Origin of the sequence: Brevibacterium samyangense (assembly GCF_039529845.1) — a bacterium.
Classification (GTDB): domain Bacteria; phylum Actinomycetota; class Actinomycetes; order Actinomycetales; family Brevibacteriaceae; genus Brevibacterium; species Brevibacterium samyangense.
In genome coordinates this window covers 13108-64819 of record NZ_BAAANO010000018.1, presented here as the reverse complement: position 1 = coordinate 64819, position 51712 = coordinate 13108, and the positions used below count along the sequence as shown (strand labels likewise).

The following is a 51712-nucleotide window of genomic DNA, read 5'->3' as shown; positions in this document are numbered from 1 at the left end:
GCCCGTCGGTGGTGCCCTGCCCACACCCCGTGCGGTGCCGGTCTTCGTCGACGAGGCACGGTCCCGCAGGTTCCTCCGGCAGGCGGTCGACGCGGTCGGTATCGAGGCCCTGTTCGACACCTCGCGGCTGCGCTGGTTCGCCCGGGCCGCGGATCCGGACGCGGCCGCCCTCCGGGTCCTCCGGGTGGCGGAGTCCCAGGCGGCCGGGGGGCGACGGGACCGGGTCGCCGAGCTGTGCGACGCGGATCCCGAGTTCCTCGGACGGCTCGTCGCCGTGGTCGGTGCCTCCGAGGCCTTGTGCGAACACCTCGAACGGAACCCCTCCTCGCTCGATCTCCTCGCCGTGGCCCCCGAGGCCGACCACCTCCTGCTCGGCACCCCGGACGCCGCGCCCGCGTCGCTGCGGGAGAACCTGCTGCGCGCCGTCGGTGCGGATCCCGACAGTGCCGCGCCCGTCGCGTCGCTCACCGGCGGATCCGGGGTGCAGACCCTGCGGTGGGCGTACCGTGACCTGCTCCTGCGGGTCACCGCGGATGACGTCCTCCATTCGGAGCCCACGGCGGTCGTCGGGGATGTCACGGCGGCACTCTCCGACATGGCCGCTGCCGTGCTCGACGCCGGGCTCGCGGTCGCCCGGGCCGAGGTCGCGGACGCCGGAACCGTGCGACTCGCGGTCATCGGCATGGGGAAGTGCGGTGCGCGCGAACTCAACTACGTGAGCGATGTCGACGTCGTGTACTGCTGGGCACCGGTCTCGGGTGACCCCACTCCGGAGGGTGAGGCGGTGGCGACCCGACTCGCCTCCCGACTCGCCGAGACCGTGAGCGCGGTCGGTGCCGACCCGGCCGTGACGGAACCGGCCCTGTGGGAACTCGACGCCGCTCTGCGCCCGGAGGGGAAGGCCGGTGCGCTCGTGCGGCGACTCGACGAGTTCGAGAACTACTACGCCTCGATCGCGGAGAACTGGGAGTTCCAGGCTCTTCTCAAGGCTCGCCCGATCGCCGGCGACGCCGCACTCGGAAATGCGTGGCGGGAGGCCCTGCACCCACTCGTGTGGCGGGCCTCGGAACGACCGGGATTCATCGCGCAGGTCCGGGCCATGCGGCTGCGCGTCGTCGATCTCATCCCGTCGAAGGACGCGCACCGGCAGATCAAGCTCGGTCCCGGCGGGTTGCGGGACGTCGAGTTCTCGGCCCAACTCCTCCAACTCGTCCACGGGCACGACGATCCGGCGATCCGGCGGACGACCACTCTCGTGGCGCTCGACGACCTCGGCGCCCGCGGCTACATCGGGACCCGGGACCGTGCCGAACTCGATGCCGCGTACCGGTTCCTCCGCGTGGTCGAACACCGGTTGCAGATCCCGCGCATGCAGCGCACCGCACTGCTCCCCGTCCAGGACGAGAAACTCCGGGTCCTCGCCCGGAGTGTCTACCCGTCCGGGGACCGGTCCGCCGCTCGTCTGCTCGCCGACCGCGAGCGGCACGCGATCCGGGTCCGTGCCCTCCACGAACAGATCTTCTACCGCCCGATCCTCGATGTGGCGGCCGGACACGAGTACGGGGGACTGCGCCCCGAGAGTGCACGCGAGCGGCTCGCCGCGTTCGGATACCGTGATCCGGCGACCGCGCTCGGTCACATCGCCGCACTCACCTCGGGGGTGTCACGGGCGACCAATGTGCAGCGCCAGGTGCTCCCGGCGATGCTCGACTGGTTCTCGTCCGGGGTCGACCCGGACGCCGGGCTTCTCTCGTTCCGGCGGCTCTCCGACTCGCTGTCGGGATCCGGTTGGTACGTCCGGATGCTCCGCGACTCCGGGAACGCGGCCCGTTCGCTCGCCCGGATCCTCTCGCTCTCGCACTTCGCCTCGGACCTGCTCCTCCACAATCCCGCGTCCACCGCGTGGCTCGACGATCCCCCGCTCCTGCAGCCGCGGTCGGACGCGTCGCTCGACCGGGAGGTCGAGTCCCTGCTCACCCGGCACGGTGCCTCGGCGGTGGAGCCGTTGCGGGCCATGTACACCCGCGAGGTGCTGCGCACCGCGATGGGCGAGATCCTCGGGATCGTCGAACGCGGGGAGACCCCGGCGCTGCTGTCGCGGGCGATGGACCGGACGATCGCGGGCGCGCTCCGCGCCGTGCGGGTGGGCCTCGACGGACGTGCGGACGTCCCCGCCTACGAGTTCGCGATCGTCGCGATGGGCCGGCTCGGCGGTGCGGAGATCGGGTACTTCTCCGATGCCGACGTCATGTACGTCTACCGGGCCCACGATCCGGACCTGCCGGCCGAGCAGCGGTCCCGTCTCGCCTCGCACGTCCGGACGGTGGCGATGACACTCGCGGCGGAACTCGGGCGGGCCGGTGTGTCCCTCGGGATCGAACTCGACGCGGATCTGCGCCCCGAGGGGAAGAACGGGCCTCTCGTCCGGACCTTCGAGGGATACCGCGGGTACTACACGCGCTGGTCCGAGCCCTGGGAGGCGCAGGCGCTCCTGCGGGCCCGACTCATCGCCGGGTACCAGCCTCTCGTCAAGGACTTCCTCGCCCTCGTCGACCCCCTCCGGTATCCCGCCGAGGTGCCGGAGGCCTCGGTGCGGCAGATGCGGACCCTCAAGGCCCGGATGGAGAACGAGCGCCTTCCGCGGGGCGCGGATCCCCGCCTGCACCTCAAACTCGGTCGGGGAGGTCTCTCGGACGTCGAGTGGTGCGCACAATTGCTCCAGCTGCGGCATGCGCACGCGCACCCGGCGCTGCGGACCACCAGGACCCTCGAAGCGCTCACGGTCGCTGCCGAACTCGGACTGCTCGCTTCCGACGACGCGGAGATCCTCACCGAGGCCTGGACCCTCGCGACCCGCGTGCGGGCCGCGGTCATGCTCCACCGGGGGCGGACCGCGGAGAGCCTCCCGGCCGATATGGGCGAGCTCGAGGCCACGGCACGGCTCATGGGGTACCCCGCGGGCAATGGGGGGACACTGCGGGAGGACTACCTCGGTGCCACACGGCGCGCCCGGAAGGTCATGGAACGCGTGTTCTACGGGCTCGAGTGAGTCGCTCGCGCCTCACGCCCGGGCCCGACTCCGCCGGCGGCGACCGTCACCATCCGGGGTGCGCCTCGTGCGGATCGTCACCGACGACGTGGTTCTTCGGGACCACGGTGAGCCCCGAGTCCGTGACGGTGTAACCGCGGCGGCGATCCACCTCGGGGAAGAGGCCGACGGTCTCGCCCGGGGGCACGACGACGTTCTTGTCGAGGATCGCACGGTGCACTCGGGCTCCGCGCTCGATCCGGACCCGGTCCATGAGGATCGACGAGGACACGGCGGCGAGGGAGTCGACGGTGACGCCCTGGGAAACGACCGACCCCTCGACGTACCCGCCGGAGATCACGACACCCGCACCGACGATCGAGTCGACTGCGCGCCCGGGCTGCCGATCGACGTCGTGGACGAACTTCGCCGGGGGCAGGACGTGCTGGCGCGTGAAGATCGGCCAGCGGAGGTTGTAGAGGTCGAAGGACGGCACCGGGGCGATGAGATCCATGTGCGCGTCGTAGAAGGAATCGATCGTGCCGACATCACGCCAGTAGCCGTGATCCGTGGAGTGCCCCCCGGGGATCACGTTGTGCGCGAAGTCGTACACCCCGGCCTGACCGCGTTCGACGAAGGCGGGAATGATGTTGCCGCCCATGTCGTGATTCGAGGACTCGTCCCGCGAGTCCTCGATCACCATGTCGACGAGGGCACGGGCGTCGAACACGTAGTTGCCCATGGAGGCGAGGAACTCGTCGGGGGAGTCGGGCAGACCGGCCGTGGTGTCGGGCTTCTCGACGAACCGGTCGATCGTGGCGGGCGAACCGGGAACGGTCTCGATGACGCCGAACTGCTTCACCTGTGCCATCGGCTGCCGGACGCCGGCGACGGTGGCGGCGAGACCGGACTCGACGTGCGCCTCGATCATCTGCCGGAAGTCCATCCGGTAGACGTGGTCCGCGCCGACCACGACGACGATGTCGGGGCGGGCGTCGTAGATGAGGTTGAGGCTCTGGAAGATCGCGTCCGCACTGCCCTGGAACCAGCGTTTGCCCACGCGCTGCTGCGCGGGGACCGAGGCGATGTAGTTGCCCAGGAGCGAGGAGAACCGCCAGGTCTCGGAGATGTGGCGGTCGAGCGAATGGGACTTGTACTGCGTGAGGACGACGATCTCACGGAATCCGGAGTTGACGAGGTTCGACAGCGCGAAGTCGATGAGGCGGTACGACCCGGCGAAGGGGACGGCGGGTTTCGCGCGGTCGTGCGTGAGCGGTTGCAGGCGTTTGCCCTCACCACCGGCCAGGACGATCGACAGGATCTTGAGATCGCGCATTCTGGTTGTTCCCCCAAACGTGGTGCGGTCACCGGGTGGTGTGCGGCCGAGCGACGTGACCGGTGTGTGATCCCGGTCATGTCCAGCCTATGCTCACCCTAGTACCTCCGAAAGAACAGCTCGTGACATTTCTGCTCGTGAGAGGCGGATGTCCATGCGTTCGGGAGGCCTGGCCGCTGTCCCCGCCCTGTGATTGGATCGACCTGTGCGTACTGACATCGTGACGAAGGAATTCCCGCCCGAGGTCTACGGAGGTGCGGGCGTGCACGTCGCCGAACTCTCCGCAGTCCTCTCCCGCCTCATCGACGTCCGCGTGCACGCCTTCGGGGGTCCCCGTGAGGAGCCGTACGCGCGCGGGTACCCGGACCTCGAGGCCCTCGCCGATCAGAACCCCGCGATCCGCACGCTCGGTGTCGATCTCTCGATGATCGCCGGGATCGAGGGTGCCGACCTCGTGCACTCCCACACCTGGTACGCGAACATGGCTGGGCACCTCGCCGGGCTCATGTACGACATCCCGCACGTGCTCTCCGCACATTCCCTCGAACCCCTGCGACCGTGGAAGGCCGAGCAGCTCGGCGGCGGGTACGCCTTGTCGTCCTGGGCCGAGCGGACCGCCTACGAGGGAGCGACCGGCATCATCGCGGTGTCCGAGGGCATGCGCCGGGACATTCTCCGGGCCTATCCGCAGGTCGATCCGGCGAAGGTCCGGGTCGTGTACAACGGCATCGACTCCGCCGCGTGGCAGCCGAACGAGGACACGAGCGCCCTCGTCGAGTACGGCATCGATCCTGATCGACCGAGCGTCGTGTTCGTCGGTCGTATCACCCGCCAGAAGGGCCTGCCGTTCTTCCTCCGGGCGGCTGCCCTGCTGCCGGAGGACGTCCAGGTGGTCCTGTGCGCCGGCGCTCCGGACACCCCCGAGATCGCCGCCGAGGTGTCCGGACTCGTGGCGGACCTCCAGGAGACCCGCCACGGCGTCATCCTCATCTCCGAGATGCTGCCGCGGCAGAAACTCACCCAGATCCTCACCCACGCCACCACTTTCGTGTGCCCGAGCGTCTACGAACCACTCGGGATCGTGAACCTCGAGGCGATGGCGTGCGGAGCCCCCGTCGTCGGAACCGGGACCGGTGGGATCCCCGAGGTCGTGCTCGACGGCGAGACCGGGATCATCGTGCCGATCGACCAGGTCGACGACGGCACCGGCACCCCACGGGATCCGGAGGTCTTCGTCCACGACCTCGCCGAGGCGCTCACCCGGATGGTCTCCGACCCCACCCGAGCGGCCGAGATGGGGCGGGCCGGCCTGCGCCGCGCCGTCGAGTCGTTCTCCTGGGAGCGCATCGGACGTGACACCGTCGAGGTGTACGCGTCGCTCCTGAGCTGAACGCGGCTCTCATCGTGGCCTCACATCCGGTCGATAGCGTGGCGCGCATGTCGCCCCGTGCCACCAGCCGCAGACTGCGCGCCTTCGCCCTCTCGTTCCGCGGTCGCACCCTCTTCGTCGTCCTCGCGGCGACGGCTCTCGGTCTCGCACTCACCGGAGCGATCACATTCGGCCTCCAGGGTGTCGCGGTGTCCGAACGGGCCGACGCCGAGATCCTCGACGAGATCGACGACCTCCAGACGATCGCCTCGGGCCCGGACGGCCGGACCTTCGGCAGCGTCGACGAACTGCTCTTCGAGGTGATGAGCTCCGACGTCCCGAGCACCCGCGAGAGCTTCGGTGCGATCATCGACGGCCGGCTCGTGTACGTCCCACCGGCCGCCGAACGGGCGATCGACATCGAGGATCCGGTCCTCGTCGAACACGCACTCGCCCTTGCTGACCCCACCCGCACCCAGTCGGCTCAGCTCGAGGACTCGCGCGGTTCCCTCGTCCGGATCGCCGTCGTTCCCGTGACGGTTCCCGGTGACCCGAGTCAGGGTTACATGGTCATCGTCAACGACATCGGGTACTTCTACGGACAGGTGTGGCGGAACCTGTGGCTGTACGTCGCGGTGAGTCTGCTCACGCTCGTGCTCGTCGCCGTCGTCGGGCACGCCGTCATGTCCCGGCTGCTCAAACCGCTGGACCGGATCACCGAGCTCGCGGGGCGGGCCCACACGAACGACCTCAGGGCCCGTGCGGAACTCACCGGTAACGGCGACGAGATCGATCGCCTCGGGGCGAGTTTCAACGCGATGATGGACCGGGTGGAGGACGGGATCACGGAACAGCGTCGGTTCATGTCGGACCTCAGCCACGAGCTCCGCACTCCTCTCACCATCATCCGCGGGAATCTCGAGGTCATGGACGAGGACGACCCGACCGACGTGGTCGACACCCGGACCCTCACACTCGACGAGGTCGACCGGATGAATCGGATGGTCGAGGACCTCTCCCTCCTCGCGAAGGCGCAGCGAAGGGATTTCATCGCGCCGGCACCCACCTCCTCGGCGGCGATCATCACCGAGGTCGCGGCGAAGGCCGCGGGCCTCGGGCCGCAGACGATCGAGACGGCCACGTCGACCGATCGCGAGGTCGTCGTCGACCGACAGCGGATCGAACAGGCACTCCTGCAGTTGTGCAAGAACGCGGTGACATACACGCCGGCGGACTCGACGATCTCGATCTCGGTGATGTTCACCTCGCAGGTGCACGGACGCCCGGAAGTCGGGTCGGCTGCGCTGTTCCGCGTCGTCGACGACGGTCCGGGCATCGCCTACGAGGAACAGGCCCACATCTTCGAACGGTTCCACCGCGGCTCGACGTCCCGTAACAAGGACGGTTCGGGGCTGGGCCTGTCGATCGTGCAGGCGATCGCGGAGGCCCACGGAGGGTGGGCCGAACTCCAGTCCGTCCCGGGTCACGGTGCGGCCTTCACGATCGTCGTTCCCGACGGTCCGCCGGCTCCCACGGCCGCCCCCGCGGTGCTCCCCGAGCGTCCCTGACCATCCGACCCCATGCCCAGCCCGCAGCTGACCCCGGCCTTCCCGTGGTCGACCATTCGAAAGGTACCGAAGTCATGGCACACATCCTCATCGCGGAGGACGAGGAGAACATCGCCCGTTTCATCGCGAAGGGCCTCACGAAGGCGGGCCACACCTCGGACATCGCCGCGGACGGCATGTTCACCCTGCAGTCGGCGCTCCACGGCGGGTACGACCTCGTGATCCTCGACGTCGGCCTGCCGACGATCGACGGGTTCGCGATCCTCGCGGCCCTCCGGGAATCGAAGAACCCGACGCCCGTCATCATGTGCACGGCGCGCGACTCGAGCGAGGACACCGTCCACGGGCTCACCGGGGGAGCCGTCGACTACATCCCCAAGCCCTTCGCGGTGTCCGAACTCGTCGCCCGTGTCGAACTGCGGCTGCAACCCGCCGTCGCCTCGCCCGGACCGGCCACGGGCGGCCATGCCGCTGTCGGGGAGCCGGAACTACGCAACGGCGCTCTCGTGCTCGATGTCCGGACCCGGCAGGCGACGATCGGGAACCACATCATCGATCTCTCGGCCCGGGAGTTCACCCTTGCCGAACTGTTCGTGCGCAATCCGGCGGTCGTGCTCGAACGCGCACAGATCCTCGACGAGGTGTGGGGCTACGACTACGACGGGAAGTCGAACGTCGTCGAGGTGTACGTGCGCTATCTGCGACAGAAGTTCGGGCACGACGCGATCGAGACCGTGCGCGGCCTCGGCTACCGGATGCCCCGTGACCCCGTGCTGTCACCGGTCGGATGAGAACGTTCTCATCCGACGCTCATGACCGGTTCACCGGGCACGGGCAGACTTGAATCCCGGGGCCGTGGACGACGGCCGGACGGCGGAGACCGAACCGCCGGCCATGACGAACGCAACAGGAAGCAGGTGGACCCGTGCGCATGCTCATCTCGATCGGCGCGATCGTCCTCGCCGGCCTCGCGGCGACGGGGTTGTGGGTATCGATGTCGAGCGGACCGGAGATCTCGCACGAACCCGTCGTCGCGAACTCGACGACCACGGGAGCCCCTACGGTCCGGGAGCCGACGACCTCACCCGGTCCGACGGGTGACACGGGCGCGCCCACGACCGGGGCGCCCGCTCCGTCCGCACCTGCCGGTGGGGACACCGGCGCAGGGAACGGCCCCGGCGGTGGGAGCACCGGTGGCGGGGGAAGTGCAAGCCTCCAGGTGCCCGCACCGGAACCGGAACCCGAACCGAAACCCCAGAAACCGCAACAGGTGGCTCCTGCACCGCAGGCACCTGCGGCGGACTCGGACGACGATGATGACGATGGCGACGATGATGACGATGACGATGACGATGACGACGACTGAGATTCACTGACACGGTCGGTGCGTACGCCGATAGTGTCGGCGGTCCACCGGACCACCGTCGACCCCGAGGGCCGGGCACCGGGAATGGTGCCCGGCCCTCGCCGCGGAACGCTCGGCAGGCACCGACGGTCAGTCGAACTCGAGTCCGAGGAGGGCGTTCTCGACGACCTCGGGCAGTGCCGGGTGGATCCAATACTGTTCCTTCGCCATGCGGTCGGCGGGCAGATCGAAGCTCATGGCCTGCACGAGGGGCTGGAGCAACATGGAGGCGTCGTCGCCGACGATATGGGCACCGAGCAGCCGGCGCGTCCGCCGGTCCGCGAGGAGTTTGACGAAACCGATCCTGTCCTCGAGTGCCCATCCGTACGCGACGTCCGCGTACTCCTGGACCTTGACCGTGTAGTCGACGCCGGCCGCAGCCGCCTGCTCCTCCGTGAGTCCCACTGTGGCGACCTGGGGGTCCGAGAACACGGCCGAGGGCACGGCACGGTGATTCACGACCGTGAGATCGGCGGCCTCGGCGGCGCCCGGCGCACCGGCGGCGATATCGGCGAGGAGGTTCGCCCGGACGACGCGTGCCTCGTGGTTCGCCACGTGCTTGAGCAGGTAGGGCGAGGAGATGTCACCGAGGGCGAAGACGCCGGGAACCGGTGTGCCGCCCGCGAGCACGCGCTGACGGTCGTCGACGGCGAGGCGCCCTTCGGTCGTGTCGAACCCGGCCCTGTCCACGCCGAGGCCCTCGAGCGAGGGGACCCGGCCGGTGGCGAGGAGCACCATATCGCTCGTGAGGCTCCCGGTGCCGCGGTCCGACGTACGGGTCGTCACGTGCACCCCGGCACCGGTGACCTCGAGTGCGGTGACCGAGGTACCGGTCCGGACGTGGTGGGCCGCGGCGAAGGCCGAGGTGAAGCGCTCCGAGACGGTCGAATCGGCGTGCGAGAGGAAATGGTCTCCGCGGACGAGCACGGTGACGTCGACGCCGAGTGAGGAGAAGACGTGCGCGAACTCGGCAGCGATGAACCCACCTCCGATGATCGTGAGGCTCCGGGGGAGGGAGTCGATCCGCATGATCGAGTTCGAGGTGGCGACCGGGTACCCGGGGGAGTCGACACGAGCGGCGTCGAGACCGGGGAGTTCCGGGACGTGTGCGTGCGAACCGGCCGCGATGACGATCCTGTCGGCCGTGATCTCGGCCCCCGAGTCCGTGACGACCGTCCGCGGTCCGGTGAACCGCACGTGCTCGGGGTACACCGTGACGTTCGGCAGGCGATTCGTGCGGTAGTCACGTCCGCCGGCCTCGATCGGGTCGATCCGGCCGAACACCCGGTCGCGGATGGCAGGCCAGTCGGCGGCGGAGAACGACGTGGTGAGGCCGAAACGGGCGGTGTGTGCGGCGGAGGCGGTGCGTGCAAGGTCCGCGGTCTTCACGAACATCTTCGTGGGGATGCAGCCGACGTTGAGGCACGTGCCGCCGAAGAGGTGCGCCTCGGCGATGGCCACCTTCTGGGAATCGAAGTGTTCGTCGACGATCGAGTTCCCGGAACCGGTGCCGATAACGAGGAGGTCGTAGTGGGTCATGTCCCGAAGTCTAGGCGGACACCGCACCGGCGGCGGTGTGACGTCCGCCGGTCGGGGAGCCACGCCGTGGGTGCAGCGACGAGATGAATGCACTGCGGCCCCGGACGGGGAGTCCGGGGCCGCAGTGGGACGCGCAGGGACCGAGCGGGCGGCACCCTGCGGCGAACGATCAGACCGAGTAGTAGAGCTCGAACTCGGTCGGGGTCGGGCGCAGGCGCGCGACGTCGATCTCGGCCTCACGCTTGTACGCGATCCAGGTCTCGATGAGGTCCTCGGTGAAGACATCGCCGGCGGTGAGGAAGTCGTGGTCGTTCTCGAGCGCGACGAGGGCGTCCTCGAGGGAGTTCGGCACGGTCTTCATGTCCTTGAGCTCCGCGGCGGGGAGCTCGTAGAGGTCCTTGTCCACCGGTGCCGGCGGCTCGATGCGGTTCTTGATGCCGTCGAGGCCTGCCATGAGCTGCGCCGAGAACGCGAGGTACGGGTTCGACGACGGGTCCGGCACGCGGAACTCGAGGCGCTTGGCCTTCGGCGAGGAACCGGTGATCGGGATGCGGATCGCGGCCGAACGGTTACGGGCCGAGTACACGAGGGTGACGGGCGCCTCGAAGCCGGGAACCAGACGACGGAAGGAGTTGAGCGTCGGGTTCGTGAAGGCGAGGACGGAACCGGCGTGCTCGATGAGGCCGCCGATGTACCAGCGTGCGAGGTCGGAGAGTCCTGCGTAGCCGTTCTCGTCGTAGAAGAGGGGCTCGCCGTTCTTCCACAGCGACTGGTGGCAGTGCATGCCGGAGCCGTTGTCGCCGAACATCGGCTTCGGCATGAAGGTCGCCGACTTCTCGAAGTCGAGGGCGACGTTCTTCACGATGTACTTGAAGTTGAGCAGCTGGTCGGCCGCGTGCTTGAGGGAGTTGAACTTGTAGTTGATCTCCTGCTGACCGGCGGTGCCGACCTCGTGGTGCGCACGCTCGACCTCGAAGCCCACCTGCTGAAGGGTGAGGGAGATGGCGTCACGGACGTCCGCGAAGTGGTCCTGCGGGCCGGTCGGGAAGTAGCCGCCCTTGTAGGGGGTCTTGTAACCGAGGTTGCCGCCGACCTCCTCGCGGCCGGTGTTCCACGCGGCCTCGATCGAGTCGAGCTTGTAGAAGGAGTGGCCCGGCTCGTTCTGGTACTGGATGTTGTCGAAGAGGTAGAACTCCGCCTCCGCGCCGAAGAACACGGTGTCCGCGATACCGGTCGACTTGAGGTACGCCTCGGCCTTCGCCGCGACCTGGCGGGGATCGCGCGAGTAGGGCTCGTCGGTGAAGGGGTCCACGATCGAGTGGAAGACCACGAGGGTCTTCGCCTCACGGAACGGATCGATGTACGCGGTGGTCACGTCCGCGAGGAGCTTCATGTCCGACTCGTTGATGGTCTGGAAACCACGGATGGACGAGCCGTCGAACAGCAGGCCCTCCTCGATCGCTTCCTCGTCGTACGCGGAGGCGGGGAGGTTGAAGTGCTGGACCTGGCCCGGCAGGTCGGTGAAGCGGATGTCGACGAACTGAACGTCGTTCTCCTTGATGAACGCGGTGAGTTCGGAGGGGGTCGTGAACAAGGTGGCTCCTGGCGTCTGAGTGGACAGGGAGACGGTGAGGACCGGCGTCTTCGATCACAGTCCGGTGGCGGAATGTCCTGAAGTCGGATCCACGTCACCGGCGACAGTAGTTTTCACGGATGAATGTTTCATGTCTTCATTGTTTCGGGAATGTTTCGCGGATCACGTCCGCTCGGTGTGCGGAGCGGGTGCCCGGCGGGCGTTCTGCGGGGTGCGACCGATATCCTGGAGCGTGTGATCGACAGAGAAGACCTCGGGTCCTGGCTCGAGGGCCCCCGCACATCCCTGCCCGAGGGCTCGTGGCCCGGCAAACGCATCGGACTACCCGAGAGCGGGCCCGGTTCCCGGGCTCCGCTCGGTCGTCGTTTCGGGGCGCTCATCGTCGACTGGGTCGCGTGCTCCCTCATCGCGGTGCTGTTCGTGCCGTACGACTCGATGTGGTTCAACGTCGCCGTGCTCGTGGCTTTCTTCCTCGAGAACGTGCTCCTCGTGTCCCTGCTGGGGACCACCCTCGGGCACCGGCTGTTCGGGCTGTCGGTGCGGCGCCTCGGCGGAGGAGCCCCCGGTTTCGCCCACGGTACGGTGCGGACCCTGCTCCTCATGCTCGTTCTGCCGGCGGTCGTGTACGACGCCGACCACCGTGGGTTCCACGACATCGCAGGCCGCACCGTCATCGTGCGGAACCGCTGATCCGACGCCCCCTCGGAGCTCACGCGGAGCCGACCGCGCACGTGTTCGGGAACTCCCGGGAACGCCGGAGGCCCTCACCACTCGGGTGGTGAGGGCCTCCGGCGTTCGGGACGTCCCGAGTCGGGACGAGAAGTGCGTGGCTCGGACCGCGGCTCACTTCCCGCGCAGTGCCCGGTGGTCCGGGCGGGCCCGGTTCGGATCCATGCCCTTCGGGATGGGTGCGCGCGAGGTGAGCGAGCCCAGTCCCTTGAGGCGGCGGCGGAGCTCGAGGACCTCCGGCTTGCCGAGTGCCTTGGGGAGCTTCTCGACCTCACGACGGACGGCCTTCATGTGGACCTGTCCCTCGCCGTTGCCCGACTGGATGGTGTGCACGGGAACGCCGGGGAAGAGACGCTCGTGGCGCGACTTCTGCTGTGCGAGCATCTTCTTCGCGCGGCCGGCCGGCGCCTCGGAGACGAGCACGATGCCGCCGCGCCCGGTCGACCGGAACACGAGATCACGTGTCTTCGGGTTCGCGGCGACGGGCTCCTCGTCCATGAGCCAGCCACGACGGGCGGTGTTGAGCACGGCACCGACGGCACCGGGCTGGCCCTCGAGCTGCGAGAACGCGGCGGTCTCGGCGAAGCGTCCGAGGATCCAGATCGCGCCGAGGACGCCGGCCATGACACCGAGGATGATCCACAGCCACATCGCACCGATGAGCAGTCCCACGAGCACACCGAGGGCGGCGCCTCCCAGGACGGCGGCGGCCATGAGCCAGGCCGTCTGCGGGTATTCCTTCTGGGCCAGCGTGAAGACCTGCTTCATCTGGGCCAGGCGGCCGGGTGCCTTGTTGGGGTCCTTCGGCTTGCGGTTGAACAAGCCGCGGCGGGGCTTGGAGTCTTCAGACATGCTCTCGCTCGATCGTGGCGGATGGGGGTCGGGGATGCGTGTCGCGGAGCTCCGCGCGCAGCATCAACCCGAGAATTTTACCTCCTCGCCGCTTCCGAAGGTGTCGACGACCGCCTGGGCCTCCTGTCGGGCCGGCGAATCGGTGTCGAGATGGGCGAGCTCGGCCGGGATCTCGAGGCCCTTGGCCTTCATCGCCTGTGCCCAGAGTCGGCCCGCGCGGTACGAGGACCGGACGAGGGGGCCGGACATCACTCCGAGGAAGCCCATCTCCTCGGCGGCGTCGCGGAGCTCCACGAAGTCCTGTGGCTTCACCCAGCGGTCGATGGGGTGGTGGCGCGGCGAAGGACGCATGTACTGCGTGATCGTGACGATGTCGGTGCCGGCCTCGCGGAAGTCGCGCAGCGCCTCGACGACCTCCTCGTTCGTCTCGCCCATGCCGAGGATGATGTTCGACTTCGTCACGAGGCCGGCCTCGCGGGCCTTCGTGATGACGGAGAGGGAACGCTCGTAACGGAAGCCGGGGCGGATCCGCTTGAAGATCCGGGGGACGGTCTCGACGTTGTGGGCGAGCACCTCGGGGCGGGAGGAGAAGACCTCCGCGAGCTGGTCGTCGTTCGAGTCGAAGTCCGGGATGAGGAGCTCGACCCCGGTCCGCTGCCCGTCGGCCTGCTCGATCGCATGGATGAGACGGACGGTCTCCGCGTAGAGCCACGCCCCGCCGTCCGGGAGGTCGTCGCGTGCGACGCCGGTGATCGTCGAGTAGCGCAGGCCCATCGTCGCGACCGATTCGGCGACGCGGCGCGGCTCGTCCGCGTCGTAGTCCGCAGGCTTGCCGGTGTCGATCTGGCAGAAGTCACAGCGGCGGGTGCACTGTTCGCCTCCGATGAGGAAGGTGGCCTCGCGGTCCTCCCAGCACTCGAAGATGTTCGGGCAGCCGGCCTCCTCGCAGACGGTGTGGAGCGAGGCTCCGCGGACGAGCGACTTGAGCTCGGAGTACTCGGGACCGATCTTCGCCTTCGCCTTGAGCCACGTGGGCTTGGCCTCGATGGGGGTCTGGGAGTTGCGCGATTCGACGCGCAGGAGCTTGCGCCCCTCGGGTGCGATGGTCATGAGGTGGGCCCTCCTGGGGTGTCGGTGTCGCCCGTGGTGCCCGGGCCGTCGGTGGTGGACGCCCGGAAGGCGGTCAGGCGGTGATGTGCGTCTGCAGGAGCTCGATGAAACGGGGAGCGATGTCGGTGGGGGTGACGGTGCGTCCGAGTTCCGTCGAGAGGGTCGTGACCCCGGCGTCGGCGATCCCGCAGGGCACGATCGAGTCGAAGCCCTGCGGGGCGTTGGAGCAGTTGACGGCGACGCCGTGCATCGCCACGCCCTCGTGGATCCGGATCCCGATCGCGGCGATCTTGCGGTCGGGGGCGGGGAACGTGGGCAGTCCGGAGGCGGTGGGTGCAGCTGCTCCACGCAGCCACACTCCCGCCCGCCCGTCGACCCGGGTGGCGGTGATGCCGTATTCGGCGCACAGGTCGATGACGGCCTGTTCGATCTGGTGGACGTAGAGCTTGACGTCCTTCGGATCGGCGAGGCGGTAGATCGGATAGGCGACGAGCTGGCCGGGGCCGTGCCAGGTGATCTTTCCCCCGCGGTCGACGTCGATGACGGGAGCGCCGTCGGTCGGGCGCTCATGGGACTCGGTCCGCTTTCCGGCGGTGAACACCTCCTCGTGCTCGAGGACGAGGAGTGTCGACTCGCGCCGGCCGTCGAGGACGTCCTGGTGATAGCGCTTCTGCCGGTCCCAGGCGTCCGTGTAGGGAACGAGATCGGGGGAGAAGCCGAGGTGTTCGACGACGAAGGTCATGCCGTCACGCTAGAACTCCGCCTTCCTGTATTCAACTCCACCCGTTTGCATACAAACGGCGGGGGAACGGGTGTGGCGTTACTCGGGAGGCCAGGGAGTCTTCCGCCGCGACCGCATACGTGCTTTGATGGCATCAAACGCAATCAAACGACATCGAACTTCGCTGGAGGGTGGTCCTCATGTCGGACTCGCCGATCGCTGCTCTGCGTGCCGGGACGCGCGCGCTCGTGAGTGACGTCACAGAAGCCCGTGGTGCCCGGCGGCCGCGGAGTGGCGCACGATCCGGCCGGCAGACGGAACGTCGTGGGCGTGGAAGCGCGCCCGCTCGGCGCGGGCGCCGCCGCCGTCGGGGGAATGCACGGGGTACTGCTTCCTCGACGCACACTCGGGGCGGACGCACACCGACGGCCCGGCGTGACTGTCGACGGGCCGAGGCGCGCGAGCGGTGGCGTGCCCTCCTGCCGTTCGTCCTCGTCGGTACCGGCCTCGCGGTCGCGGGTGCGCTACTCCTCGTTCCCGGCGACCCGCGGGACCGCGGTGGTGCGGGGACCGTGCCGCCCGCGCCCGTCACCGGGGCCGGCACGGCGGGCACGGAGCAGAGGGCGGATGCGTCCGATGACGACCGGCCGGCCGGCGGCCCAGGAGCTACCGCACCCGAGGCGGATCCGGCAGCGGCCCTGCTCGCGCTCACGGCGGCACGGGAACGGGCGTACGAAACCGGCGACGCGGCGGCCCTCTCGGGACTCACGATTCCCGGTTCTCCGGCTGCTGCGGCCGAGGACCCCGCTGCGGTCGAACACTTCCGTGGGACGGACGTCGTCCTCGACCTCGTCGTCGAGCGCACGGAACGGCCCGCGGCCGATCGTGCGGAGGTCGAGGGGGTTCTCGTCAGTGGGACATCGGAGAACCGGGAGAGCACCAGGCTCGTGTTCCGCCTGCAGTTCGCTGACGACGGGTGGAGGGTCCACGAGGTCCTGGAGCCGTGAACGCCGTGAGGGGCGGAGGGAAGAACCCTCCGCCCCTCACGGGACCCATGATCGGGAGGCGTGAGCCGACCGGTCGGTGATCAGGCGATCACAGGTCGAGGTCGGCCTCGAAGTTGCCGTCCTCGAGACGCGCCTTGATGGTCTGCAGGAAGCGACCTGCATCCGCACCGTCGACGAGCTCGTGGTTGTAGGACAGCGGCAGGTAGACCATGTCGCGGATCGCGATGGTCTCGTCCCCGTCCGGCCCCTTGACGACGACCGGACGCCGGGTGATGACGCCGGTGCCGAGGATGCCCATCTGGGGAGCATTGATGATCGGCGTGTCGAAGAGCGCGCCGACCGAACCGATGTTCGTCACCGTGAAGGTACCGCCGGACAGATCATCTGGAGCGATCTTGCCGTCGCGGGTCTTCGTCGCGAGATCGTCGATACCCTTGGCGATCTCCGCGATCGACATGCCTCCGGCGTTCTTGAGCACCGGGACGAGGAGGCCGCGCGGCGTGTCCACCGCGACCGCGAGGTTCTCGTGGTCGAAGTAGGTGATCTGCTTGGACTCGACGTCGTACTGGGCGTTCACCTTCGGGTGGAGCTGCAGTGCTTCGACGATCGCCTTCGCGAAGAACGGGAGGTAGGTGAGCTTGACGCCGTGCTTGGCCGCGAACGCGTCCTTGTGCGCCTTGCGCAGCTTCGAGACGCGGGTCATGTCGACCTCGATCGTCTGCGTGAGCTGGGCGGAGTTCTGCAGGGAGTCGCGCATGCGGGTCGCGATGGTCTGCCGGATCCGCGAGGCCTTCTCGGTGGTGCCGCGGAGCTTCGCGACCTCCTCCGGGATCTCGAGCCTGAACGGGGCGGGGGCCGAGGTGCCGGCTGCCTGAGCAGCTGCCGGGGCCTGTGCCTGCGGAGCGTTCGCCGCGGCCGAGAGCACGTCCTGCTTCCGGATGCGACCGCCGACACCGGTGCCGGTGACGGTGGAGAGATCGACACCCTTGTCCTTCGCGAGCTTGCGCACGAGCGGCGTCACGTACGCGGAGTTGTCCGCGACGGTCTGCGGGATGCTCGATGCGGCCGGCTTCGGTGCCTCGGCGGCCGGTTCCGGTTCCGGAGCGGGCTCCGGCTCCGGGGCCGGTTCGGGCTCGGGGGTCGGCTCAGGAGTCGGCTCCGGCTCGGGTGCGGGCTCGGGCTCCGGTGCGGGCTCGGGCTCCGGTGCGGACTCGGGTGCCGGCGCCTCGGAGGCGGGAGCGGAGCCCGGGGTTCCGACGCGTGCGAGCACGGCGCCGACCTCGACCTCGTCGTCCTCCTCGGCCAGGAGTTCGAGGATCGTACCGGCGACGGGGGAGGGGACCTCGGTGTCCACCTTGTCGGTGGAGACCTCGAGGAGCGGTTCGTCGACCTCGATGGTGTCACCGACGGCCTTGAGCCAACGGGTGACGGTTCCCTCGGTGACGGACTCGCCGAGAGCCGGCATCGTCACGTCGGTGGCGTCCTCGGACGACGCGGGAGCGGCGGCGGGAGCCGACTCCTCCTCGGCGGGAGCGGGGGTTTCCTCGGCGGCCGGGGCAGGTGCCTCCTCCTGGGCAGGCGCTTCCTCGGCGGCGGGAGCGGCGGACTCGCCGGACCCGTCACCGATGACGGCGAGTGCGCCGCCGACCTCGACCTCGTCGTCCTCCTCCGCGAGGAGCTGCTCGACGACGCCCGCGTAGGGGCTGGGGATCTCGGTGTCGACCTTGTCGGTGGAGACCTCGAGGAGCGGTTCGTCGACCTCGACGGTGTCACCGACGTTCTTGAGCCAGCGGGTGACGGTCCCTTCGGTGACGGATTCGCCGAGGGCCGGCATGTTCACGGTGTTCGACATGATTCTCTTCCTCGGATCAGTTGTGGAAGTGCAGCGGCTTGCCGGCGAGTGCCAGGTGGGCCTCGCCGATGGCTTCGTTCTGGGTCGGGTGCGCGTGGACGAGAGCGGCGACCTCCTCGGGGAAGGCCTCCCAGTTCACGATGAGCTGGGCCTCGCCGACCTGCTCGCTCAGGCGCGCACCGATACCGGTGATGCCGACGACCGGGCCGTCCTTCTCACGGACCACCTTGATGAAGCCGGTCGTCTTGAGGATCGTGGACTTGCCGTTGCCGCCGAGCGGGTACTCGACCTTCTCGATCTTCTCGGCACCGTAGGTCTCCACTGCCTGCTTCTCGGTGAGACCGACGGAGAAGATCTCCGGCTCGCAGTAGGTGACGCGCGGGATGCCGGATTCGATGATCGGCGCGGGGTTCATGCCGGCGAGTTCCTCGGCGACGAAGATGCCCTGCGCGAACGAGCGGTGGGCGAGCTGGAGGCCGGGGACGATGTCGCCGACCGCGTAGATGTTGCCGACGCCGGTGTGCTGCCGCTCGTTCGCGAGGACGAAGCCACGGTCCATCGGGATGCCCTGTTCCTCGAAGCCGAAGCCGGCGGTGACCGGGCCACGGCCGACGGCGACGAGGAGTACCGAGGCGTCGATGACGGTTCCGTCCTGGAGCTTCACGTGGACGCCGTCGGCATCCTGCTCGACGGAGTCGAACATGGCACCGAGCTTGAAGTCGATCTTGCGCTTCTTGAAGGCCTTCTCGAGCGCCTTCGAGATCGCCTCGTCCTCGTTCGCGACGAGGTGGGGGAGACCCTCGACGATCGTGACCTTGGAGCCCATGGAGGCCCAGACCGAGGCGAACTCGACGCCGATGACACCGCCGCCGAGAACGATCGCGGACTCCGGGACCTCGGTGTACTCGAGGGCCTGCTCGGAAGTCATGACGCGGTCACGGATGTCGATGCCGATGGTCTTCGAGGTCGAGCCGGTCGCGAGGACGATCGCCTTGCCTGTCACCTGCAGGGTGCCCTCGTCGTTCGTCACCTCGACGGTGTCCTGGGAGACGAGCTTGCCCTCACCGGAGATGTAGTCGATGCCGCGGGCCTTCACGAGTCCCTGGAGGCCCTTGTAGTTGCGATCGATGATGCCCTGCTTGAAGGCGACGACCTTCTCCATGTCGATACCGAGCAGTTCGGCGTTGACGCCGAAACCGGCGGCGTCCTTGACGGTGTCGGCGACCTCGGCCGCGTGCAGGAGGGCCTTGGTCGGAATGCAACCACGGTGCAGACAGGTACCGCCGACCTTGTCCCGCTCGATGAGCGCGACCTTCATGTCGAGCTGGGAGGCGCGCAGCGCAGCAGCGTAACCGCCGGTGCCACCGCCCAGGATGACGAGATCGTACGTGTTTACCGAATCAGTCACGGATTTCTCCTCGTTACGAGTGCGGAGAGTGCCGGTCGTCGACACTTTGTCCCCATCTTTCCACTATTCGTCCGAATTGTTCCAACAGTCGGATGCGTCGGCGGTCACACGGCAGCAGGGCCGACGGGGACCGTCCGGCAACGGCGGTCCCCGTCCCGCTCCTGCCTGCGGAGCGGGCCACGGACCCGGGGGTCAGGAGGCCGCCATGGACTCCGCGAGAGCGAGCAGAGTACGGACGGGGACGCCGGTGCCGGCGACCGGGGTGTAGCCCCACGCGCCGTCGGTGTTGAACGCCGGTCCGGCGATGTCGAGGTGGGCCCATTCCTGATCGGACTCGACGAACTCGCGCAGGAAGGCCGCGGCGGCGAGCATGCCACCGGGACGCTTGCCGGCGTTCTTGAGGTCCGCGACGTTCGAGGAGAAGCCCGCGAGCATCTCCTCGGGGATCGGCATCGGCCAGAACTGCTCGCCGCACACCTCGGCCGCGAGGACGACGCGGTTTCGTGCGTCGTCGGTGCCCATGACACCGGAGACGCGGTTCCCGAGTGCGATGACCTGGGCACCGGTGAGGGTGGCGATGTCGACGAGGAGATCCGGGTGCTCCTCCTGGGCGGCCACGAGACCGTCGGCCATGACGACCCGGCCCTCGGCATCGGTGTTCGTGATCTCGACGGTCTTCCCGCCGTAGATGCGGACGACGTCCGAGGGACGCGAAGCGCTGCTGCCGGGCATGTTCTCGGCGAGGCAGAGCCAGGCGGTGACCTTGACCGGGAGTCCGAGGTCGTGCGCGGCGAACGCCGTCTGGACCGCAGCGGCGGCACCCGCCATGTCCGACTTCATGTCCTCCATCGAGGCGGCCGGCTTGAGGGAGATGCCACCGGAGTCGAAGGTGATGCCCTTGCCGACGAGCGCGAGGTGCCCGGCGGACCTGCGCGGGGCGTACTCGACCTTCACGAGGCGCGGTCCGCGGGCCGAGCCCTGACCGACCCCGATGAGGCCCCCGTACCCGCCCGCGACGAGAGCGGCCTCGTCGAGGACCGTCACCTTCACCTTCCGACCCTTCGCCTGCGACGAGACCGCGTCGGCGAAGGACGCGGGGTAGAGGTCGATCGGCGGGGTGTTCACGAGATCACGGGTCCGCGCGACGGCGGCGGCGACGATCGCACCGCGCTCGACCGCAGCCGCGTTCTTCTTCGTCGTGAGGACCTCGATGGTGGCGACCGGGGCCTTCGACTCCCCGTCGGAGAGGTACTCGGTGAAGCGGTAGGCGCGGAGGGCTGCGCCGGTGGCGACCGCCTCGGCGGCTGCCGGTTCCGCGGTCGGGAACGCGAGTGCCACCGAGGCGCCCTCCCCGAGAGACCGGAGCGCGGTCCCGGCCGCGCGGCGGAGCACCTCGAGGGCGGCCGCCGAGCCGAGGTCGAGCGGGTCGTCCGCGAGGAGGGCAGCGGGGGAGAGGTCGCCGAGTCCGACGAGGAGGACCGAGGAGGCTGCAAGACCGGGCACCGCGGGGATCCGGGCGAGGGAGTTCGCCTTCCCGCTGAAGTCGACCGCGCCGGCGGCCGCGACGAGGGCTTTCGAGGTGGCAGCGGTGAAGTCACCGTGGACGGTGAGGGTGTCACCGCTGCTCACGGCGACGACGAGGACGTCCGCCTTCGCCCGGGCCGGGGCCGTGGAGGAAGCGGAGGGGAGAAGAGAGGAGGACATGCAGGTCCTTTCCTGTGACCGGGTGCGGGTTTTCGCTTCGATCCTATGCCTCCCGGGTTTCCGCGGGCATGTCTGCGGGCCCCGGATGCGCGGTGGTGCCCGATACGATGGGCACGTGTTGTATCCCATCATCTTCCGCACCGTCCTCGTCCGGATGGACGCCGAACGTGCGCACTCGCTCAGTTTCTCCGCGCTCAAGGCGCTCGATGCGGTCCCCGGTGCCCGCGAACTCGTCCGCGCGGTGTTCGCGCACGGGACCGAGGACCGGGCGGAGGTCCTCGGACTCGACTTCCCCAATCGGATCGGTCTCGCCGCCGGTTTCGACAAGACCGGGACGGGGGTCCGTGCGATGGCGATGCTCGGGTTCGGGCACATCGAGGTCGGGACCGTCACGGCACACGCACAGCCGGGCAATCCGAAACCCCGTCTGTTCCGTCTCCTCGATCACGAGGCGATCCTCAACCGCATGGGGTTCAACAACCCCGGCTCGCGACAGGCCGCGATCAACCTCCGGAAGTCCCGTGCGAAGGTCGATGCGCTCCCGGAGCGGAAGCGTCCGGTCATCGGGGTGAACATCGGGAAGACGAAGATCGTCCCGGCCGAGCAGGCCGTCGAGGACTACCGGACCTCCGCGCGGGTCCTCGCCCCGCTCGCGGACTACCTCGTCATCAACGTGAGCTCCCCGAACACCCCGGGACTGCGCGACCTCCAGTCGACCGAGGCGCTGCGCCCCATCATCACGGCGGTCCGCGAGGCCGCGGATGCCGTGGTGGAGAACCCCCGATCGACGCTGGGACACGTGCCCCTGCTCGTGAAGATCGCCCCGGACCTCGCGGACGACGACGTGCTCGCGGTCGCCGATCTCGCGGTCGAACTCGGCGTCGACGGGCTCATCACGACGAACACGACGATCGACCGGTCGGTTCTCACGGGCGCCGACCGTGAGAAGGCCGAGGCGGAGGCCGGCGGGATCTCCGGACGGCCCCTGGCGCCTCGGGCGCTCGAGGTCACCCGGCTCGTGAAGAACCGGGTGGGGGACCGGCTCACCGTCATCGGCGTCGGCGGTATCGACTCCGCGGAGGACGCGCAGGCACGGTTCGACGCCGGTGCCGATCTGGTCCAGGGATACAGCGCGATGATCTTCCGCGGGCCCATGTGGGTGCGGACCCTGTCCGCCGGTCTCCGGGCGCTGCGGATGCAGTGACAGGAGGGTGACGGACGGAGAAAGGGCCCGCGCTTCCGGAAAGTTCCGGGAACGCGGGCCCTTCGTGCGGAGGGAGCGCGGTGCTCAGCTCGGGTACTGGCGACGCTTGACCTGGGGCTTGGGGACCCGGAGCGGACGCATCTGGATGGCACGCATGATCGCGTAGAAGGTGAGACCGCGTTCGATCCTGTCCGTCCCACCGAACTTGGCGGCGAGCCGGCCGCGGAGCGTGAACCGCAGGATGACGCTGTCGAGGACGACGAGAGCGAGCAGACCGTAGACGACGACGTTGACGATGAGCTGGAACTCGGTGTTGCCGGCGAACATGCCGAAGATGAGCATGACGAGTGCCACGGGGATGAACAGCTCACCGATCGAGAACCTGGCGTCGACGAAATCGCGGACGTACCGACGCTGAGGACCGCGGTCCCGAGCGGTGAGGTAGCGCTCGTCGCCGTTCATGAGACCGACGCGGGCCTTCTCGCGTTCGGCACGCTCGATCTCCTTGTACCGCGCCTTCGCCTCCTTGTCCTTGCTCGCGACGAGCGGACGGCGCCGTGCGGCCTCACGCTCCTTGCGGGTCGGCGTGGGCCCGGTCTTCGCGCGGGGATCCCGGCTCACCGGCTCCTGCGTCGGGTCTGCTGCCTGCGCCGGATCAGCGGCGGGCGCGGCCTCGTTCCTGTCGTTCTTCCGTCCAAACACCCCGACATTCTATAAGGACTAGCATTTCGGTATGACCACATCTCACACGCCCCTCACCGCGGCGGACCTCCGCGCGCGCCTCGCCCCCGTCTACGACTCCGTCCTCGCCGAACTCGCCGAGCTCGTCGCGATCCCGTCTCTCGCCTGGGCGAGCAGCGACCCGGCCCAGGTGCAGGCCAGCGCCGAGGCGGTCGCCCGGTTTGCGGGGACGCGCGGTTTCGACTCGGTCGAGATCCTCCGGGGGCGGAACACCGACGGCTCCGAGGGCTACCCCGCCGTTGTCGCACGTCGGGCTGCGCCCGAGGGTCGACCCACGGTGCTCCTCTACGCGCATCACGACGTCCAGCCGACCGGTGACCTCGCGCTCTGGGAGACGGACCCCTTCACTGCGACGAAGAAGGGCGATCGACTCTACGGACGGGGTGTCGCCGACGACAAGGCCGGCGTCCTCATCCACCTCGCAGCGCTCGACGTCCTCGCGGACGACCTGAACGTCGGTGTCGTCCTCTTCGTCGAGGGCGAGGAGGAGGCCGGTTCGCCGAGCTTCCGCGACTTCCTCGAGCGGTACCGGGACAAGCTCGCTTCCGATGTCATCGTCGTCGCCGACTCGGCGAACTGGGCGGCGGGCACCCCCGCCCTCACGACCTCCCTCCGCGGGATGTGCGCGATCGAGTTCTCCCTCACGACGCTCGACCACGACGTCCATTCCGGTGTCTACGGCGGACTCGTCCCCGACGCCATGATGGCGATGACCAGACTCCTGAATACGCTGTGGGACGAGAACGGATCCGTCGCGGTCGAAGGCCTCGTCGGTGTCCGGGAGTCCGAGGTCGACTATCCCGAGGAGACGGTGCGCAAGGATTCCGGCGTTCTCCCGACGACCGATCTCATCGGCGCGGGACCGATCTCCTCCCGGCTGTGGCGCCAGCCCTCGATCACCGTCACCGGCCTCGACAACCCGCCGGTCGCCGTGTCGTCGAACACCCTTCGTGCGACGATGCGGGCGAAGCTCTCGGTGCGGATCGCCCCGGGTGACTCCGTCGACAACGCGATCGCCTCCGTGAAGCGCCATCTCGAGGCACACGTGCCGTTCGGTGCACAGCTGGAATTCGGTGAGGTGGAGGGCGGGAACGCCTGGCTCGCGGATCCCGAGGACCCCTCGGTGCAGATCGCGCAGGGTGCCCTCTCGGAGGCATTCGGCACGGATTCCGTCTTCATGGGGATCGGAGGCTCGATCCCCTTCATCGCCGACCTCCTCGAGGTGTTCCCCGGGGCCTCCATCCTCGTCACCGGACCGCAGGATCCCGACACCCGCGCCCACAGTGCCAACGAGTCGCTCTACCTGCCGGATTTCGAGGCCTCCATCGTCGCCGAGGCCCTCATGCTCGACCGCCTCTGACCACCCCCGGCCGGGATTCCGGGCGGTCCGGCGGTGGCGCGTCGGAACCGTGCGGAATGACACCCGGGACTCCGACGTTGCTCATGTACGCTGGAGGGCAACACACCAATCGAAGGAGTGTCCATGACTGTTACACAGGACATCGCAACACACGGCGTTCAGCTCTCCGATGCTGCCGCCGAGAAGGTCCGTTCCCTGCTCAAGCAGGAGGGCCGCGAGGACCTGCGCCTGCGCGTCGCCGTACAGCCGGGAGGTTGCTCGGGTCTCATCTACCAGCTCTACTTCGACGAGCGCTTCCTCGACGGGGACGCCGTGCGTGACTTCGACGGCGTCGAGGTCATCGTCGACCGGATGAGCGTGCCGTACCTCGAGGGTTCGACCATCGACTTCGCGGACACCATCGAGAAGCAGGGCTTCACCATCGACAACCCCAACGCCCAGGGCTCCTGCGCCTGCGGCGACTCGTTCCACTGAGTCCCACCCCGACTCGTACGAGTTCGGTGGAAGAAGAACCCACGGACATGGACCCGGGAGACCTCCGCGCGATCGGCATCGCGCCGGAGGGCTCCCGGGTTCTTTCTGCTGAGGGCTCCCGGGTTCTTTCTGCTGAGGGCTCCGCGGTCGTTGATGCCGAAGGCTCCCCGGACACCTCGGCAGCGGGCTGGTCGGCCGATCTCGTGTACGCGGCATATCGTGCCGGCCTCTTCCCGATGGGCCTCGGAGAAGCGGGGACCGGGCCGGTCGGCTGGTGGGCGCCTCGGCTCCGCGGGGTACTGCGCCCCGGAGAGCTCCGGGTGAGCACCAGTCTCCGGAAGTCGCGCAAGAGGTTCCGCGTGACGATCGACACGTGCTTCGAGGACGTCATGCGTGCGTGTGCGGATCCGTCCCGCCCGGGCGCCTGGATCACCCCGGACTTCATCGCGCTGTACTGCGAACTGCACCGCACGGGGCGCGCCCACTCGGTCGAGGTGTGGAACCGGGAGACGGGGGCCCTCGCCGGCGGGCTGTACGGAGTCGCCTTCGGGGGTGTGTTCGCAGGGGAATCGATGTTCCACCGCGAGCGCGACGCGTCGAAGGTCGCGCTCGTGGAGCTTGTCGAATTGCTCGATTCGGTGGACGACGACGTCCCCTGGCTCATCGACACCCAGTGGCAGACCTCACACCTCGCGAGCCTCGGCGTGTCGGCGGTCGACGCCTTCGCGTACGCAAAGGCCCTGGAATCCGCGCGACACGGTTTTCACTCGCAGGCTTTTCCCAACCAATGAGCAGCGGAGGGTGAATTTCTACCGGCCGTAGCGGTAAGGTGGACCCGACAAAGTTCGTGTTCGGTGATCGGTGTGTGCCGCTTCCACTTCGCGACGGAAAAGACTCTCCTGCAGGAGCGCGTCGAGCGATTAGCACGGCGCCTTCCGTGCAGGTCAGAGGTTCCACGCGTGGTCGAGAGGGACAACGAAGCCGACTGGAAGTTCTGAAAGGCTGCACGTGGATTCTCCGAATCAGCCAGTACGCAGGACAGGTAGGTCCTGGGCCAAACGGCTCGGTGTGCTGGGCGCAGTTGCCACAACGATGCTGCTCGCCGGTTGCACCAAGGAGCAGTGGGAAGTCGGATTCTTCCCCGTCGAGTCCAAGGGGGCGACGTCCCATACGGACCACTACATCGCCCTGTGGAACGGTGGATGGATCGCGGCACTGGCCGTCGGCGTCATCACCTGGGCACTCATCCTCTGGTGCATCGTGCGCTACCGCCGGAAGAAGACCGACAGGGGTCTCCCGGTGCAGCTCGCGTACAACATGCCCGTCGAGATCCTCTTCACGGTCATGCCGATCATCCTCGTCGTCGGATTCTTCTTCCAGACCATCCAGGTCATGGAGAAGACCACCGACGACCGCACCCCGGGTGAGCAGGTTATCGAGGTCGTCGGCAAGCAGTGGGCCTGGGACTTCAACTACGTCACCGAGGACACCTACTACGCAGGTGTCCAGGTGAACCTCGACGGCACGGAGGCCCCGGGCGAGAACGCCCCGGTGCTCTACCTCCCCGCCGACACCCCGATCGAGTTCCAGATCCGCTCGCGTGACGTCGTGCACTCCTTCTGGGTGCCCGCGTTCCTCGAGAAGAAGGACATGATCCCGGGCAAGACGAACGTCATGCACCTCACCCCGCTCAAGACCGGCACGTACGTCGGCAAGTGTGCGGAACTGTGCGGTGAGTTCCACTCCGAGATGCTCTTCAACGTCGAGGTCGTCGAGCCTGCGGAGTTCGAGTCCCAGATGCAGGCACTGCGCGAGCAGGGCAACGTCGGACAGCTCGGCAAGGAATACGACCGTACCGACTGGTACCAGAACCCCTACGAGACGGAAGAGGGTGAACACTGATGACCGCTGTGGCTCATCGCCCCACGGACGCGCTCGCGTCCTCCCCGGTTCCGCAGAAGAGCATCGGGAAGGTCATCGTCAACTGGCTGACGTCGACCGACCACAAGACGATCGGGTACATGTACCTCATCGGCTCGTTCTTCTTCTTCTGCATCGGCGGCGTGATGGCGCTGCTCATCCGCGTCGAGCTCTTCGAGCCGGGCATGCAGCTCATCGAGACCAAGGAACAGTACAACCAGCTGTTCACCATGCACGGCACGATCATGCTCCTCATGTTCGCGACCCCGCTGTTCTCCGGCTTCGCGAACGTGCTCATGCCGCTGCAGATCGGCGCGCCCGATGTCGCGTTCCCGCGACTCAACGCCTTCGCGTTCTGGGTCTACCTCTTCGGTTCGCTCATCGCCTGCGCCGGCTTCCTCACCCCGCAGGGTGCCGCCTCGTTCGGATGGACGGCCTACGCGCCGCTGAGCAACACGACGTTCACCCCGGGAATCGGCGGGCACCTGTGGGTGCTCGGCCTCGCCTTCCAGGGCTTCGGTACCATCCTCGGTTCCGTCAACTTCATCACGACGATCGTCACGATGCGTGCGCCGGGTATGACGATGTTCCGCATGTCGATCTTCACCTGGAACACCCTCATCACCGGCATCCTCGTCCTCATGGCGTTCCCGCCGCTCGCCGCGGCACTCCTCGCTCTCGCAGCGGACCGCGTGTTCGGCGCACACATCTTCTCCCCGGAGAACGGTGGTCCGATCCTCTGGCAGAACCTCTTCTGGTTCTTCGGTCACCCCGAGGTGTACATCATCGCCCTGCCGTTCTTCGGCATCGTCTCCGAGATCTTCCCGGCCTTCAGCCGGAAGCCGATCTTCGGTTACAAGTCCCTCGTCTACGCGACGATCGCGATCGCGGCCCTGTCCGCGACCGTGTGGGCGCACCACATGTACGTCACCGGATCTGTGCTCCTGCCGTTCTTCGCGTTCATGACGATGCTCATCGCGGTGCCGACGGGCGTGAAGATCTACAACTGGATCGGCACGATGTTCAAGGGCTCGCTCACCTTCGAGACGCCCATGCTGTGGTCGCTCGGCTTCCTCGTGAGCTTCGTCTTCGGTGGTCTCACCGGTGTCATCCTCGCCTCGCCGGCCCTCGACCAGTCCGTGTCGGACTCGTACTTCGTCGTCGCGCACTTCCACTACGTGATCTTCGGAACCGTGGTCTTCGCGATGTTCGCAGGCTTCTACTTCTGGTGGCCGAAGTTCACCGGCAAGATGCTCAACGAGACGATCGGCAAGATCCACTTCTGGCTGCTCTTCATCGGCTTCCACGGCACCTTCCTCATCCAGCACTGGCTGGGTGCGGACGGCATGCCCCGTCGTTACGCGGACTACCTTCCGCAGGACGGATGGACGGTGATGAACCAGGTGTCCACGATCGGTTCGCTCATCCTCGGTCTGTCCCTCATCCCCTTCTTCTGGAACGTGTGGATCACCGCGCGCAACGGCAAGAAGGTCGAGGTCAACGACCCGTGGGGTTACGGTCAGTCGCTCGAGTGGGCCACCTCGTGCCCGCCGCCGCGTCACAACTTCACCGAGCTGCCGCGCATCCGTTCGCACCGCCCCGCCTTCGATGCGAACCACCCCGAGCTCCTCGAGCTCGCCGGCCACCCGGCCGACGCGTACTCGGTCGTCGAAAGGACGAAGCAGTGAAGACCTCTGCACTCATCTTCATGTCCGGTCTCGTCTTCTTCACGCCGGTCGCGTTCATCTACGGCTTCCTCACCGACTTCACGGAGCTCGTCGGCTTCCCCGCCATGCTCCTCCTCGGCCTCATGGCCATGATGATCGGTGGCGGACTGTGGCTCGAGCATCGTCGGATCGGTCGAATCCCGGCCGATGACCTCGAGGGCGAGATCTCGGAGGAGCCGTACGAGTACGGTTTCTACAGCCCGTGGTCCTGGTGGCCGCTCACGGTCGCCGCTGGTGGAGCCGTCGCGTTCCTCGGCGTCGCGGTCGGTATGTGGATCGTTCCGTTCGGTGCCGTCATCGCGATCGTCGGCCTCGTCGGTCTCGTCTACGAGTACGACCGCGGTAACCACGCACACTGATCACTGTTCTTCCGTCGGATTCCGTCCGGCGTGAGGATCGCAGGAAGGGCCCGGAGCATTCGCTCCGGGCCCTTCGTCGTGTCCTGGAGTTTCGTGGCCCTCCGTGTCAGAGGCCAGATCGTGTGAACTGCTTGGGTGTTGTGCGACCGTACTCTCGCCGACGCGCCACCTGTCTTTCGCGACCACCCTCCTCTTCTCACCCTCTGCCGGCGCAAGACCGCGCCTCGACATCGCGGTTTTCCGTTGCCGTGGCGTTCAGATCGCACTCGAATGCGCGATCTCGCCGAAATCCAGCAGTGAGCGTCATCGGGGGACCGGTCTCCGGTCGGGAGACCGTTCTTCGGCACAGGCACCGGGAATCGGCATGCCCGAAGGCGGTCTCTCGGAACAGTGGCGGTCCCGCGCGCCGACCGAGGCCTCCGAGCCCATCGCGATAGGGCATCCGGGTGAGCCGAGGCGTGCAGACCGCGTTTGAATGGGCTGTTTCCCTCCCGGAGTCGATCGGTGATCGCGTCGTGAAGGTTGATGACCGCAGGTACTCCCACTTCCGACGTCGATGGCAGCGGATGGACCATGACCAGGGCACACCTGGGAGTGAACGGCCTCCTCGGGCCCGGCGGCGATGTCCGCGTAGGCGATCGCGTCCACTCGTGCCGCGCCGAGGACCTCGCTCTTGCATCTCACGTGGGTCTGCTGCTTCTGCCACGTGTGCATACACGTGGCGGGAAGAGCGCAGAAACAGGTGCCCCGAAAGAGGTCACAGGTGGCTCCCGAGGACGCTGATCGCCCCGGACGCAGTGAGTTCTCGCGCCTCCTGCCGGACAGGCTGGACCATCGGGCAGGTCGGACAGGTCGGACAGGTCTCGGGCGGCCACTGGTGGTGACAGCAGGGGAGACTGGATGCGCCCGTACCTCGCGCTCGGATCATCGCAGTTGGAGCACAGTGCGGCGATCACGTGCGGCGCCGGCACGACAAGCGACCGGCAGCATCCCGCTTGCCTCGCGTACGGGCCGTCCGGGCCCCGGGACCGCACGAGCGCGGTCGGAGGATTGCTCGACCACTTTACTGCCCGTGTACGTCTCGGCGTCGAGGCCCAGAGGGCGGCCACCGGGCGCAGAGTGCGGCCACGTGCTGATGGGCGCGCACCACGAGGGAGTCGGTCGAGAAGACCGACTCGGTGTGCTGCCTGCGCCGGCGACCTGTGATGACCGCCGGTGACCGCCGAAGCTCCAGGCGGGGGCTCCGCCGATTCCGGCCCTGGAACGTGAACCGCGCGGGGAGAGGAGGACGCCGGGGGAAGAGCGCCGGCAGCGGCGCGAGGACGGGCGCTCACGCGGCATCCGAGCGGTGTCCTGGCCCGGTCCGTTCCCCAAGCACCGTTGTCTTCGAGTGCGCGATCCTGTGACATCGCCGGCCTTCGCTTCGCAATCGATTGCCGGGTTCCAGCGAGAGCGAGCATTCGACCGCGATCTGAGTACCGCTCACGCAGGGAAACGGTCAGTGGATTTGTCTCCGTCATGGCCGAGGAGCGCGTTGCGCGAACCCACCGGGGGAGTGGAGCGACTGGGCACGCAGAAACGCCGTGGGGCGGCTGGTCGGAACCAGCTGCCCCACGGCGTTCACATCAGGAACCCGGGGGATCCTGTGCCCGGAGTGATCCGAGCGGAAGCGATCTCTCAGTGCTTGTCGGCGAGAGCTGCGTGGTCGTCACCCTCGACACCGTGGTGTGCGTGGTGAGCGGCATCGAGCTCGGCCTTCGAGACCGGGAGGACACGATCCTGGTAGAAGAACTTCGCGATCGCGGCGCGACGCTTCTCGCTCTTCGACACCTGTCCGTCGGGACCGGTGACGGCCGGGATGTACTCCGGCGCCTCGAACGCGGTGAGTTTCCAGAGCTTCGCGGAGTCGAGCTCCTTGTGACGCTCCTCGAACGCACCGTTCGGGTAGCGGACGATCTCGCCGGACTCGAAGCCGTGCAGCGCGATCTCGCGGTCCTTGCGCTGCAGGCCGATCGCGATCCGCTTCGTGACGATGAACGCCACGACCGGGCCGACGAAGAACAGCGTACGCAGAATGTAGATCGTGTCGTTGAGCGACATGTGGAAGAACACGGCGATGAGGTCACCGGACGCAGCAGCCCACATCGTGCAGTACCAGACGATCGCAGCGACGCCGATCGCGGTGCGCGTGGGGTTGTTGCGGGGACGATCCGCGATGTGGTGTTCGCGGTAGTCCTTGAGCAGCCATGCCTCGAAGAAGGGCCAGATCGCCATGGCGCCGAAGAGGACACCGGCGGCGAGGACTGCCACAAGGATGTTCATCGAGATCGGGTATCCGGCGATGTAGAACTCGCCCCAGCCCGGCATGAGACGGAGGACGCCGTCCATCCAGCCGATGTACCAGTCCGGCTGAGTACCCGCGGACACCGGGGAGGGGTCGTACGGGCCGTAGTTCCAGATCGGGTTGATCGTGAAGAAACCGGAGATGAGCGCCAGCAGGCCGAAGATCATGAAGAAGAACCCGCCACCCTTGGCCGCGAAGGTCGGAAGGACCGGCTCGCCGACGACGTTGCCCTCGGTCGCACCCTGCTGCGCGTAGTGGGTGTGCTTGTGCACGACCACGAACATCATGTGGACCGCGATCGCCGCGATGAGCAGCGCCGGGATGATCATGATGTGGAGCGAGTAGAGACGCGACACGATGTCGATGCCCGGGAACTCGCCACCGAAGAGGAAGAACGAGATGTAGGTACCGACGAGCGGGATCGCCTTGAGGATGCCGTCGATGATGCGCAGGCCGTTACCGGAGAGCAGGTCGTCGGGGAGGGAGTAACCGGTGAAGCCGGCTCCCATTCCGAGCGCGACGAGCGCGATACCGATGAGCCAGTTGATCTCACGCGGACGACGATACGAACCGGTGAAGAACACGCGCAGCGCGTGGATGGAAAGCGCAGCCATGAAGAGGAGCGCGGCCCAGTGGTGCATCTGGCGGATGAAGAGGCCACCGCGGATCTCGAAGGAGATCGCGAGGGTCGAGGCGTAGGCCTCGGACATCTCGACACCCTTGAGCGGCACATAGGGACCCTCGTAGTGGAGCTCACCCATCGCGGGGTGGAACCAGAACGTGAGGAACGTACCGGTGAGGAGGAGGACGATGAACGAGTAGAGCGCGACCTCGCCGAGCATGAACGACCAGTGCTGCGGGAAGATCTTGCGTCCGAACTCGCGCACCAGCTTGGACGCCCCGACACGGTTCTCCGTGAAGAGCGCGACCTTGCCGACCGCGGTCGTGGGTTCAGTGGTGCTCATGCTTCGGACGTCTCCCTCGTGTTGATCTCCCAGAACGTCGGTCCGACAGGCTCCGGGAAGTCGCGCTGTGCGACCAGGTAGCCCTCGTCGTCGACGGCAATCGGCAGCTGCGGAAGCGGACGCTTCGCGGGTCCGAAGATCACCTTGCAGTGCTCGGTCACGTCGAAGGTCGACTGGTGGCAGGGGCAGAGCAGGTGGTGCGTCTGGTGCTCGTACAGGGCGACCGGGCAACCGACGTGGGTGCAGATCTTCGAGTACGCGACGATGCCGTCGACGCCCCAACTCTCCTTGGCCGGATCGATGTTGAGTTCCTTGGGATCGATCCGCATGAGGAGCACAGCGGCCTTGGCCTTCTCGTCGAGCGGGTGCTCGGCCTCATGCATGCCCTCGGGGATGACGTGGAACGCCGAACCGATGGTGACGTCCTCGGCCTTGATGAAGCGCTCCTCGTGCGGCACTCCGCCCGGGTCCTGGACGAGGCGGACGCCCGGGCCCCAGAGGGTGTTGAAGAGCTTGTCGCCCGGCAGCGGTCCGAGGTCACGGAAAACGAGGATCGCCGGGAGGGGTGCCATCGCGACGGCGGCGATGAGCGTGTTGCGCAGGAGCGGACGACGGGCGATGCCCGACTCCTCCTTCGCCTGGTTGAGGATCTCGAGCGCGATCGCCTGATCCTCCTCGGTGCCGGCGATCTCGTGGCGGTCCTCCGCGATCTCCGCGTCGGACATGAGGGTCTTCGCCCACAGGACGATGCCGATACCGATCGAGCCGAGGGCGACCGTGGCGCCGATGCCGAACATCATGTTCTGGATCTTGATCTCGCCCATCGCGTTCGACTCGGGGGAGAAGAAGAAGTAGGAGAACATGAACCAGACGGTGCCGATCATCGACAGGATGAACCATCCTGCGACCTGGCGTTCCGCGGTGCGTTCGGCTGCCTGAACACCGTCGGTAATCCGAGGCGGGTGGTGGGCGACACCAAGGTTCGGGTGCCCATTCACCGGCTCGAGCCGGCTGCCGTGCTCGGCAGTGTGCTGTTTCGAGGTCATTCGGTTCCTCGTCTAATACTCGATACGGATGAGAGAACTGGGGTGATCACTTCGAACGCGCGGCGAGCCACACGGTGATACCGATGACTGCGGCGAGTCCGAAGAACCAGATGAAGAGGCCCTCGGCGACCGGGCCGAGCGAGCCGAGCTTCGCGCCACCGGGCGACTCGGTCTCGGCGACGGTGCGCACATAGGTGACGACGTCGCGCTTCTGCTCGGGGGTGAGGTTCGCGTCGTTGAAGATCGGCATGTTCTGCGGGCCGGTCTGCATCGCCTCGTAGAGGTGCTTCTCCGAGACCTCGGAGAGATTCGGGGCGTACTTGCCGCGGGTGAGGGCACCACCGGCGCCGACGACGTTGTGGCACATGGCGCAGTTGGTGCGGAAGAGTCCGCCACCGACGGCCGCATCACCCTGCGCGGTGTCGAGGTACTCGTCCTCCGGCACTGCCGGGCCGGGGCCGAGCGAGGCGACGTACGCAGCCATGGCGTCGATCTGCTCCTGGTTGAACTGCGGCTCCTTGACCTGGGCCTGCGGGCCGCTCATCTGCAGCGGCATACGACCGGTGCCGACCTGGAAGTCGACGGCAGCAGCTCCGACGCCGACGAGACCCGGGCCGTTGTCCGTGCCCTCGGCGGCCATGCCGTGGCAGGTGGCGCAGTTCGTGACGAAGAGCTTCTGCCCCTCCTCGACATCCGCCGCGGTGTATTCGGCGGCGTTCGCGGTGCTGGTTGTGGTGAACAGGGCATAGGCACCGCCGGTGAGCAGCAGGCCGACCAGCAGCAGGGCCGCGAGGGCCAAGGGGTGCCGGCGACGTTCAGCGAGAAGCTTCACAGGAAAAATCCTTTTCTAACTCTGATCAGGTACGGCGGTCGGACGTCAGCTGACGAAGGGCAGCAGGTAGATGATGCCGAAGAGGCCCACCCACACGACGTCGACGAAGTGCCAGTAGTACGAGACACAGACGGCGAAGGTCGCTTCCCGGTGCCCGAACTTCTTGGCCCCGTACGTGCGGCCGATGACGAGGAGGAATGCGATCAGACCACCGATGACGTGGAGTCCGTGGAATCCGGTCGTGAGGTAGAAGATCGATCCGTAGGCGTTCGAGTTGAGCGCGACGCCCTCGGAGAAGAGGGTCGCGTACTCGAACACCTGGCCGGAGACGAAGATCGCACCGAGGAAGAACGAGAGGTAGTACCACTCGACCATTCCCCACTTGCCGATCTGCAGCAGCCCGCCGGTGCGAACCGGCTTGAAGTGCTCGGCCTTGAAGACGCCCAGCTGGCAGGTGACCGAGGAGGCCACGAGGATGAGCGTGTTCACCGTGGAGAACGGGATGGCCAGCATGTCGTGGCCCTCGGCGAACATGTCCGGTACGACCGACCGGATGGTGAAGTACATGGCGAAGAGCGCGGCGAAGAACATCAACTCGCTCGACAGCCACACGATGAACCCTACGGTCGTCGTGTTCGGCCTGTTGATGACGGGATGAACCGGCGCTGAATGAGATGCGGTGGCAGTTGACACGTCGCCATTATTACCCACTCCGCAGCAGAATTTCACCTTTCACACAGGTTCGCGGCGGGTTTTTTCTACAGCGTGTAGGAGACTCCCGCGAGAAACCGGGGCCCCGGTGGGAACAGATTTTTCCGGGGCGCGTGCGTGTCGCGTTCTTTGGGTCATGGGTGTGTGCCCGAAGTGCTCCGAGTGCGGTGCGGCGAGGTGTGCTCCGCACCGATTCGGACCGACTGTGCGCCCCCGTCTAGCATGAGGTCACCGACGGGCCGTCCGTCGTGCACGTGAACCTCCCGATGAGAAAGGTGCCGCATCCATGAGCGCACGAACCCACTCCGAACCGAACGCCGTGGGGACCGAGCTCAGGTCGTGGCCAGATGTCCTCGTCGCACTCATGGCCCACGAGGACCTCACGGAGGGCACCGCCGCGTGGGCGATGGACGAGATCATGTCCGGCAAGGTCCCCGACACGACGATGGCGGCCTTCCTCGTCGCCCATCACGGCAAGGGGGAGACGATCGAGGAGATCACCGGCCTGGTCCGCTCCATGATGGAACACGCGGTCCTCCTCGAGGGCCTCGAGAACGCGGTCGACATCGTCGGCACCGGCGGTGACCGCGCGAAGACGGTGAACATCTCCTCGACCGCGTCGTTCGTCATCGCGGCGACCGGGCAGAAGCTCGTCAAGCACGGTAACCGTGCCACGTCCTCGGCCTCGGGCTCGGCGGACGTCCTCGAGTCCCTCGGTCTCACGCTCGATCTCACCCCCGCCCAGACCACCGGGCTCGCTCGGGAGGTCGGGATGGCCTTCGCCTTCGCGAACGTCTACCACCCGGCCATGCGGTTCATCGCGCCGGTGCGCAAGGCGATCGCCGTCCCCTCGGCCTTCAATATCCTCGGTCCACTCGCGAACCCCGCGCGGACGCGCGCGACGGCCATCGGGGTCGCCGACCCGAAGATGGCTCCCCTCGTGGCCGGCACGCTCGCCGCACGCGGTGATTCCGCGCTCGTGTTCCGGTCCCGGGACGGCCTCGACGAACTGTCCAACACCGCGGTCAACGACGTGTGGGAGGTACGTGACGGCGACATCGTGCCCCACGAGTTCGACGCGACCGCACTCGGATTCGCCCGGGTGACGAAGGACGATCTGCGTGGCGGCGATCCCGCGTTCAACGCGAAAGTGATGGAAGCGGTGCTCTCGGGGGAACGTTCTCCGGTGCGCGACGTCGTCCTCATCAACGCGGCGGCGGCGCTCGTGGCCGCCGACCCGCAGGCCGAGGGAAGCCTCGAGGACCGCATCGCGGCGAAGATCGCGATTGCGACCGAGGCGCTCGATTCCGGTGCCGCGCGCGCGAAGTTGCACGAACTCATCGAGGCGTCGCACCGCTGGGCACAGGTCGAGGCCTGACAGCACTGCCGTCGCCCCGGAGGCGCCCGGACGCTAGGCCGACACCGCGGCGAATGCGGTGAGCGCCTGCGCGCACCCCCGTGCGTTCTCCGCGAGTGCGTCCTCCGCCCCGGTTCCGGAGTAGAGGCGGACGCTGCCCGAGCACGCCCAGGCCCGCACGATGTCGATCTCCTCGTCGTGCGTGCGGGCCGCCGCGTCCGCGGGGCCGTCGACGGCCTCCGCGAGGCCCGAGAGTTCGGCGAACGCGGTGCCGATGTTCTGCCCGCGGACACACCGCGCGGCACCGACGAGACGCCCGTAGCGCACGATCGCGAGATTCCGTCCGCCGTTCGGCTGCGCCTCGCACAGGAGGAGTTCCGGCGCCGAGGCGAACCGTCGGTTCCGTTCGACACGGGCTCCCGTCGTGAGCACTGCGAGCATCGCGTCGCGGACCCGTGCCGCCTCCTCGAACCGTGCATCGAGGGTCATGGACCCCATCCGCTCGCGGCACCGTGCGACGAACCCGGAGGGATCGTCGTCCATGAGAGCGAAGAGGCCGGCGAGTCCCGCCTCGTACTCCGCGGGATCAGTGAGACCCGCGCAGGGCCCCGCGCACCTCCCGATCTCCCCGGCGGCGCAGGGAGCGAAGGACGTTCCCCCGATCTTCTGCGCGCACGACTTCACCGGGAACACGGTCTCGAGGAGGTGCTTGGCCTCGGTGGCCGCGCGGTGGGAGCGGAACGGCCCGAAGAACCGGGATCCGGACGCCGGAGGGGTGCGGACGACGGACAGCCGTCCGAAGGGTTCCTCGGTGAGTCGGATCCACGTCCGCCGTTCGGGGTGCTTCGACCGTCGGTTGTACGGCGGTGCGAGTTCGGCGATGAGCCGGACCTCACGGATGCGGGCCTCGAGAACCGTGTCGCACTCGATCGTCGTGACCTCCTGGGCGGCCGTCACCATCTCCGCCATCCGCCCGCGGGTCTCTCCGGCGGTGAAGTAGTTCCGCACGCGCGTGCGCATGTTCCCGCTCACTCCCACGTAGAGCACGCGGCGAGCACCGTCGAGGAACATGTAGACACCCGGAACGGCGGGCACCCCCTCCGCGAGAGCAGCCTTCGCCCGCCGTTTCTGCCACCCTTGGGGCCGGACCCGCGAGAGGTCCTCGAGCGTGGTGATGCCGAATCCGCCGAACCGCTCGAACAGGAGATGGAGGATCTCCGAGGTGGCGCGGGCGTCCGCGAGTGCGCGGTGGTCGGGTTCGACCGCGGTGCCGAAGAAGCGGGCGAGCGTCCCGAGCTTGTGGTTGGGGACCTCGGGGCGGGGGACCACCTGGCGGGCGAGTCGGACCGTGTCGAGCACCGGTGGATCCGGCCAGGCGTAACCGAGACGCTCGCAGGCGGCGCGCAGGAACCCGATGTCGAAGCCGGCGTTGTGGGCGACGAGGACCGCACCGTGTGCGAACTCGAGGAACATCGGGAGGACCGCGTCGATCGTCGGGGCGTCCCGCACCATCGCGTTCGTGATGCCCGTGAGTTGTTCGACGAACGGGGAGATCGCCGATCTGTCGGGACGCACGAGCGTCTGGAATTCGCCGAGGCGTTCCCCGCCACGGGTCCTCACCGCGCCGATCTCCGTGATATCGCTCGTCGAACCGTGGGTCCCGGTGGTCTCGAGGTCGACGACGACGAAGGTGACCTCGTGCAGCGGTGTCCCGAGGTCCTCGAGGGAGAGCTGCCCGGAGTGCGGACCGGGCGACACGTCGAAGGGGGAGTGCGGAACCTGCGCGCTGGACATGTGTTCTATTGTTCCAGGACCCACGGACACACGTTCCCAGGTGTGCTCAGACCTCCGCCCCGTCGCCTCCGTCGTACCTCCGATCGCGGGGCAGCCGCATGAAGAGCGTGAGCGCGCCGAGGAGCACGACGACGATGAGGGCGAGCGTCGCCCACCCGGGGATCGGACGGAAGAACACCGCGCCGACGACGAGGGCGGACAGTCCACCGAGCACGGCGACCCATGCGAGGACGACTGCGGGAGCAGCCGTGCGCCAGCCGATCGGGGCCGGCTCCGGGGCGTGCCAGCCCTCCGCGTCCTCGAGTGCCTCCCAGACCTCGTCGCGGGACATCTCGGGCACGAACCCGGTCTGTGCGCGGATCCCGGCGACGAAATCCTCCCACTCGGCATCCGCGACACGTTCTCCCTCCGGGGCCCGCTCGCGTTCGGGTTCGTTCTCGGGGCCCCGACGCTCCGGGTGCTCGTCCGTCACTGGGCCGGGCTCCTTCCGTCGTGGTGCGGGACGACGGTGGCGTCCGGCTGCGGGTCGTTCCCGACCGCTGCGCGCAGAGCATCCCCGATGGCTGCCGCATCGTGGTCGAGGGTCGCCACATGGCGACTGCGGCGGAGCACGATCTCCCGGGGGCGCCGCGGCAGATGGGACCGGAGGTACGCGGCGGAGCGGGGGCCGACGACGTTGTCGGTCGACGAGAGGCAGAGAGTCACGGGCGCCTCGACGGCCCACAGTCGTTCCCGCAGTCCGCGCTGGGCGCGGTGCAGGGAGGCGACGGCGCGCACCGGGGTCCGGGCATAGGCGTGCTCGGTGACACCCGGCAGTGCGATGTCGTTGCCTATCGCCCGGACGGAAGGGACGAAGCGTCCGAGGACCGGGAGGGCGAAGGCGAGGGGATCGTCGACGAACACGGCCGGGTTCACGAGGACGAGCGCGTCCACCGCGTCGGTGCGCGCCGCCAGATCGAGCGCCAGGGCGCCTCCCATCGAGAGGCCGGCGACGACGACCCGCTCGTGCGACGCCCGCAGCCGCTCGAGTTCCTCCCGTGCATGGAAGTACCAGTCGTCGTAGCCACGCCGGGCGAGATCCTGCCACCGGGTGCCGTGCCCGGGAAGGAGCGGAACGCTCACCGTCACCGGGAGCTCCTCCGCGACGGACCGGGCGAGTTCCTTCCACACGAAGGGTGATCCGGTGATCCCGTGCAGGAGCAGAACGGCCACTTCCGCGTCGGGGCGGACGATCCTCAGGGGTGTGTGGATGTCGGTGTCTGCAGGTCCCATGCGGATCCTCGGGGCTGGGGAGTGGAGGGGAACGCGCCACCGGGCGGGGCCCGGAGTCGCACCCGTATAGTAATCTCGGACGGTTCGCCGGAGCCAGGAGCACATTCCCCGGCGAGGGTCCGGACCGACCGTGAATGCTGCAGGAACGAAAGGGACCACGTGTTCTACTGGATGCTCAAGATCATTGTGGCCCCGGTGTTGCGGATCCTCTTCCGCCCGTGGGTCCGAGGGCTCGAGAACATCCCGGAATCGGGTCCCGTCATCCTCGCCGGTAACCACCTGTCGTTCATCGACTCGATCCTCGTCCCGGTGGTGTCGCCCCGGCCCGTCTACTACCTCGCGAAGAACGACTACTTCACCGGACGCGGCCTCGGTGGAATGCTCACCCGATGGTTCTTCACCCTCACGAATCAGCTGCCGATGGACCGTTCCGGCGGCGCCGGCTCCTCCGCGTCCCTGTCCTCGGGGACCAAGGTGCTCGCGGACGGAGGTGTGCTCGGCATCTACCCGGAGGGCACGCGGAGCCCGGACGGCAAGCTGTACCGCGGACGGACAGGGGTGGCGCGTCTCGTCATCGAGTCCGGTTCGCCGGTCGTGCCGGTCGCCGTCATCGGGACCGACCGCATCCAGCCGGTCGGCGCGAAGCTCCCGCGCCTCGGTCGGGTCGGCATCGTCTTCGGTGAGGCCCTCGATTTCTCGAAGTACACGGGCGTTCCGGAGGACCGCTTCCTCCTGCGTTCCATCACCGACGAGATCATGTACGAGATCCTTCGGCTCTCGGGCCAGAAGTACGTGGACTCCTACGCATCGACCGTGAAGACGCGGTTGCTCGCGGAGAAGAAGGCCTCCGACGGTTCCGGATCGGGCGCGGGGAAGTCCTTGGCGGAATAGGCCCCGGCCGCTGTGGCCCCGGTCCGCGGGACCGTTGCGTTCCCGGTGCCCACGGCTCGTCGTTCGATTTCTTGGATAACGGCGACACGCCGAAATCGTTACCCACCATTTCACCGGGTTCCTCGTCGCGGCTCGATAGGTTCGTCCTGTACGTTCCCCCGGGTCGCCCGGGAAAACGGGGCAATCACGGGCCACGCCCGCTCGGATCCGCTCGAACGGGAGTAGAATCCGAGCGAGCAGACCCGCACGATTGACCGATCCGGCGGCCCTGCTTCCCCCTGGGGTGAAAAGGAGGAGTCGGTGTGAACCGCTCACAAGAGAATTCCGCGCCGGAGGTGCGGGTCCCGCGCGGCGCGCAGGGCCTGCTGTTCGACGACGACCTTCCCGAGCTCGACGAGGAGGCCGGTTATCGCGGCCCGACCGTGTGTCGCGTCGTCGGTATCACCTACCGGCAGATGGACTACTGGGCACGCACGGATCTCGTCGTGCCTTCGATCCGGACCGCCACCGGCTCGGGATCACAGCGGCTCTACAGCTTCCGCGACATCCTCGTTCTCAAGATCGTCAAGCGTCTTCTCGACACGGGCGTCGCACTCAATCAGATCCGGGTGGCCGTCGGTCACCTCCGTGAGCGCGGTATCGAGGACCTCTCGCAGATCACCCTCATGAGTGACGGTTCCTCCGTCTTCGAATGCACCTCCGCCGACCAGGTCATCGACCTCGTCCAGGGTGGACAGGGAGTGTTCGGCATCGCCGTCGGCCGCGTGTGGCGCGAGGTCGAGGGCACCCTCTCCGAACTGCCGAGCGAACGCCCCGAGGCGGATCCTGCGCCGCTCGCCGCGATGGACGAGCTCTCGGCCCGGCGCGCCGCCCGCAAGTCGGGCTGAGTGGGTAGCCCCCACCAGCCCGGATCCCTCGGCACCACAGACCCGTCCCGGACACGAGGAAGCAGTCCGTGGGCGGGTTGCGTCTGCACGGGAGGGCCACGACAACCGAAGGGGCGGCCACCGCACGCTGCCATGACACACAGAACCCACCAGGACACACAGAACCCACCGGTCCGGTCGACCGGTGGGTTCTCGTCGTCGGGTGCCTGGTCCCCGATGCTCGCGACCGTGGGTGCGCGTTCAGCGTTTGCTGTCGTCCACGATCCGCATCGGCATTGTCGGCGGGGGATCGCTCAGGCGCTTCGAGGTGCCGGGTGTGGTCGCACCGGAGGACCCGGCCGCGGACGGGACCGTGGCTTCCGTGCCCGAGGTGGTCGGCGCCTCGGCGGAATCCGTTGCCCTCCCGTTCGCCTGCGGTGTCGCGGGTGCCTTCGGGTCGCTCTCGGACGGTGGTGTCTCCTGCTCCGCGGCGCGCGAGGCCCGGCGGGACTTCTGTTCGCTCTCGGCGCGGAGCACACGGTCGAGGATGCCGTCGAAGGCCGCGGCGATCTCCGCCGCCGGTTTGCCCGGCCACTGGTGGATGGGGCGTGCGGAACCCTGAGCCTGTTGGAGTACGGTGCGCTCGGGGATCTGGGGGTCGACGACGAGGTCGCCGAACATCTCCTTGAGCTCGTTCACCCGGTACGTGTGTTCGAGAGAGCTCGGGCGCATCCGGTTGACGATGACGCCGAGGGGAGTGAGGTCGCTGTCGTTGCGGGAACGGAGTTCCTCGGCGGCGCGCAGCGCACGGTCCGCGGCGGCGACGGAGAAGAGTCCGGGCTCGGTGACGACGGCGACCTGGTCGCTCGCCGTCCATGCCGCCCGCGTGAGTCCGTTGAGCGAGGGCGGGCAGTCGATGAGGACGAGTCGGTACCGGGTGCCGATCTTCGCAAGGGCATCGCGCATGCGCCGGAGGTACCGGTCCGACAGCGACGGGCGGTCGAACTCCGCAGCACGCGGTGAGCCCGGAATGACGTCGACCCGGCCCGTGTGTTCCTCCGCCCACGCACTCGGCACGATCCCGCGATCGAGGATCCGCGACTTGGGCGCAGCGAGGACGTCGGCCACGTCGACCTCGGTCGACACGGGCACACCGAGGCCGGTGGAGACATCGGCCTGGGGATCCATGTCGACGACGAGGGTCGAGATGCCCCTGTTGAAGGCGGCAGAGGCCAGACCGAGGGTCACCGAGGTCTTGCCGACCCCGCCCTTGAGACTCGAAATACTCACGACGAACACACGACTACGGTAGCCGAAAGAGTGTGCCCGGGTGGTGAAACACCGCCGGAGGAACGTGCCCGCGCGCTATGTGAGACGCGTCGCATCACGCTGATGGACGCGCGAACCGGTGGGGGAGTTGCGGACCGTGATCCCGGCGGGGATCGACTGCTGCATCGCCTGGACGTGGGAGATCACGCCCACCGTGCGCCCACCGGCACGGAGTTCGTCGAGCACCCGCATGACCTCGGCGAGTGCGTCCGGGTCGAGCGAGCCGAAACCCTCGTCGATGAAGAGGGAGTCGAGCTCCACCCCGCCGCGCGTGCCGGCGACGGTGTCCGCGAGGCCGAGTGCGAGCGCGAGGGAGGCCATGAAGCCCTCGCCCCCGGAGAGCGAACGGGTGTCGCGGGTCTCCTGGGTGAATGCGTCGAACACCCGCAGTCCGAGTCCCGCCTTCTTCTCGCCCTTTCCGATCGAGACGTCGTGGACGAGCCGGTAGCGGCCGGCACTCATGACGACGAGGCGTTCCGAGGCGTGCGCCGCGACATCGGCGAAGAGTGCGGCGAGGGCGTAGGACGTGAGGGTCATGCGCTTCGTGTTGTCCGGGGACGTCGCGTGGACGAGCCCGGCGATCGCGACGTCGTCGCGGAGCGCCGTGAGTTCCCCCTCTCGCGGTTCCTCGGTGGTGAGGAAGCGCGTGCTGCGGGCCGAGAGACGTTCGAGGTGCTCCTCGGCCACGGCGAGGCGCCCGCGGGCATCCGCACAATCCCGATCCGCCTTCTCCCGGACGGCCTCCGCCTCCGCGCGTGCGGCCGCGAGACGGTCGTCGGAAGCAGTGTCGGTACGGGCCCGGTCCCACCAGCCCTCGGAGCGGAGGGCCTCGATGCGGGCGGCGCGGTCCTGCTGGCCCCTGAGCTCCGACTCGAGTGCGTGGACGTCGCTCGCCGTCGCGGTCTCCACCTCCTCGGCGCGCGAGAAACCCTGCTCCTCGAGGGCGGCGTCCCGTGCCTCGCGCCGTGCAGTGACCTCCTGTTCCGCGGCCGTCAGGGCCTCGCGGGCACGTGTGAGTGCCTCGAGTGCGTCGACGAGGGCGCCTGCGGCCGTCTCCATGGCGCCGGCGTCCTCGAGCGAGTCCGGCAGCTCGAGCCCGAGTGCGCGGAATGCCCGGAGATCCTCCTCGTCGGCACCGAGGGCGGCGAGGCGTCCCGCGCGTTCGGCGATCGTCGCCCGCAGGGACGTCACCGCCCGGGCCTCGATCTCCTTCCGGTCCGTGAGCCGGGCCCGCTGTTCCTGCAGTGCTGCGGTGCGGGACCGCGCCGTGCGGACGGCCTCCGTCCGGCTCTCGAGGTCGCAGGTGCGGGACTCGAGAGCGGCCCCCTCCGCCGCGAGGGTCTCGGCGGTGCGGTCCCCGAGCGCCCCCGCCGTCCCCGCCCGGGCGGTCTCGAGTTCGCGCAGTGACGTGGCAGCGGCCTCGTACTCGCGCGCTGCGGTGGTCCAGGCCCCGAGTGCGTTCTCGACGTCCGCGGGTGTCACGGGGGAATCCCCGGGGGACGCCGGGTGCGGATGCACACAGGAGCCACAGACCGGACACGGGGAGTCCGCGGAGAGGGTGGCGGCGAGCTCGCCCGCGATCCCGGCGAGGCGCCGCGTGACGAGGTCCTCGTGGTGCGCACGGGACCGGTCACGGACGTCCCGGGCACGTGCGAGCTCCTCGCGCGCCCGGCGGAGCCCGGCGTCGAGCTCGGTGAGGCGCGTGAGGAGTTCGTTCGCTCTCCGGTGCTCCTCGCGGGCGGTCCCGAGGTCGACAGCGTCGCGTTCGACCTGCGGGGCATCGGCACGTACGGGCGCGAGTGCGTCGTCCTCCGTGTCCAGGGCCTCGAGTTCGGCGTCGAGGGCCGTGAGGGCGGCTGCCCGGGCGTCGAGTTCCGCGGTGTCCTGCTCCTGCAGGGTCCGCAGATCCTGCTCGGCGGAGAGGGCCGTGCGCCGGGCGGCTGCGCGGGCGTGAAGAGCACGCGCCGACCCGACGGTCGGGACCGACACGGCCGGCCCGAGAGCCGTGCGGGCGTCCCCGAGGTGTGCCTCGGCGGTCCGGAGGGTCTCCGATGCGTGTGCGTGCGCGGCCTCGGCGCGGGAGAGTTCCCCGATCGTGGGGACGACCGCCGCGGCACGCCGTGCGCGATCGAGGCGTGAGCGGAGCTCGGTCCGGACCCCGGAGTCGGCGGCGTGCGCGGTCTCGAGGTGCTCGAGCGCGCGGAGGCGACGGCGGTCCTCGATCCGTTCGGCGACCCGTGCGGCGTGCGCCGACGCGGTGTGTGCGGTCGCCTGCGCGAGGTCGCAGACGGTCCGAGCGACCTCGAGGCGCTCGCGCAGGACGGCCCGGGCGGGGGAGAGGACCGCCATGACGTCCCCGATCGAGGGCTCGTGCGGAAGCGCGGCCGGGAGGGGTTCCCCGATCTCCTCGCGGACGCTCTCCGCGAGATAACGGCGGGCCTCGGAGATCTCCCGGATACGAGTACGCCCGTCCTTCGCCCGGTCCTCGAGAACCCGGGCGACCTGTTCGTACACACCGGTGCCGAAGAGCTTCTGGAGGAGCGGCTCCCGTTCCCTCGGATCGGCCTCGAGGAAGGCCGCGAAATCACCCTGGGGCAGGAGGATGATCTTCGAGAACTGGTCCGCCCCGAGGCCGATCGCCTCCTGGATCTGTGCCTGGACGTCGGCCATCGTCCGGGCCCGGCCGGCCCATTCGCCGTCCTCGAACACGGACAGCAGCGCGGTCGGACGTTCGGCGACGAGCTTCGTCCGGTCGCGTTTCGAGGGTCGCTCGTACGCGGGTGAGCGCTCGACCCGCCATCGCCGGCCGCGGGCGCTGAATTCGAGCCGGACCCAGGTGCGGGTGTCCGGGGCGGCGAAGTGCGAGCGGAAGGCTGCGGCGCGGTTCCGCTCCCCGGGAACCCGACCGTAGAGGGCGAAGGTGAGGGCGTCGAGGATCGAGGTCTTGCCCGCACCCGTCGGGCCGGCGATGAGGAAGAGCCCGTCCTCGGCGACCGCGTCGAAATCGATGTGGACCTCCTCCGGGAACGGACCGAAGGCGCTGAGGGCGAGGGTGTGGAGTCTCATCGGTTCTCGCTCCTCGCCGTGACGAGGGCGGATTCGAACCGGGTGACGAGGGCGTCGCCGGCCACCGCGCCGGTGGCCTCCCGGACGAAGTCGCGGAACACCTCGCTCTCGGTGCGACGGTGCGCGGCGGCACGGTCACCGGGGGAGTCCGGGAGATGTGCGCCGGCCTGCACCCACTCGTAGCGGATGAGCCCGTCGAAGGCGGCCCGGAGGCGACCGAGAGCCGCGGGGACACGGACGGGATCGGTGAGCAGGGCCTCGACGAGGGCGTCCGGTTCGACCGGAGTCCGGAGGACGTCCTCGAGCGTTCCCGTGAGAGTCCGGACCGGCCGGAACTGCGGAAGCGGGATCGCGGACGCGGCGACGTCGTACCCGGACACGGCATCGCCCGTGATGTCGACGAGCACCGTGGACTTGGGGTGAGCGGCCTCCCCGAAGGAGTAGGGCAGCGGGGACCCCGAGTACCGGACCGTCGGGGCGAGCGCCTGCGGTCGGTGGAGATGACCGAGCGCGACGTAGTCGGCACCGGAGAACACCGTGAGCGGGGCGATGCCCACACTGCCGACGGAGATGTCCCGCTCGGACTCCGAGGCCTGCGCGCCGCCGACGAACGCATGTGCCGCGACGACGAGGGCGGCGCCCGGGTGGTGGGAGGAGTGATGGGCACGGATCCGGTCCATCGCCGCGGTGAGGACGGCTTCGTGGGTGCGCGCGACACCCCACCGGTCGTGGACGAGCCCGGGTTCCAGATAGGGGATCCCGTACACCGCCACGGAGAAGTCGTCCGCGGTCCCGGGGGAGGACCCCGAGGAAGAACGTGCGGTGAGGACGGTCGGCCATGCGATGTCGGAGAGCCGCGTGCGCACGTGCACACCCGTCGCGTCGAGCCGCTTCCGTGCGTGCCCGAGGCGCATGAAGGAGTCGTGGTTGCCGCTCGTCGCCACGAGGTGGATCCCGGCCTCCGTGAGCCGGTCCGCGGTCCGGTCGAGGAGTTCGAGGGCCTCCGGTCCGGGGACCGCGCGGTCGTACACGTCACCGGCGACGAGCACCGCGTCCACCTGCTCGTCCACCGCGAGAGTGACGAGGTGATCGAGGAAGGCCCGGTGCGCGTCCGTGAGGTCGACGCCGTGGAAGGTCCGGCCGAGATGCCAGTCGGAGGTGTGGAGGATCCGCATGCACCGAAGGCTATCGGGACCGACGGACACGGCGCCGACGCGGAGGTGCGCAGGCGGTCGGCGGAGCGAATCCGACCCCCCTGCGAAGTGGGTCACACCGCGTCTGTAGAGTGACGCTCGTCAACGGAACCCCCTGCGCGCCGGAGGACCACCTCGGGCGCGCCGAGAAGAAAAGCGAGCAACACAGATGTTCTCCAAAGTTCTCGTGGCCAACCGCGGTGAGATCGCGGTTCGTGCATTCCGGGCCGCCTACGAACTGGGCGCCTCCACCGTTGCGGTCTTCCCCTACGAGGACCGGAACTCCGAACACCGTCTCAAGGCCGACGAGGCCTACCTCATCGGCGAGAAGGGCCATCCCGTTCGCGCGTACCTCAGCGTGGAGGAGATCATCCGGGTCGCTCTCGAAGCCGGTGCGGACGCCGTCTACCCCGGGTACGGCTTCCTGTCCGAGAACCCCGACCTCGCGCGCGCCTGTGCCGACAACGGGATCACCTTCATCGGACCCCAGGCCTCCGTCCTCGAGATGGCCGGCAACAAGGTGCAGGCCCTCGAGGCCGCGCGCAAGGCGGGCATCCCGACCCTCACCTCGACCCGTCCCTCCGCGGACATCGATCAGCTGCTCGCGGATGCCGAGGGGATCGAGTACCCGCTCTTCGTCAAGGCCGTCGCCGGTGGCGGCGGACGCGGCATGCGCCGGGTCAACCGTCCCGAGGACCTCGTCGAGGCCCTCAAGGCCGCGATGCGCGAGGCCGAGGGCGCCTTCGGTGACCCGACCGTCTTCATCGAGCAGGCGGTGCAGCGTCCGCGGCACATCGAGGTCCAGATCCTCGCGGACAACGACTCGAACGCGATCCACCTCTTCGAACGCGACTGCTCGATCCAGCGTCGCCACCAGAAGGTCATCGAGATCGCACCCGCGCCGAACCTCGACGCCGAGGTCGCCGACGCCCTCCGCGAGGACGCCCTGAAGTTCGCCCGTGCACTCGGTTACCAGAACGCCGGCACCGTCGAGTTCCTCCTCGAGACCGAGGGGCCGCGCGCGGGCAAGCACGCGTTCATCGAGATGAACCCCCGCATCCAGGTCGAGCACACGGTCACCGAGGAGATCACCGACGTCGACCTCGTGCAGTCGCAGATGCGCATCGCCTCCGGCGAGAAGCTCGCGGACCTCGGGCTCGCGCAGGACAACGTCTTCATCAAGGGCGCCGCCCTCCAGTGCCGCATCACGACCGAGGACCCGGCGAACTCCTTCCGCCCCGACACCGGCGTCATCACCGCCTACCGGTCCGCCGGCGGTGCGGGCGTCCGCCTCGACGGCGGCACGGTGTACGCCGGCGCGGAGGTCTCCGCCCACTTCGACTCCATGCTCGTGAAGTGCACGACGCGCGGACGCACGTTCGAGCAGGCCGTCGCCCGCTCCAGCCGTGCACTCGCGGAGTTCCGCATCCGTGGTGTCGCGACGAACATCGGGTTCATCCGGGCGGTCCTCGACGACCCGGCATTCATCCGCGGTGACCTCTCGACGAAGTTCATCGAGGAGCGCCCGCACCTGCTCGACGCGAAGGTCGGAGCGGACCGCGGGTCGAAACTCCTCGAGTTCCTCGCGGACGTCACGGTGAACAAGCCGAACGGTGAGTCGCCCGTGCGCCTCCAGCCGCGCGAGAAGCTCCCGACGTTCGACATCAGGACCGAGGCGCCCGTCGGCTCCCGCCAGCTGCTCACCGACCTCGGTCCCGAGGGCTGGGCGAAGGCTCTGCGCGAGCGCACCTCGCTCGCGGTCACCGACACGACCTTCCGTGACGCCCACCAGTCGCTCCTCGCGACCCGGGTCCGCACGAAGGACCTCCTCGCGGTGGCTCCCTACGTCGCCCGGATGACCCCCGAACTCCTCTCCGTCGAGGCCTGGGGCGGTGCGACCTACGACGTCGCCCTCCGGTTCCTCGGCGAGGACCCGTGGGAGCGTCTTGCGAAGCTCCGGGAGGCGATCCCGAACATCAACCTCCAGATGCTCCTGCGCGGCCGGAACACCGTCGGCTACACGCCGTACCCGACGAAGGTGACGACCGCGTTCGTCGAGGAGGCCACCGCCACCGGTGTCGACATCTTCCGCATCTTCGACGCGCTCAACGACATCGACCAGATGCGTCCGGCGATCGAGGCCGTGCGGTCCACCGGCTCTGCGGTCGCCGAGGTGGCACTCTGCTACACCTCGGACCTCTCGAACCCCGACGAGCCGCTCTACACGCTCGACTACTACCTCGGCCTCGCGGAGCGGATCGTGAAGGCCGGTGCCCACGTCCTCGCGATCAAGGACATGGCGGGTCTGTTGCGGCCGGCCGCGGCGACGACCCTCGTCACCGCGCTCCGGTCCGAGTTCGACCTGCCGGTCCACGTGCACACGCACGACACCGCCGGCGGCCAGCTCGCGACCCTGCTCGCCGCCTCGGCCGCGGGTGCGGACGCGGTCGACGCCGCGAGTGCCTCGATGGCCGGAACGACGAGCCAGCCCTCGCTCTCGGCACTGGTCGCCGCCCTCGCGCACACCGAGCGCGACACCGGACTCGACCTCGCCCACGTGTCGGACCTCGAACCGTACTGGGAGGCCGTGCGCAATGTGTACAAGCCCTTCGAGTCCGGGCTCCCGGGCCCGACGGGCCGCGTGTACCGCCACGAGATCCCCGGCGGCCAGCTCTCGAACCTTCGCCAGCAGGCTGTCGCGCTCGGTCTCGGCGAGAAGTTCGAGGAGATCGAGAAGATGTACGAGGCGGCGGACCGGATCCTCGGTCACCTCGTCAAGGTGACCCCGTCCTCGAAGGTCGTCGGTGACCTCGCCCTCCACCTCGTGGCGGTCGGTGCGGACCCGGAGGAGTTCGCGGAGAACCCGCAGTCCTTCGACATCCCGGACTCCGTCATCGGGTTCCTCTCCGGCGACCTCGGCGACCCGCCGGGTGGTTGGCCCGAGCCCTTCCGGACGAAGGCGCTCGAGGGCCGTACCGTGAAGCCCGCGTCGGAGGACCTCGCCGACTCCGACAGCGCGCTCCTCGACGAGCCCGGCCGCACGCGTCAGGACACCCTCAACCGCCTGCTGTTCCCGGCCCCGACGAAGGAGTTCCAGCGGGTCCGCGAGACCTACGGTGACCTCTCCGTCCTCGAGAGCCAGGACTACCTCTACGGCATGACGGAGGGCGAGGAGCACGCCGTCGTCATCGACAAGGGCAAGGCGCTCCTCGTGGGCGTCCAGGCGATCGGTGCCCCGGACGAGCGAGGCATGCGTACCGTCATGTGCACGCTCAACGGTCAGCTCCGTCCGATCTCGGTGCGCGACCGCGCCGTGGACGTCGATGTCGCGACCGCCGAGCGGGCCGATTCGACGAACCCCGGCCACGTCGCGAGCCCCTTCGCCGGTGTCGTCACCCTCCAGGTGGCCGTCGGCGACAGGGTCTCCGCGGGTCAGACGGTCGCGACGATCGAGGCGATGAAGATGGAGGCCTCGATCACCGCACCGATCGCGGGCACCGTCTCACGCCTCGCGATCGGACCCGTTCAGCAGCTCGAGGGCGGCGACCTCGTCGTGGTGATCGATGCCTGAGAAGCCCATCCGCTTCTTCGGTGACCCCGTGTTGAAGACGGTGACCGAACCGGTCACCGTCTTCGACGACCGCCTGCGCGCCCTCGTCCGTGACCTCCTCGACACGACGGACATGGAGGGGCGCGCAGGCGTCGCCGCGACACAGATCGGGTCGACGAAGCGCGTCTTCGCTTATCGCGTCGACGGGAAGCTCGGTTATGTGATCAACCCGGTTCTCGCGGAGACGAGCGGCGAGTACCGTGAGATCGACGAGGGGTGCCTGTCGGTGCCGGGGCTCTGGTTCCCCACACCGCGGTGGTCCCGTGCCGTCGTCACCGGGGTCGACCGGGACAACGAGCCGATCGTGCTCGAGGGCGACGGCCTCATGGCGCAGATGCTCCAGCACGAGACCGATCACCTCGACGGATACGTGTATCTCGACCGGCTCTCGAAGGAGAACCGACGCGCAGCCCTCAAACAGGTGCGGGCCTCGACCTGGTTCTGACGTTCCCGGAACCGGGAGCCGACCGGCCGCACAGAAGCTCACATCATTCCCCTTCGAACGGAGAATACGCACATGACCATCACACGAGTGGGAGTCGTCGGCGCCGGCCTCATGGGCTCCGGCATCGCCGAGGTGCTCGCCCGCGCAGGCCTCGACGTCGTCGTCCGTGACATCAACGACGAGGCTGTCGCCGCCGGCCGGGGACGCATCACCGCGTCCCTCGACAAGGGCGTGTCCCGCGGCAAGCTCACCGCCGAGGCGCGCGACGCCGCCCTCGCCTCCCTCACCTTCACGACCGAGATCGCACGGATGGCAGACCGCCAGCTCGTCATCGAGGCCGCGAGTGAGAACGAGGACATCAAGAAGGCGATCTTCGCCGAGCTCGACAGCTACGTCACCGACCCGGACGCGATCCTCGCCTCGAACACCTCGTCGATGCCGATCATCCGGTTCGCGCAGGCGACGAGCCGGCCCGATCGGGTTCTCGGTCTGCACTTCTTCAATCCCGCACCGGTCCAGCCGCTCGTCGAGATCATCTCCTCGGTCGTCACGGATCCGGCCGTCGCCGACACGATGGAGCAGTTCACGACCCAGGTGCTGGGCAAGAGCCCGATCCGTGCGGACGACCGTCCCGGCTTCGTCGTGAATGCGCTTCTCGTTCCCTACCTCTTCTCCGCGATCCGGATGCTCGAGAACGGATACGCGTCGAAGGAGGACATCGACGCGGGCATGAGGAACGGGTGCGCGCACCCGATGGGTCCGATCCGCCTGTCCGACGTCGTCGGCCTCGACACGCTCTACTTCATCGGTGTGTCGATGTTCGAGGAGACCGGCGACCCGGCGCACAAGCCGCCGCTGCTGCTCTCCCGCATGGTCGACGCCGGCATGATGGGCAAGAAGTCCGGGCGCGGTTTCTATGACGACTACTGAGCGGCCACGACCTGCCGACCGGACCGGCAGGACCCGAACCGCCGAGGCGCCGGC

Annotated in this window: 40 protein-coding genes; 20 read left to right on the top strand and 20 right to left on the bottom strand. The window is 68.4% G+C overall.

Annotation, left to right across the window (positions count from 1 at the left end):
- The coding region (locus tag ABD172_RS10160) for a bifunctional [glutamine synthetase] adenylyltransferase/[glutamine synthetase]-adenylyl-L-tyrosine phosphorylase (protein WP_344309291.1) at positions 1–3049 on the top strand (3049 nt) is incomplete at its 5' end.
- Between the two features lie 46 nt (positions 3050–3095).
- Here the strand turns inward: ABD172_RS10160 and glgC are convergent.
- On the bottom strand, positions 3096–4364 hold the full coding sequence (gene glgC / locus ABD172_RS10155) for a glucose-1-phosphate adenylyltransferase (RefSeq protein ID WP_344309290.1): 1269 nt from the start codon (positions 4362–4364) through the stop codon (positions 3096–3098).
- A 205-nt stretch (positions 4365–4569) separates the two neighbouring features.
- Here glgC and glgA point away from each other — a divergent pair, with 205 nt between their 5' ends.
- From glgA to ABD172_RS10135, 4 genes are all read left to right on the top strand, one after another.
- Positions 4570–5754: a glycogen synthase gene (gene glgA / locus ABD172_RS10150; protein WP_344309288.1), complete on the top strand. Its 1185-nt coding sequence runs from the start codon at positions 4570–4572 to the stop codon at positions 5752–5754.
- Positions 5755–5801: 47 nt separating this feature from the next.
- Positions 5802–7301 (top strand): sensor histidine kinase, encoded by a 1500-nt coding sequence (locus tag ABD172_RS10145; protein ID WP_344309286.1) that lies wholly within the window; start codon positions 5802–5804, stop codon positions 7299–7301.
- 74 nt (positions 7302–7375) lie between these two features.
- Positions 7376–8092 carry a response regulator transcription factor gene (locus ABD172_RS10140; protein ID WP_344309284.1) on the top strand — a complete coding sequence of 239 codons (717 nt, stop codon included), beginning with the start codon at positions 7376–7378 and terminating at the stop codon, positions 8090–8092.
- A gap of 140 nt (positions 8093–8232) precedes the next feature.
- Positions 8233–8667, top strand: coding sequence for a hypothetical protein (locus ABD172_RS10135; protein ID WP_344309282.1), 435 nt, complete (start codon positions 8233–8235; stop codon positions 8665–8667).
- A gap of 129 nt (positions 8668–8796) precedes the next feature.
- On the opposite strand, the gene ABD172_RS10130 is transcribed toward ABD172_RS10135, so the two are convergent.
- The gene (locus ABD172_RS10130; RefSeq protein WP_344309281.1) at positions 8797–10245 is read right to left on the bottom strand and encodes a mycothione reductase; all 1449 of its coding nucleotides are present in this window, start codon (positions 10243–10245) and stop codon (positions 8797–8799) included.
- A 169-nt stretch (positions 10246–10414) separates the two neighbouring features.
- Positions 10415–11839, bottom strand: a complete 1425-nt coding sequence (glnA, locus tag ABD172_RS10125) for a type I glutamate--ammonia ligase (RefSeq protein ID WP_344309279.1) — start codon at positions 11837–11839, stop codon at positions 10415–10417.
- Positions 11840–12073: 234 nt separating this feature from the next.
- Between glnA and ABD172_RS10120 the strand changes: the two genes are divergently transcribed.
- The gene (locus ABD172_RS10120; protein ID WP_344309277.1) at positions 12074–12529 is read left to right on the top strand and encodes an RDD family protein; all 456 of its coding nucleotides are present in this window, start codon (positions 12074–12076) and stop codon (positions 12527–12529) included.
- A 153-nt stretch (positions 12530–12682) separates the two neighbouring features.
- On the opposite strand, the gene ABD172_RS10115 is transcribed toward ABD172_RS10120, so the two are convergent.
- The 3 genes from ABD172_RS10115 to lipB form a co-directional block, all read right to left on the bottom strand.
- A complete protein-coding gene (locus ABD172_RS10115; RefSeq protein ID WP_344309275.1) occupies positions 12683–13420 on the bottom strand; it encodes a DUF4191 domain-containing protein in 738 nt (245 codons plus the stop codon).
- Positions 13421–13483: 63 nt separating this feature from the next.
- The gene (lipA, locus tag ABD172_RS10110; RefSeq protein ID WP_344309273.1) at positions 13484–14530 is read right to left on the bottom strand and encodes a lipoyl synthase; all 1047 of its coding nucleotides are present in this window, start codon (positions 14528–14530) and stop codon (positions 13484–13486) included.
- 73 nt (positions 14531–14603) lie between these two features.
- Complete coding sequence (gene lipB / locus ABD172_RS10105) at positions 14604–15272, bottom strand: lipoyl(octanoyl) transferase LipB (protein WP_344309271.1); 669 nt, start codon at positions 15270–15272, stop codon at positions 14604–14606.
- Positions 15273–15823: 551 nt separating this feature from the next.
- On the opposite strand from lipB, the gene ABD172_RS10100 reads away from it, so the two are divergent.
- Entirely contained in the window at positions 15824–16258 is a 435-nt protein-coding gene (locus tag ABD172_RS10100; RefSeq protein ID WP_344309269.1) for a hypothetical protein, read from the top strand.
- 88 nt (positions 16259–16346) lie between these two features.
- On the opposite strand, the gene sucB is transcribed toward ABD172_RS10100, so the two are convergent.
- The 3 genes from sucB to ABD172_RS10085 form a co-directional block, all read right to left on the bottom strand.
- Complete coding sequence (gene sucB / locus ABD172_RS10095) at positions 16347–18110, bottom strand: 2-oxoglutarate dehydrogenase, E2 component, dihydrolipoamide succinyltransferase (protein WP_344309268.1); 1764 nt, start codon at positions 18108–18110, stop codon at positions 16347–16349.
- A 16-nt stretch (positions 18111–18126) separates the two neighbouring features.
- Complete coding sequence (lpdA, locus tag ABD172_RS10090) at positions 18127–19518, bottom strand: dihydrolipoyl dehydrogenase (RefSeq protein ID WP_344309266.1); 1392 nt, start codon at positions 19516–19518, stop codon at positions 18127–18129.
- Positions 19519–19710: 192 nt separating this feature from the next.
- Positions 19711–21222, bottom strand: coding sequence for a leucyl aminopeptidase (locus ABD172_RS10085; protein WP_344309264.1), 1512 nt, complete (start codon positions 21220–21222; stop codon positions 19711–19713).
- Positions 21223–21340: 118 nt separating this feature from the next.
- Here ABD172_RS10085 and ABD172_RS10080 point away from each other — a divergent pair, with 118 nt between their 5' ends.
- Entirely contained in the window at positions 21341–22426 is a 1086-nt protein-coding gene (locus ABD172_RS10080) for a quinone-dependent dihydroorotate dehydrogenase (RefSeq protein ID WP_344309448.1), read from the top strand.
- An 84-nt stretch (positions 22427–22510) separates the two neighbouring features.
- Here ABD172_RS10080 and ABD172_RS10075 read toward each other — a convergent pair whose 3' ends face one another.
- Positions 22511–23128, bottom strand: a complete 618-nt coding sequence (locus ABD172_RS10075) for a DUF3043 domain-containing protein (RefSeq protein WP_344309262.1) — start codon at positions 23126–23128, stop codon at positions 22511–22513.
- A 31-nt stretch (positions 23129–23159) separates the two neighbouring features.
- On the opposite strand from ABD172_RS10075, the gene ABD172_RS10070 reads away from it, so the two are divergent.
- The 6 genes from ABD172_RS10070 to ABD172_RS10045 all read left to right on the top strand — a co-directional run bounded on the left by ABD172_RS10070 (position 23160) and on the right by ABD172_RS10045 (position 29007).
- Positions 23160–24527 (top strand): dipeptidase, encoded by a 1368-nt coding sequence (locus ABD172_RS10070; protein ID WP_344309260.1) that lies wholly within the window; start codon positions 23160–23162, stop codon positions 24525–24527.
- 123 nt (positions 24528–24650) lie between these two features.
- A complete protein-coding gene (gene erpA, locus ABD172_RS10065; protein ID WP_344309259.1) occupies positions 24651–25001 on the top strand; it encodes an iron-sulfur cluster insertion protein ErpA in 351 nt (116 codons plus the stop codon).
- Between the two features lie 47 nt (positions 25002–25048).
- The gene (gene aat, locus ABD172_RS10060; RefSeq protein WP_344309257.1) at positions 25049–25792 is read left to right on the top strand and encodes a leucyl/phenylalanyl-tRNA--protein transferase; all 744 of its coding nucleotides are present in this window, start codon (positions 25049–25051) and stop codon (positions 25790–25792) included.
- A gap of 277 nt (positions 25793–26069) precedes the next feature.
- Complete coding sequence (gene ctaC, locus ABD172_RS10055; RefSeq protein ID WP_486303315.1) at positions 26070–26903, top strand: aa3-type cytochrome oxidase subunit II; 834 nt, start codon at positions 26070–26072, stop codon at positions 26901–26903.
- Entirely contained in the window at positions 26903–28609 is a 1707-nt protein-coding gene (ctaD, locus tag ABD172_RS10050) for an aa3-type cytochrome oxidase subunit I (protein ID WP_344309253.1), read from the top strand. The genes ctaC and ctaD overlap by 1 nt, the downstream gene beginning before the upstream one ends.
- The gene (locus tag ABD172_RS10045) at positions 28606–29007 is read left to right on the top strand and encodes a cytochrome c oxidase subunit 4 (RefSeq protein ID WP_344309251.1); all 402 of its coding nucleotides are present in this window, start codon (positions 28606–28608) and stop codon (positions 29005–29007) included. The genes ctaD and ABD172_RS10045 overlap by 4 nt, the downstream gene beginning before the upstream one ends.
- A gap of 1677 nt (positions 29008–30684) precedes the next feature.
- Here the strand turns inward: ABD172_RS10045 and qcrB are convergent.
- The 4 genes from qcrB to ctaE are packed head-to-tail and all read right to left on the bottom strand — an operon-like array spanning position 30685 to position 34887.
- A complete protein-coding gene (gene qcrB, locus ABD172_RS10040; RefSeq protein WP_344309249.1) occupies positions 30685–32316 on the bottom strand; it encodes a cytochrome bc1 complex cytochrome b subunit in 1632 nt (543 codons plus the stop codon).
- Entirely contained in the window at positions 32313–33362 is a 1050-nt protein-coding gene (qcrA, locus tag ABD172_RS10035) for a cytochrome bc1 complex Rieske iron-sulfur subunit (protein ID WP_344309247.1), read from the bottom strand. Before qcrA ends, qcrB begins: the two co-directional genes overlap by 4 nt.
- 46 nt (positions 33363–33408) lie before the next feature.
- Entirely contained in the window at positions 33409–34194 is a 786-nt protein-coding gene (gene qcrC, locus ABD172_RS10030; protein ID WP_344309245.1) for a cytochrome bc1 complex diheme cytochrome c subunit, read from the bottom strand.
- Positions 34195–34239: 45 nt separating this feature from the next.
- On the bottom strand, positions 34240–34887 hold the full coding sequence (ctaE, locus tag ABD172_RS10025; RefSeq protein WP_486303314.1) for an aa3-type cytochrome oxidase subunit III: 648 nt from the start codon (positions 34885–34887) through the stop codon (positions 34240–34242).
- Between the two features lie 304 nt (positions 34888–35191).
- On the opposite strand from ctaE, the gene trpD reads away from it, so the two are divergent.
- The gene (gene trpD / locus ABD172_RS10015) at positions 35192–36283 is read left to right on the top strand and encodes an anthranilate phosphoribosyltransferase (protein ID WP_344309243.1); all 1092 of its coding nucleotides are present in this window, start codon (positions 35192–35194) and stop codon (positions 36281–36283) included.
- A gap of 33 nt (positions 36284–36316) precedes the next feature.
- Here the strand turns inward: trpD and ABD172_RS10010 are convergent, their stop codons facing one another.
- The 3 genes from ABD172_RS10010 to ABD172_RS10000 are packed head-to-tail and all read right to left on the bottom strand — an operon-like array spanning position 36317 to position 39328.
- A complete protein-coding gene (locus ABD172_RS10010) occupies positions 36317–38056 on the bottom strand; it encodes a DEDD exonuclease domain-containing protein (RefSeq protein WP_344309241.1) in 1740 nt (579 codons plus the stop codon).
- A gap of 46 nt (positions 38057–38102) precedes the next feature.
- Positions 38103–38528: a hypothetical protein gene (locus tag ABD172_RS10005; protein ID WP_344309239.1), complete on the bottom strand. Its 426-nt coding sequence runs from the start codon at positions 38526–38528 to the stop codon at positions 38103–38105.
- Positions 38525–39328 carry an alpha/beta hydrolase gene (locus ABD172_RS10000; RefSeq protein WP_344309237.1) on the bottom strand — a complete coding sequence of 268 codons (804 nt, stop codon included), beginning with the start codon at positions 39326–39328 and terminating at the stop codon, positions 38525–38527. The genes ABD172_RS10005 and ABD172_RS10000 overlap by 4 nt, the downstream gene beginning before the upstream one ends.
- A gap of 159 nt (positions 39329–39487) precedes the next feature.
- Between ABD172_RS10000 and ABD172_RS09995 the strand changes: the two genes are divergently transcribed.
- Entirely contained in the window at positions 39488–40219 is a 732-nt protein-coding gene (locus ABD172_RS09995) for a lysophospholipid acyltransferase family protein (protein WP_344309235.1), read from the top strand.
- Positions 40220–40521: 302 nt separating this feature from the next.
- The gene (locus tag ABD172_RS09990; protein WP_344309234.1) at positions 40522–41106 is read left to right on the top strand and encodes a MerR family transcriptional regulator; all 585 of its coding nucleotides are present in this window, start codon (positions 40522–40524) and stop codon (positions 41104–41106) included.
- Positions 41107–41346: 240 nt separating this feature from the next.
- Here the strand turns inward: ABD172_RS09990 and ABD172_RS09985 are convergent, their stop codons facing one another.
- The 3 genes from ABD172_RS09985 to ABD172_RS09975 form a co-directional block, all read right to left on the bottom strand.
- Positions 41347–42375, bottom strand: coding sequence for a ParA family protein (locus ABD172_RS09985; protein ID WP_344309232.1), 1029 nt, complete (start codon positions 42373–42375; stop codon positions 41347–41349).
- A 75-nt stretch (positions 42376–42450) separates the two neighbouring features.
- On the bottom strand, positions 42451–45480 hold the full coding sequence (locus ABD172_RS09980; RefSeq protein ID WP_344309230.1) for an AAA family ATPase: 3030 nt from the start codon (positions 45478–45480) through the stop codon (positions 42451–42453).
- Positions 45477–46655, bottom strand: coding sequence for an exonuclease SbcCD subunit D (locus ABD172_RS09975; RefSeq protein ID WP_344309228.1), 1179 nt, complete (start codon positions 46653–46655; stop codon positions 45477–45479). Before ABD172_RS09975 ends, ABD172_RS09980 begins: the two co-directional genes overlap by 4 nt.
- A 187-nt stretch (positions 46656–46842) precedes the next feature.
- Between ABD172_RS09975 and ABD172_RS09970 the strand changes: the two genes are divergently transcribed.
- The 3 genes from ABD172_RS09970 (at position 46843) to ABD172_RS09960 (ending at position 51658) form a co-directional block, all read left to right on the top strand.
- Positions 46843–50244 (top strand): pyruvate carboxylase, encoded by a 3402-nt coding sequence (locus ABD172_RS09970; RefSeq protein ID WP_344309226.1) that lies wholly within the window; start codon positions 46843–46845, stop codon positions 50242–50244.
- The gene (gene def / locus ABD172_RS09965) at positions 50237–50728 is read left to right on the top strand and encodes a peptide deformylase (protein ID WP_344309225.1); all 492 of its coding nucleotides are present in this window, start codon (positions 50237–50239) and stop codon (positions 50726–50728) included. Before ABD172_RS09970 ends, def begins: the two co-directional genes overlap by 8 nt.
- A gap of 72 nt (positions 50729–50800) precedes the next feature.
- Entirely contained in the window at positions 50801–51658 is an 858-nt protein-coding gene (locus tag ABD172_RS09960) for a 3-hydroxybutyryl-CoA dehydrogenase (protein WP_344309224.1), read from the top strand.
- Positions 51659–51712: the final 54 nt, after the last annotated feature.

What these genes read in the sequence shown, in the direction of transcription:
- glgC (WP_344309290.1), bottom strand. Translation starts at nt 4,364, where the DNA reads ATGCGCGATCTCAAGATCCTGTCGATCGTCCTGGCCGGTGGTGAGGGC.
- ABD172_RS10145 (WP_344309286.1), top strand. Translation starts at nt 5,802, where the DNA reads ATGTCGCCCCGTGCCACCAGCCGCAGACTGCGCGCCTTCGCCCTCTCG.
- ABD172_RS10140 (WP_344309284.1), top strand. Translation starts at nt 7,376, where the DNA reads ATGGCACACATCCTCATCGCGGAGGACGAGGAGAACATCGCCCGTTTC.
- ABD172_RS10135 (WP_344309282.1), top strand. Translation starts at nt 8,233, where the DNA reads ATGCTCATCTCGATCGGCGCGATCGTCCTCGCCGGCCTCGCGGCGACG.
- ABD172_RS10130 (WP_344309281.1), bottom strand. Translation starts at nt 10,245, where the DNA reads ATGACCCACTACGACCTCCTCGTTATCGGCACCGGTTCCGGGAACTCG.
- ABD172_RS10115 (WP_344309275.1), bottom strand. Translation starts at nt 13,420, where the DNA reads ATGTCTGAAGACTCCAAGCCCCGCCGCGGCTTGTTCAACCGCAAGCCG.
- lipA (WP_344309273.1), bottom strand. Translation starts at nt 14,530, where the DNA reads ATGACCATCGCACCCGAGGGGCGCAAGCTCCTGCGCGTCGAATCGCGC.
- lipB (WP_344309271.1), bottom strand. Translation starts at nt 15,272, where the DNA reads ATGACCTTCGTCGTCGAACACCTCGGCTTCTCCCCCGATCTCGTTCCC.
- sucB (WP_344309268.1), bottom strand. Translation starts at nt 18,110, where the DNA reads ATGTCGAACACCGTGAACATGCCGGCCCTCGGCGAATCCGTCACCGAA.
- ABD172_RS10085 (WP_344309264.1), bottom strand. Translation starts at nt 21,222, where the DNA reads ATGTCCTCCTCTCTTCTCCCCTCCGCTTCCTCCACGGCCCCGGCCCGG.
- ABD172_RS10070 (WP_344309260.1), top strand. Translation starts at nt 23,160, where the DNA reads ATGACCACATCTCACACGCCCCTCACCGCGGCGGACCTCCGCGCGCGC.
- erpA (WP_344309259.1), top strand. Translation starts at nt 24,651, where the DNA reads ATGACTGTTACACAGGACATCGCAACACACGGCGTTCAGCTCTCCGAT.
- aat (WP_344309257.1), top strand. Translation starts at nt 25,049, where the DNA reads ATGGACCCGGGAGACCTCCGCGCGATCGGCATCGCGCCGGAGGGCTCC.
- ctaD (WP_344309253.1), top strand. Translation starts at nt 26,903, where the DNA reads ATGACCGCTGTGGCTCATCGCCCCACGGACGCGCTCGCGTCCTCCCCG.
- qcrB (WP_344309249.1), bottom strand. Translation starts at nt 32,316, where the DNA reads ATGAGCACCACTGAACCCACGACCGCGGTCGGCAAGGTCGCGCTCTTC.
- qcrA (WP_344309247.1), bottom strand. Translation starts at nt 33,362, where the DNA reads ATGACCTCGAAACAGCACACTGCCGAGCACGGCAGCCGGCTCGAGCCG.
- trpD (WP_344309243.1), top strand. Translation starts at nt 35,192, where the DNA reads ATGAGCGCACGAACCCACTCCGAACCGAACGCCGTGGGGACCGAGCTC.
- ABD172_RS10010 (WP_344309241.1), bottom strand. Translation starts at nt 38,056, where the DNA reads ATGTCCAGCGCGCAGGTTCCGCACTCCCCCTTCGACGTGTCGCCCGGT.
- ABD172_RS10000 (WP_344309237.1), bottom strand. Translation starts at nt 39,328, where the DNA reads ATGGGACCTGCAGACACCGACATCCACACACCCCTGAGGATCGTCCGC.
- ABD172_RS09980 (WP_344309230.1), bottom strand. Translation starts at nt 45,480, where the DNA reads ATGAGACTCCACACCCTCGCCCTCAGCGCCTTCGGTCCGTTCCCGGAG.
- ABD172_RS09975 (WP_344309228.1), bottom strand. Translation starts at nt 46,655, where the DNA reads ATGCGGATCCTCCACACCTCCGACTGGCATCTCGGCCGGACCTTCCAC.
- ABD172_RS09970 (WP_344309226.1), top strand. Translation starts at nt 46,843, where the DNA reads ATGTTCTCCAAAGTTCTCGTGGCCAACCGCGGTGAGATCGCGGTTCGT.
- def (WP_344309225.1), top strand. Translation starts at nt 50,237, where the DNA reads ATGCCTGAGAAGCCCATCCGCTTCTTCGGTGACCCCGTGTTGAAGACG.
- ABD172_RS09960 (WP_344309224.1), top strand. Translation starts at nt 50,801, where the DNA reads ATGACCATCACACGAGTGGGAGTCGTCGGCGCCGGCCTCATGGGCTCC.